This is a genomic window from Thalassospira sp. MCCC 1A03138 (genome assembly GCF_002115785.1).
In the GTDB taxonomy this organism is placed as follows: Bacteria; Pseudomonadota; Alphaproteobacteria; order Rhodospirillales; family Thalassospiraceae; genus Thalassospira.
This window is the reverse complement of the sequence record NZ_JFJY01000006.1, coordinates 1-57671: the sequence shown is the minus strand read 5'-3', so window position 1 is coordinate 57671 and position 57671 is coordinate 1. Positions and strand designations below refer to the sequence as shown.

Here is a 57671-nt window from a genome sequence, read left to right as displayed (position 1 = left end):
GATGGATCCGTTTATGTCGAGCGTCCGCTTGCCAGTGCTGCCGAGATCAACAAGGCACTTGATGTTGCCCGCGCCGCACAGGCCGAATGGCGAACTGTGCCGGTCGCAACCCGTCAGGAAATCCTGCGCAAGGCGGTTGCCGCCTTTGTCGCGAAAAAGGATGAAATCGCGGCTGAAATCAGCTGGCAGATGGGCCGCCCGATTTCGCAGGCTGGTGGCGAGGTCAACGGTTTCAAGGAACGTGCGGATTACATGATCGACATCGCCCCCGAGGCGCTTGGCGATTACAATCCGGGCGAGAAGGCCGGTTTTAACCGTTTCATCCGCCGTGAACCATTGGGCGTTGTTGCGATCATCGCGCCGTGGAACTTCCCGTATCTGACGGCCGTGAATGGCGTTGTTCCCGCCCTTATGGCGGGGAATGCGGTGGTGCTGAAACATTCGCACCAGACCCCGCTTTGCGCGGAACGCTTTGCCGAGGCGTTTGAGGCCGCTGGCCTGCCCAAGGGATTGTTCCAGTATCTTCATCTGAGCCATGCGGATGCGGAAAAACTGATGGGCGATATCCGTGTTGATTTCGTCAATTTCACCGGTTCGGTGCCGGGCGGTCACGCAGTTCAGCAAGCGGTGGGTGGCAAGTTCATCGCAACCGGTATGGAGCTTGGCGGGAAAGACCCGGCCTATCTGCGTTCTGACGTCAATATCGATCATGCGGTTGAAAACGTCATTGATGGTGCGTTCTTTAACAGCGGTCAGTCGTGCTGCGGGATTGAACGCATTTACGCCCATGAAAGCGTGTTTGATGCCTTTGTTGAAAAGGCAACCGACCTTGTGTCGCAATACCGCCTTGGCAGCCCGATTGATACGGAAACCAACCTTGGCCCGATGGTGCGGGCGTCATCGGCGGCCTTTGTGCGTGGCCAGATTGCCGATGCCATCCGCGACGGGGCAAAGGCATTGATCGATCCGTCGAAATTTGCCGCCAACAAGGAAGGCACCCCGTATCTGGCGCCGCAGGTTTTGATCAATGTCGATCATTCGATGCGCGTCATGAGTGAGGAAAGCTTTGGCCCGGTGGTCGGCATCATGAAGGTGACGTCCGACGAGGAAGCCATTGCCCTGATGAATGACAGTGAATTCGGCCTGACGGCATCGATCTGGACGGCGGATGAAGATGCTGCCCTTTCGATTGGTGACCGGCTTCAGACTGGAACGGTTTTCATGAACCGTGCAGATTACCTTGATCCGGCACTGGCCTGGACAGGTGTGAAAAGTTCGGGACGTGGATGCACGCTTTCGAAACTGGGTTACGAATCACTGACCCGGCCGAAAAGCTTCCACCTGCGGACCAAGATTTAACGTCGCGTTTGCGCGCAAAGGATACAGAGATGACCAAAAAGATTGTTGGAAACTGGAACTTCCCGACCTCCGTGCGTTTTGGTCCGGGCCGTATTTCAGAACTGGCAGATGCCTGCAAGGCAACCGGCATGAAGAAGCCGTTGCTGATCACCGATGAGGGGCTCAAAGACCTGCCGATGGTGCGCGATGCGATTGCCGCAAACGAAGCCGCAGGACTTCCGACAGGGCTGTTTGCCGGTGTGAAAGGCAATCCGACAGGCAAAAACGTTGAAGACGGTCTGGCGGTCTACCGTGCAGGCGGTCATGACGGTGTGATTGCCTTTGGTGGCGGTTCGGGCCTTGATGCGGCCAAGGCAGTTGCCTTGATGGCGGGGCAGACCCGTCCGATGTGGGATTTCGAAGATATCGGTGACTGGTGGACCCGTGCCGATCCGGCCGGTATCGCGCCGATTGTTGCCGTTCCGACTACATCGGGGACTGGTTCCGAAGTCGGTCGTGCCAGCGTGATCACCAAGGAAGATACGCACGAAAAGAAAATCATCTTCCATCCGAAGATGTTACCAGCCATCGTGATTTCCGATCCGGAACTGACCATTGGCCTGCCGCCGCATGTGACGGCAGCGACCGGTGTCGATGCGTTTGTGCATTGTTTCGAAGCCCATTGTGCGCCGGGTTATCATCCGATGGCGGATGGTGTTGCCCTTGAAGGTATGCGTTTGATTGCTGATGCCCTGCCGCGTGCCTATGACGATGGCAAGGATATCGAAGCGCGGGCTGATATGCTTTCGGCCGCATCGATGGGGGCGACAGCCTTCCAGAAGGGACTTGGCGGTGTTCACGCACTGGCCCATCCGATCGGGGCGATTTTTGATACCCACCATGGTCTGACCAATGCAATCCTTCTGCCGTATGTCATGCGTGCCAACCGCCGCGCGATTGAAGGCAATTGTGAAACGATTTGCCGTTTGCTCGGCCTTGCCGCACCGGGCTTTGATACCCTGTTTGAATGGGTTCTGGCGTTCCGTATCCGTCTTGGCATCGTCAATACGCTGGCGGAAATCGGTGTCGACGTAAACCGTGCCGACGAAGTCGCGACCAAAGCCAAGGGTGATCCGTCCGATGGAGGCAACCCGATTGAACTTTCGGTGGCTGATTATGCCGAAATCTTCCGTCGGGCCTGTGTCGGCGAACTTGGCTAAGTTCAAGAAACGATAACCAGAACAATAACGGGATCAGGGTATTATCATGGAAAACGTCAGAAAAATCCTGATTGTCGATGGCAATCGCCACGAAGTGAATGAATTGAACCGTTCACTGGGGGGATCGCCATCGGGCGAGGGATATGAAACGGCCCTGCGACGCCTTGATCCTGAACTTGATGTTACGATTGTCCGGCCTGCGGATGATGGGCCGGACTGTCTTCCCGACGGTGTGAAGCTTGGCGATTTTGACGGCATCGCTTGGACCGGTTCGGCGCTTAATGCCTATATCGATGAAGATGCCGTTTTAAACCAATTACCATTGGCCAGGGCGACGGTTGAATCCGGTGTGCCGGTATTTGGCAGTTGCTGGGGCATGCAGATTGTCGCCCGCGCCTTTGGCGGCGAAGTGCGTGCATCGCCCAATGGACGCGAGATCGGCGTGGGCCGTATGATCCGCCTGAATCGGGCAGGGGTTGCGCATCCGATGTATCGCGGGAAATCGATTTGTTTTTCGGCACTGACCGTGCATATGGACGAAGTATCGGTTCCGCCAAAGGGGGCGGTAATCCTTGCGGGGAACGAACACAGCCATATTCAGGCATTGGTGATGGAATATGACGGCCTGAAATTCTGGGGCGTGCAATACCATCCCGAATATACGCTGGCTGAGCTTGCCGCGATTTTCCGGCGGTATGGGCAACGGTTGATTGATGCAGGATTGTTTGCCGATCAGGGCGCGCTTGAGACAATGGCGGCCAACTGGATGACATTGCATGAGAACCCGGGCCGACGCGATCTGGCATGGCAATATGGCATTGATAATGATGCGTTGCGCTATGAACGCAGATTGCTGGAACTTGGCAACTGGTTGAAATATTCAGTCGGAAGAAAAGTTGGTTAAATCTTTTCTTTAAAGGCGGTTACGGCGCGTTCCTGAACCGTTTTGTTATCAATGTTCCAGACGGTTGTGCCTTCGGTTTCGGCGGTCAGGCTTGCCATCGCAAGGCCGGTGCCGATGGCATCATCAAAGCTGGTGCCCGGTTTGCTAAAGGTCGTCAGAAAGCCGGAATAGAAGGCATCACCGGCACCATTGACGTCAACAACCCGTGTCGGCAAGGGACGCCAGAACGCGATTTCGCGGTCATCGGCGGATATGACACCCTTGGCACCCAGCGTGATGAGAATATGGGGAATACCATGATCACGCAGGGATTTGATCGCGTTTACCGCGTCATTGATGTCGTTGATTTCAATACCGGATAAAACTTTTGCTTCGGCCCGGTTGGCGATTAGGACATCAAGTTTGTCCAGAAGTGGCTTGAAGCGTGCCGATTTTGACGGGGATACGGTGGCGGCACAAAAGCGTGATGTGCGCTTTTGACCGGCCAGCCAGATCAGAGTTTCGGTTGGCAGATTGGCATCGACCAGCCACCAAGGCCAGTTTTGAATATTTGCCAGTTGATCAGCCAGAAGATCGTATGTCAGGCGGTCATAGATTTCGGCATCCATCAGGCCGAGGGCCAGTTCACCGGTTTCGTCAAGGATGGCGGTGTAACCCGCGGTATGGCCGCCTGGGATTTTGCGTATTTGCCGGGTATCGATACCGATTTCCGACAAGGAGCGGATGATCTGATCGCCGTCGCCATCGTCGCCGACCGCACCCAGCATGCCGACATTACATCCCAGCAACCGCAGGTGAACCGCGATATTGCGACTGACGCCACCGGGCTTGCGGTGCAGGGTCCGGACAGGGTTTGACGCCGCAGGCACGAATGTTTCCGTGCATTGCAGGGTTCGGTCAAAATGGGCTGCACCAAGGCAAAGGATGTTGCTGGCTTGGTTGATCAAGATGATGCTCTGTTTATTGTTAAACGGTCTTTGATGGCTGGCGCAAAGTCATAATCTGCGGGGTCAATTCAACGCAAGCAAAACAAGAAGGGCGGCGTACGGGATCATCGTGCGCCGCCCTTTGGCTAACTCGGTTGGTTCGGGTTTATTTCATCATGATACGATCATGGGTTGCCGGGGTCATCGGTGAATTCATGCTGATGTATTCCGCCACTGCCTGTTCAAGGTTCGGACCGAAATCATAGACATCGGTTGCGTTATCGCAGAACAGGGCATAGCCATCCCCGCCATTGCGCATGAAGTCGTTCGAAACAACGCCATACGTTTTGGCCGGGTCAATCGGAACGAAAGTACCGCCTTCATCGACCATAACGTTGGATATGCGTGATCCGACCGGAGCGTTAAGGTCCAGATCGAATTTCAGACCGGAAACCTGTGGGAACTGGCCCTTGCCCTCGGATACCATTGATACGCCATGTTCAAGGGACGCCACGACATCGGCACCGGTCAGTTTGAAGGTTGCCAGAGCATTCTGGAACGGCAGAACCGTCAGGACTTCGCCCATTGTCACGGTACCTTCGTCAATGCTGGCACGGATACCGCCACCATTCTGGATGGCGATCTGATACCCTTCGCCAGCTTTCCACAGCATGGCATCGGCAATCAGGGAACCCATAGCGCATTCCATCGCGCGGCAGCTTTCACGCGATCCATCGGCGGCCGTGGTGAAGCTTCCGACCTCAACCGTGCGAATGGCATCTACCGCACCGCTGACTTCGGCGATTTTCGCCAGAACGTCTTCGGCGGGTTTGATGCTGGCATCAAGAGTGATCGGTTCACCCGACCACGCCTTTGCAACACCGTCATCGTCAAAGGTGACCTCAAGCGCGCCGAGATAGCGGCTATAGGCGTAGGCCTGAACGACAAGAACAGGTTTGCCATCCGGTGCGGTTTCAACAACCGGGTAGGGATAGTCGGCCTTTTCATTGGTGTTCGAGAATAGCTGGTTATCGTGGCCACCGACGATAACATCAATGCCGCTGACGGTTTTTGCCAGTTCAAAATCCTTGTAGGACCCGGAATGGCTCATAACGATGATTTTGTTGATGCCCTTCAGGCGCAGACGGGCCACGGAATAGCGCAACGCCATTTCGGAATCGGTAATGCTGACATGATCGCCCGGGCTGGAGATATCCGGGGTTTCTTCGGTGGTGATGCCGATCAGACCGATTTTCTCGCCACCGACTTCGACGATGGTGTCAGGCTTGATGAAGCCTTCAAGGCCGGAACCGCCAAGTGGTTTTACGTTGGCCGACAGAACCGGAATTTTGCTGGCCTTGATGAAGGCGGCAAGAACATCGGGACCGTCGTCAAATTCGTGGTTGCCGATGGTCATGGCATCATAGCCCGCCATTGCCATCAGTTCGGCGGTCAGTTCGCCCTTGTAGGTCGAATAATAAAGCGACCCCTGGAACTGATCGCCGCCGTCCAGGACAAGGACATTGCCGCCCATGGCGCGATTGTCGCGAATGGCAGTTGCAAGGCGCGCATAACCGCCAAAGCATTTGCCTTCGGTTTCGTCTTCTGCGCTGCAGCTGTTGTTGTATTTGGTAACTGATTCAACGCGATCATGAACGTCGTTGGTATGCAGGATACGAAGATCATAATCCGCAAGTGCCGAACCGGCACCAAAAGTCAGCATCGTACAGGCCGAAAGAAGCCCGGCAATTTTCCGTTTCATTTTTTATCTCCGAACAAGCCGTTGCACCGGGATCCCTCGCCCCGGCGTGGCATGAAAAGTCAAATCCCTGAACGCACGCGATCCTAGCATTAAAATTCCGGCGGGGGTACGCCCGGTTGATGACGTGACGGTTAAATTGTCGATCTGCATTTGTTCGGGCGGGGAGTTGTATTTTCATTGCAATGCAGAATCGGACGGCGCCGTTTTCGGGGCAGCAGGCCGAATTGCAGAAATGGCGCGCAGTGCGATTATGAAATTCTTTGAGAAATAGTATTGGCAGCGGCTGAAATGTCAGCGTTTGCTAATGCGGTAAAAACTAAGGGAAACCCCGCAGATAGACGGCAAAATGACAAGCTGGGGTAGAATGCATTCTGACCGAATGGACAGGTTTTGTGTTAATGGTCCGTGCTCTGCTATTTACAGAGTACCGTATTTTGTAGTTACCATAGGCGTTCTGTAGCAGATACGCACAAGAGGCACCGGTGTCCGGGGCAAAAAGGCGGTGCTGCTGCATGAAACACTTTTTCGATGAGGGAGTCCTGCCGGTTAAGGGCGCTGGCGGGATATAAAAGAGAATCAAGCAATAGAAGGGCATCGGAATGAAAAAGCTTCTGACCTCCATGGTCGCGGCTGTTGCATGCTATGCAGGTGTAGCAAGCGCAGCAGAAATCAATCCGGCAGTCGTTTACGACATGGGTGGCCGTTTTGACCGTTCGTTTAACCAGGGCGCATATAACGGTGCCGAAAAATACAAGGCCGACAAGGGCGTCGAGTATCGCGATTTCGAGATCCAGAACGATTCGCAGCGCGAACAGGCAATGCGCAACTTCGCACGCCGTGGCATGAACCCGATTGTTGCAATCGGCTTCTCGCAGGCGTCCGCCCTTGAGAAAGTTGCAACCGAATTCCCCGATACCAAGTTCACGATCGTTGATATGGTTGTTGACCTGCCGAACGTTCAGTCGGTGGTTTTCAAGGAACATGAAGGTTCGTTCCTGGTTGGTGTTCTTGCGGCGATGGCATCGAAAACCGGTAAGGTCGGTTTCATCGGTGGCATGGACATTCCGTTGATCCGTAAATTTGCCTGTGGTTATGCACAGGGCGTTAAACACGCCAATGGCGATGCCGAAGTTTTCCAGAACATGACCGGCACCACCGGTGCGGCTTGGAATGACCCGGTTAAAGGTGGCGAGCTTGCGAAATCGCAGTTCGACCGAGGTGCTGACGTTGTCTATCACGCAGCAGGCGGCACCGGTGTCGGTGTTCTGCAGGCGGCGGCAGATGCCGGCAAGCTTGGTATCGGCGTTGACTCCAACCAGAATGCTCTGCATCCGGGGTCGGTTCTGACCTCAATGCTCAAACGTGTTGACGTTGCTGTTTATGAAGCGTTCGACGCGGCAGCCAACGATACATGGAAGCCGGGCGTTACCGTTCTTGGCCTTGCCGAAGGCGGTGTTGACTGGGCACTTGACGAGAACAACGAAAAGCTTATCACCGACGACATGAAAGCGGCTGTTGCCAAAGCCAAGGAAGACATCATTTCCGGCAACCTTGAAGTCCACGATTATATGAGCGACAGCGCCTGCCCGATGTAAGGCAGGACGAACAAACCGGGGATTTGTAGTGTCGGATACGATGCATCAAATGCACGGCGCCGGGGAGACCGGTGCCGTGCAGCCCGCTATTGAATTGCGCGGTATAGACAAGCGGTTCGGTGCGGTACACGCGAATAAATCAATCGATCTGAAAGTCGAAAAAGGCACGATTCACGGCATCGTCGGGGAAAACGGTGCAGGGAAATCGACCTTGATGAGCATTCTATACGGCTTTTATCAGGCCGATGGGGGCACCATCCATGTCGATGGCAGGCTTTGCGATATAAAGGGATCCGAAGACGCTATTGCGGTCGGGATCGGCATGGTTCATCAGCACTTCATGCTGGTGGAGCCCTTTACGGTTCTTGAAAACGTTATTCTGGGTGTCGAGGGTGGGGCGATCCTGCGCGAGGGCGTTGATAAAGCCCGCGGGGAGCTTAAACGTCTGGAGCGTGAATATGCGCTTGACGTTAATCCCGATGCCATTGTTGGTGACCTATCTGTTGGCTTGCAGCAGCGCGTTGAAATTCTGAAGGCCCTTTATCGGGGGGCCGAAATTCTAATTCTGGACGAGCCGACCGGGGTTCTGACCCCGCAGGAAGCCGATCATCTGTTCCGCATTCTGGAAACCCTGAAACAGCAGGGAAAAACGGTTGTTCTGATCACGCATAAGCTGCGCGAAATCATGGCGGCAACGGACAATGTTTCCGTGATGCGCCAGGGTGAAATGGTGGCCCATCGCAAAACGGCCGAAACCAGCCCCGAAGAACTTTCCGAACTGATGGTCGGCCGCAAGGTGCTGTTGCGTCTTGAAAAGGGTGAAGCCGCACCGGCAGCAACGGTTCTTGAAGTCGATAATCTGTGCGTTGAAACATCGCAGGGTGTGCGCAAGGTAAAGAATGCCAGCTTTTCGGTGCGCGCCGGCGAGATCGTCGGCATTGCCGGGGTTTCCGGCAACGGGCAAAGCGAACTTCTTGAAGCGCTTGGCGGGATACGTGCGGTAACCGAAGGCCAGGTCCTGTTAAACGGGCAGGATGTGACGCCGGGTCGTGGTGTGGATGCGGCCGAACTGCGAAAGCGTGGTGTCGCCCATGTGCCTGAAGATCGCCATCGCATGGCAATGGTGACGTCATTTTCGGCCAAGGAAGCCGCTATTCTAGGTTATGAGGATGACGCTTCCTATCAGAAGGGTCTTTTCCTTAACTGGCATGCGATTTCCGATGCGACGAAGCATCTGATGTCAGAATTCGACGTGCGCCCGAACGATCCCGATCTGAAAGCAGCCAATTTTTCCGGCGGCAACCAGCAGAAGCTGGTTCTGGCGCGTGAAATCATGCGCGATCCGGAGCTTCTTCTGGTTGGTCAGCCGACGCGCGGTGTCGATATCGGTGCCATCGAATTCATTCACAAACGTATTGTTGCGATGCGTGATGCTGGCAAGGCCGTTTTGCTGGTATCCGTCGAACTGGACGAAATCATGTCTCTTGCCGACCGCATACTGGTGATGTGTGATGGAGCCATCATCGGTGAAGTTTCTGCTGCTGATGCTAATGAACGGGTGCTTGGCCTGATGATGGCCGGGGTTGATCCCCATGAAGCCAAAGCCGCGGAGGGGCAGTCATGAGTGACAGTGTTCAACTGCCGCGCTGGATTGATGTCGGCGCGTTGCCGCTGCTTAATCTTTTGCTGGCACTCGTCGTTTCGGGGCTTGTTGTTCTGGCGATTGGTGAAAGACCGACGCAAGTCGTTGAAATCCTGCTTTATGGTGCGTTCGGCTATGAAGAGGCGTGGGGTTATACGCTTTATTACACCACCAACTTCATCTTTACCGGTCTGGCCTTTGCCGTGGCATTCCATTGCGGGCTGTTCAATATCGGTGCCGAGGGGCAGGCCTATGTCGGGGGGCTTGGTGTCATTCTGGCGGCCCTTTACCTTGATTTCCTGCCATTCCCGATCATGCTGATCGTTGCCATTCTGGCCTCGGCAATTTTCGGTGCGGCATGGGCCTATATACCTGCTTATTTGCAGGCGCGTCGCGGGTCGCATGTCGTGATCACCACGATCATGTTCAACTTCATTGCATCGTCACTGATGGTTTATCTGCTGGTCAATGTTCTGCGTCCGCAGGGATCAATGACCCCGGAAAGCGAACAGATCGCCGAACATCTGCGTTTACCGTTCATTCACGACATTGCCGCAGGCCTTGGTCTGGAGATGGCAAGTAGCCCGCTGAACCTGTCGTTTGTTTATGCGCTTGTTTGCAGTGTTCTGGTGTGGCTGTTCATCTGGCATACAAGATGGGGGTATGCGATCCGCACCGTGGGTGCCAATGCGGTTGCCGCGACCTATGCCGGGATCGAGCCGGGGCGTTACATCATCATGGCGATGATGATTTCAGGTGCGCTTTCGGCCTTCATGGCGCTTAACGAAGTGATGGGCGTGCAGCACCGGTTGCTGATCGATTTTACGGCCGGTTATGGCTTTGTCGGGATCGCGGTTGCCCTGATGGGGCGCAATCACCCGTTTGGTATTTTTCTGGCGGCATTGCTGTTTGGGATGCTGTATCAGGGCGGGGCGGAGCTCAGCTTTGAAATTCCGACGATTTCAAACGATATGGTCGTGGTTATTCAGGGACTTGTGATCCTGTTTACCGGTGCGATGGAACATATGTTCCGTCCGCGCGTGACCCGGATTTATACAGCGTGGCATTTGCGCCGCCGTGCGCAGGAGGCCGCATAATGGATAATTTTGAACTGGTTATCCTGCTTCTGGATGCGACGCTTCGGACATCGACCCCGCTTATTCTTGCCGCACTAGCCGGGATGTTTTCAGAACGGTCCGGCACGATCAACCTTGCACTTGAAGGCATGATGCTGGGCGGGGCGTTTTCGGCGGCGGCTGTTGCCTACTATGTCGGAAATCCCTGGGCCGGCTTGCTGGCGGCAATTGCAACGACGATCTGCCTTTCGCTTCTGCATGGTTTTGCCTGCATCACGCATAAGGGCAATCAGGTCGTATCGGGCATGGCGATCAATATCCTGATGTCGGGCCTGACGGCACTTGTCGGGATTGCCCTGTTTGCGCAGGGCGGTAAGACTCCGTCGCTTGATCATGAATCGCGGTTCCAGCCGATTACCTTGCCCGGCGCGGATGCCGTTGCCGATGTCCCGGTTCTGGGATCGATTTATTCAGAATTGCTGAGCGGTCATAACATTCTTGTCTATGTCGCATTTCTGGCAGTACCAGCCGCGTGGTGGGTGATGTATCGCACCCGTTTCGGTTTGCGTCTGCGTGCGGTTGGCGAAAATCCGGGGGCGGTTGACACCGCCGGTATTGGCGTGGTCGCCATGCGGTATCGTGCGGTGATTTGCAGTGGCGTTCTTGTCGGTATGTCGGGTGCGTATCTGTCGACCGCGCAGGGGGCGTCGTTCCTGCAGGATATGACGGCGGGCAAGGGTTATATTGCGCTGGCGGCGATGGTATTTGGTAAATGGCGGCCTTTCCCGGCACTGTTTGCGTGCCTGCTGTTTGGTTTCCTTGATGCCGCGGCAACCCGCATGCAGGGTGTTATCCTGCCGGGGATTGGCGAGGTACCGGTGCAACTGGTGCAGGCATTGCCCTATGTTTTGACGGTGATCCTGCTGGCGGGCTTTATTGGCCGCGCCATTCCGCCGAAATCGCTTGGTCGTCCGTATGTGAAGGAACGCTGATCGCGTTGCGGTCCGCTTTCTGGTCCGGCATATCTGGCAAACGAGGCTGTGATGAATTGCAAACAGGTCTTTTTCATCATTGCCGTTCTGGCCGTTTCGCTGCCTGCTAAGGTTTGCGCCGTACAGGCCGCTGGAAATTACGCCGATAGTTGTTTATTCGACCGGTGCCGCGTGGAACGACCACGATCCCCGGTGCCGAACTGGCAGCGACACAGATCGGTCCTGGTGCGGATGTTGTTTTGCTACTGGCCGGTGGCACGGGAATTGGTATTTTGCACGTAACAGCAGATGCCGGAAAGCTTGGGATTGTATCGGATGCAAACCAGAACGGACTGCATCCGGAATCGGTTCTGACATCGATGGTTAAGCATGTCGATGCCACAGCTTTCGAGGCATTCGCGGCCGCGCGAGATGGGGACTGGAAACGGGGTATTCTCAGTCTTGGCCTTGCCGAAGGCGGCGTTGACTGGACGTTAGACGATTTTAACAGGGACCTGATCACGCCTGCGATGAAGGATGCGGCCGATGCGGCGCGCAACGACATCATCAACGGCAGGTTTACGGTTCACGACTATATGCAAGATGGAACCTGCCCGCGTTAAGCGGCAGGAAAAACAGGATAAGACATATGACATCGCAAACTGTAACCGACGCCCCGCGCGATTTGATTGACGCGGCACTTGCCGCGCGTGACAAGGCGTATGCGCCATATTCAAAGTTTTATGTCGGGGCAGCACTTCGGACGGAAGGTGGTCAGATCATTGCCGGATGCAATGTTGAAAACGCAGCCTATCCCGAAGGTGTTTGTGCCGAGGCCGGGGCGATTTCGGCAATGGTTTTGTCGGGTGAAACCAAGTTTGATGAAATCGTCGTTGTCGGGCTGGGGGATGTTGCCTGTACACCATGTGGTGGTTGTCGCCAGAAAATCCGGGAATTCACCGGATCGGATGCAACGATTTATATCATCAATGATGCAGGCAAAACGCTTCTGACCCTGACGCGTGAAGAGCTTATTCCCCATTCCTTCGGGCCGGAGAATTTGAAATGAGCAAAGTCAAAGCCGCATTGGACGTCATTGCCGCTAAGGCGCCGGGCTTTAGGGCCCAGGTCGCACTTGTTCTTGGCAGTGGGCTGGGGGGCGTTATTGACGCGGTCAGTGATGCGATCAGGATTTCCTATGCCGAACTACCGGGCTTTCCCAGGCCGACGGTGGAGGGCCATGGCGGGCAGTTGGTGCTTGGCAGGATTGGTGGTGTATCGGTTGCCGTCATGCAGGGCCGGGCGCATTATTATGAACATGGCCGTTCGGATTTGATGAGTGAGCCGCTTGAAACATTGCGTGAATTGGGTACCGACCGGCTTATCCTGACCAATGCTGCGGGCTCGCTGATCCCCGAGGCATCACCGGGGAACCTGATGCTGATTACGGATCATATCAGCCTATTTGGGCCCAACCCACTGATCGGATATCATGGCAATGATCGTTTTGTCGGGATGGATGTGCCGTATGATCCGGAAATAGGATCGGGGTTGAAAAATACTGCGGCCGAGCTTGGCATTGACCTGTTTGAAGGGACTTATTGCTGGTGCACCGGGCCGAGCTTTGAAACGCCGGCCGAAATTCGCGCGCTTAAGACTTTTGGGGCGGATGCGGTGGGCATGTCGACCGTGCCGGAAAACATTCTTGCCCGGCGTCTGGGATTCCGGGTGGCGGCAGTTTCAAACATCACCAATCTGGCCGCTGGCATGGGCCCGACCGCTCTTAGTCATGAACAGACACTTGAAATGGCGAAAGAAGGATCTGCAAATTTGATCAAGATCCTGCTGCGTTATTTTTCAAGTGATGCATGAAGATTTTTTGATCGGGTTTGGAAACGTAATTCAATAATAAGCGCGCAGGAGAAAGCATATGCTGCCGCAGGAAATCATTCGCCGTAAACGTGAAGGCGAAGTACTGACAGACGCCGAAATCGCCTTTTTCGTAAAGGGCATTGCCGATGAAAGCATCAGCGAGGGGCAGGTGGCCGCCCTTGCCATGGCGGTTTTCTTTAACGGCATGACCATGGATGAGCGCGCGGCGCTGACGCGAAATATGCGTGATTCCGGGACCGTACTTGATTGGAAGGCGCTTGGCCTTGACGGGCCGATTGTCGACAAGCATTCGACTGGTGGGGTTGGCGACAAGGTCAGCCTGATGCTGGGGCCGATTGTTGGTGCGTGCGGTGCTTTTGTTCCGATGATTTCGGGAAGGGGCCTTGGCCATACGGGCGGGACGCTGGACAAATTTGATTCCATCCCGGGCTATCGTACCGCACCGACCCTGGATGAATTTGCCAAGGTCACGCGTGAAGTAGGCTGCGCCATCATCGGACAGACTGCCGATCTTGCCCCTGCGGACAAGCGTTTTTATGGCATTCGCGATGTTACTGCGACGGTAGAAAGCATTCCGTTGATTACCGCATCGATCCTGTCGAAAAAGCTGGCGGCAGGTCTGGATGCGCTGGTGATGGATGTTAAATTCGGATCGGGTGCCTTCATGAATGAATATGATCGTGCGCGCGAGCTGGCCGAAAGCATCACCGAAGTCGCAACCCGCAATGGTGTGCCGACAACGGCCCTTTTGACTGATATGGAACAGGTTCTGGGCGATACGGTTGGCAACGCGCTTGAAATGCACGAAGCAGTTGATTTCCTGACCGGCAAGCATCAGGAACAGAGGGTTTATGATGTCACGATGGCGTTGGCAGCGGAAATGCTGTCATTGACCGGCGTTGCAACCGATGTCGCTGATGGTTTGCAGAAAGCAAGCGACGCCCTGACATCGGGCAAGGCAGCCGAAGTATTTGGCAAAATGGTATCGGCCCTTGGCGGTCCAGCCGATTTTATCGAAAACACATCGGCCCATCTTGAAGTAGCTCCGATGATTAAGTCCGTCAGCGCGGCGAAGACCGGGCGGGTTGTATCGATGGATGCCCGCAAGGTTGGTCTGGCGCTGGTTGCGTTGAAAGGTGGCCGGACGCGCGCCGATCAGAAGATCGACTTTGCTGTCGGCTTTACCGATTTCATCAAGGTCGGGCAGGCCGTTTCGGCCGAAACGCCGCTTTGTATCGCTCATGTCCGTGATCAGGCACAGCTTGACGAGGCGACGGCGCTGTTGCGCGAGGCAATCGTAATTGGCGATGGCGAAGTCGCCAGAACCGGTTCCGCCGCCGCAGTACGCGAACGGATCGTTGCTCGCACCAAAGGGTGATCACACAACTGAGAATGCAAAAGGCCGGGTAGGGTGACTTCCCTGCCTTTTTGTCTAGTTTTTGTGGCTAGTTGCGTACGCTTGCCATAATCATGGCGGCGGCTTTTTCTGCAATCATGATGGTTGGTGAATTGGTATTGCCCGATGTGATGGTGGGCATGATCGAGGCATCAGCAATCCGAAGCCCGTCAAGCCCACGCAGCCGTAATTGTGGATCAACCACCGATGCCGGGTCCGCGCCCATGCGGCATGTGCCCACAGGGTGGAAAATCGTCGTGCCGATATAGCCTGCTGCTTTGACCAGATCATCCTCTGTCTCGTATGACGGGCCGGGTTTGAATTCTTCGGGCCGATACGGGGCAAGGGCGGGCTGATTGGCAATTTTGCGGGTCAGCCGGATTGAGTCGGCAGCAACCTTTTTATCGGCATCCGCGCTCAGATAATTGGGTGCAATTGCCGGTTGGTTGCGGAATTCGGGTGACTTCAGATGGATGCTACCGCGACTTTGCGGGCGCAGATTGCAGACACTTGCCGTAAAGGCCGGGAAGGGATGGACAGGATCGCCAAACTTTTCAAGTGACAGCGGCTGCACATGATATTGCAGGTTTGCCGTTTCGAAGGATGCATCGGATTTGGTGAAGATGCCAAGCTGGCTTGGGGCCATCGACATCGGCCCTGATTGATTAAACAGGTATTCCAGCGCGATCCCGGCCTTGCCGACAAGGCTGCTGGCCTGTTCATTCAGGGTGCGGATGCCCGTGACTTTGAAAGCGCAGCGAAGTTGCAGGTGATCTTGCAGGTTTTCACCAACCTGCGTGCTTTCATGGATGGTCTGGATGCCATGTTTTTGCAGGACATCGCCCCGGCCAATACCCGACAGTTCGAGAATATGGGGCGACCCGACGGCACCCGCCGACAAAACGATTTCACGACGTGCGGTGACGGTTTCAATCTGGCCGTCGCGGTCATATTCAACGCCCGTGACGCGACCGTTTTCAATGATCAGACGCCGAACCTGCGCATGTGTACGCAGTTCCAGATTTTTGCGCGATAGGGCAGGCTTCAGAAATGCCTTCGAGGTATTCCAGCGTATGCCGCGTTTCTGATTGACCGCGAAATAGCCCGACCCCTCGTTATTGCCGCGGTTAAAGTCGACGACCTTGGGGATGCCTGCCTGTTCGGCGGCATCCTGAAAGGCATCAAGGATTTCCCAGCGCACGCGCGCCTGTTCAACCCGCCATTCGCCGCCTGACCCGTGCATGTCATCAGCACCGAGGTAGTAATCTTCGGATTTTCTGAAATGCGGCAAGACATCATCCCAGCCCCAACCGTTACACCCCGATTGCCGCCAGTGATCATAATCGGCAGCCTGACCACGCATATAGATCATGCCGTTGATCGACGAACACCCGCCCAGAACCTTGCCGCGCGGATATCCCAGTGATCGGCCATTCAGGCCGTTCTCTGCCTCGGTTTTGAAGCACCAGTCAACATTCGGATTGCCAATGCAATAAAGGTAACCCACGGGAATATGAATCCATGGATTGGTATCCTTGCCGCCGGCCTCTAGCAGAAGAATGCTGGCCTGGCCCATTTCAGAGAGGCGATTGGCCAGTGTGCATCCGGCAGAACCGGCGCCAATAATAATGTAATCAAAGTTATCCAATGATCGAACTCCGTTGCGTGACACGGGGATCATTCTGGATAGGGTAAGGTCGTGTGATCATGTTTTCTATCCTCCCAGTGGTGTCGTTGTTTTGGCAGCACAATTGGCTGCATTTGATTTTTGCTGTAACGCTATCATTGATCGCCGGGATCGGAAATATAATCAATGGCGGGAAGCGTTCCGCGATACGGAAAACTCCGAAAGTAATTGAAAGTTGGAATAGTTATATAAAAATCAAACTGTTGCGAAGAGATTGTGATGTCGTAAGTTGATGGCATATCACAGCGTTTCACAGCACATATGGCGCCTTATGGCCGGAGCATCCGATGATCCGATTTCCTCTGATTGACAGGCTTCCGATCTCGTCGACAGGTGCCAACCCGGCATCTCCTCGCCGACCCGGCGTATTTCGACGGCAGATCGGGCTTTGGGGTGGGATTATCCTGTTTGTTGCCATGGTGCTGATGGAGCCACCAAGCGGCATGAGTTCGATTGCTTGGTACACGGCATCCCTTGCCGCCTTGATGGCCGTTTGGTGGTTGTCGGAAGCGATCCCGATAGCGGCGACAGCGTTGGTGCCGGTTGCCCTGGCGCCGTTATTTGGTCTGGCATCGGTTGCACAGGTAACGTCGCACTATGCCAACCCCCTGTTATTCATGTTTTTGGGGGGATTTATCATTGCGATCGCCATGGAGCGCTGGAACCTGCATCGACGCATTGCGCTGATGATTCTGAAAACGGTAGGGTTTCGGCCGCGTGCTCTTGTCGGGGGCTTCATAACCGCCACGGCATTCCTTTCGATGTGGGTCAGTAATACCGCAACCGCGACGATGATGTTGCCGATTGCGCTTTCGATTGTGAATTTGCTTCGCGACAATGAAACGGAACCGTCCAGAGGCATTGAGGACGACGATGAAAGTGTGACGGAAAAGCTTGCTCCGCTGACGCGCAATTTTGCGCTGGCGCTTCTATTCGGGATTGCCTTTGGTGCGAGCATCGGCGGGATCGGGACCCTGATCGGGACGCCGCCGAATGCGTTGCTTGCCGGTTATCTTGCCAGTAATTTTGATGTCAGCATCGGGTTCGGGCAATGGATGATGTTGGGGGTTCCTTTTGCTGCGGTCTTTTTGCTGTTCTGCTGGTGGATACTGACATCTGTTGTCTATCCGCAGGCGGATGATCTTCCGGAAAATGCACGACATGCTTTGGCGCGTGATATTGCTGCACTGGGACCGATGTCACGCGGAGAGAAGTCGGTTGCCATCGTCTTTGTGACGACGGCCTGCTTGTGGCTTTTCCGACCACTGATCGAGGTGGCTTTGCCCGATGTCCCGATCAGCGATGCATCGATTGCGATGTTTGCTGCGATTGCTTTGTTTGCGATCCCTGTCAAGGCACGTGAAAATCTTTATGTGCTGGATTGGAAGGCGACATTGCGGTTGCCCTGGGGCATTTTGCTTTTGGTGGGCGGCGGACTGGCGTTAGGGGCGCTGATCAATGGCAGCGGCCTTGCGGTCTGGATTGCCGGAAATGCCGGTACTCTACCAGACCTGCCGGTGTTCTTGCAGATCGGTCTGATTGCCTTGATGGTGATCCTGATCAGCCATCTGACATCCAATACGGCGACGGCTGCAACCTTTTTGCCACTGGTGGCAACTTATGCGTTGGGCGAGGGCATCGACCCGCTATTGCTTGCCGTGCCGGTGGCGATTGCCGCAAGCTGTGCTTTCATGTTGCCGGTGGCAACGCCCCCGAATGCTATTGTTTTTGCCTGCGGCTATCTGAAAATTGGCGATATGGTTCGCGCCGGTGCGGTTGTGAACCTTGCCGGGCTTGCTCTGCTGGTGGTGTTTTCCATGATTCTGGTGCCCATTCTGTTTAAATAACAACTTCTTTGAGTGCAGGGCTTGCATTGCCGTTCATTAGAAAGCATTTTGATCGGTAACGAAAATTAAGAATCAAAGACGAAAATTCAGGGTGGAAGGAAACAATATGGGCAAGCTTGATCGGCGGCGTCGCGAAATTCTTGAACTGGTTGCGGCGAACAGTTTCATGACGATTGATACATTGGCCGACCATTTTGCCGTTACCCCCCAGACCATTCGACGTGATATCAACGAGATGGCCGAAGAAGGGCTTGTTGCGCGTTATCATGGCGGGGCGGCCAGCCTTTCGACCACGGAAAACACGGCCTATACTGATCGTCAGGTTCTTAACCTTGGGAGCAAGCGCGAGATTGCCAAGCTGGTGGCGCAGCATATCCCCGAAGGGGCGTCTATATTCATCAATATCGGCACCACAAATGAAGAGGTTGCGCGCGCGTTATCGTCACACAAGAGCCTGAAAATCATCACCAATAACCTGCATGTCGCCCAGATTTGTGCCGCCAATCCGGGCTTTGAGGTGATTATTGCTGGTGGCGTTGTTCGTCAGCGTGACTTTGGCGTGATTGGTGAGGCGACCATCGATTTTATCAACCAGTTCAAGGTCGATTACGCGATTGTCGGGATTTCCGGCGTTGACGAAGATGGTAGTCTGATGGATTTCGACTATCGCGAAGTCCGTGTGGCGCGTGCGATCATTTCCAATGCCCGACAGACGTTCCTGTGTACCGATGCATCGAAATTCGGGCGGCGCGCGATGGTGCGGTTGGGGCATCTTTCGGAAATTGACGCCCTGTTTACCGACCGTCATCCCGGCCCGGTTTGGGCCGATGTCATCCGTGAAGCGGATTTGTCGGTTTATACCGCGAATTGACCGACAACAACGATTTGCGATCAGGCAACCATATGGTCGCCGCGCTTGCCCATCCGCATGGTGATCGGACCTTTGGACGAACCATTGAGCATCTGGGTCAGATGTTCGTTATGGGCGTCATCAATATCGTTTGTCGGACCCGACCAGTAAACTTTGCCCGCGTGCATCATCACAAGGTTAGCGTAACGCGTGCGTGCGATCTGCATGTCATTGGTGATGGTAATGACGGTGGTACCGTGCTGGGTCGCGATCTTGCTGATCATCAGTTCGATATGGTTCGACAGAACCGGATCAAGACCCGCGGTCGGATTATCAAGCAGCAGAATTTCCGGATCGGTTGAAATGGCACGCGCAATGCCAACGCGCTTTTGCATGCCGCCGGAAAGATCTCCCGGGGAAAGAAAGGCACTGTCTTCAGACAGGCCAACATGACCAAGCAGGCCGACTGCGTGATCCTTGGCTTCTTTGCGGGTCATGGTTCCGCGCTCTATCTGGCGAAAACAGATATTTTCCCAAACCTTCATGCTGTCAAACAGGGCGTTTTGCTGAAACAGCATGCCAATCCGTTCTGCCCAATGTTTTCGCGCAGGCGAACTGACCTGGCTGACATCGTCACCGCCCAGCATGATCTTACCGCTATCGGCTCCGTGAAGACCGACGATACATTTCAAAAGCACGCTTTTACCCGCCGCTGATGGGCCGATGATCGCCATGGTTTCACCCTTGCTGAGCGACAGGCTGACATAATCAAGCGCGGTATTCGGACCGAACTTTTTGGTCAGCGACTGAACCGTGATGAAGCCCGATGTCGACGCAGCGGTAACAGGTGTGGAAGGCGTGGTCATGAAGATGTTTATCCATTGCTGTTTTCTCGCCGATCTTCGGCATTTGACGGGCAGGGGGCAAGCCCGAAATTTGCAAAAAAGAAAACGGCCCCGTTTCCGGGACCGTTTCCTGTATGCGATTAGCGGAAATCCGCAGTGCGTTTTGATTAATGTGACAGGATCTGGCTGAGGAACAGCTTGGTCCGTTCACTTTTCGGGTTCGCAAAGAATTCCTGCGGTCCCGCCATTTCAACGATTTCACCGGCGTCCATGAACACGACGCGGTCAGCAACCTCTTTGGCGAAGCCCATTTCGTGGGTCACGCAAAGCATGGTCATGCCTTCCTTGGCGAGTTCGACCATAACGTCGAGCACTTCCTTGACCATTTCAGGGTCAAGGGCCGATGTCGGTTCATCGAAAAGCATGATTTTCGGCTGCATGCAGAGCGAGCGGGCAATTGCCACGCGTTGCTGCTGACCACCGGAAAGCTGACCGGGGAACTTGTGGGCCTGTTCGGCAATCCGCACGCGTTGCAGATAGTGCATCGCTAGATCGATGGCTTCTTTCTTGGGCATCTTACGAACCCAGATCGGTGCCAGAGTCAAATTTTCCAGCACGGTCATGTGCGGGAAAAGGTTGAAGTGCTGGAAAACCATGCAGACTTCGCGGCGCACGGCTTCGATGTTTTTGACATCGTCGCCAAGCAGAATGCCATCAACGGTGATTTCGCCGCTCTGATAGGTCTCAAGACGGTTGAGTGTACGGATAAGGGTCGATTTACCCGAACCGGACGGCCCGCAGATAACGATGCGCTCGCCCTTGCGGACATGCAGATCGATATCCTTGAGGACATGGAAGTTGCCATACCATTTGTTGGCCTTGCTGACGGTAATCACTTCCTCGTTCGACGGAGGAGGGACAACGCCATTGGTGGTTTGTGCTTCTGTAGCTGTCATTGTTTTTTCCTCTCTCCTTACCGTTGCTCGCCCTTGCGGAGCTCTTTTTCAAGATAGGCCGAATATTTGGCCATGGAGAAACAGATCAGGAAGAAAATTGCCGAGGCGAAGGCATAACCCTCGACGTAGTATTTCGTCCATGCGGGGTCGCTGCGCAGTGCCAGCTTGACGGTGCCAAGGAAGTCGAACAGACCGATGATGACCACCAGTGTCGTATCCTTGAGCATCGAAATGAAGCTGTTGACGGTTGGCGGGATTACCAGACGCAAAGCCTGCGGCAGGATGATCAGACGCATGGACTGCCAATAGGACAGGCCAAGGCTGTCACCGGCTTCAAACTGGCCACGTGGAACAGCCTGCAGACCGCCACGGAACACTTCGGCAAGATAGGCCGCAGTGAACAGGATGATACCGATCTGCGCACGCAGCAGTTTGTCGATGGTCACACCGTCCGGAAGGAACAGCGGGAACATTACTGATGCCATGAACAGAACCGTAATCAGCGGCACACCACGGATCACCTCGATATAGACAACCGAGATCGTCTTGATCGCCGGCATTGTTGACTGACGACCCAACGCCAGAAGCAAACCCAGCGGGAAGGCAAAGATGATGCCGATCGCCGACAGAATCAGAGTCAGCGGAAGTCCGCCCCAATAGCTATTCTGGACATAGGTCAGGCCAAGTGCACCGCCCCACATCAGGATGGCAATGATCGGAACCCCGATCACCCACATCGGGATGATTGCCTTGCGGAAGGAAGGATATTTAACCCCGCCAAGGCTGAAGCAAATGATGCCCATCAGGACAATCATCGCAAGAAGCGGGCGCCATTGTTCGTCGTAGGGATAGGTTCCAAACAGAATGAGACGCAAGTTGGCGTTTACAAAGCCCCAGCATGCGCCGGTGACTTCGGCACAGCCTTCGATGGAGGGCGTCAGCGTTGCATTGAGTATCCCCCAGTTCACGAGTGGCGGAATAAGCCACACAAGGAATGCGATGGAGCCTAGTGTCAGTAGGGTGTTGAACCAGCCGTCAAACAGGTTCTTTTTTGACCATGTAACTGCACGGGCAGAAAAAGTGCCTGTAGGAAGCGGAGGTAATTTTGCGTTATCTGCCATCTTACCTCTCCACCAGTGCCATTTTCTTGTTGAACCAGTTCATAAAGAGCGAGGTCAACAAGGACAGACCAAGATAGATCGACATGAAGATCGAGATTGCCTCGATCGCCTGACCGGTCTGGTTCATGGTCGTGTTTGATACCGACACCAGATCGGGATAACCGACAGCGACAGCAAGCGAACTGTTTTTGGTCAGGTTCAGATACTGGTTGGTCAGTGGCGGAATGGCGACGCGCATGGATTGCGGCAGGATCACCTTGCGAAGGGCAACCGAACGCTTGATGCCAAGACTATCGGCAGCTTCCCACTGGCCGTGAGGGACGGCCTGAATACCGGACCGGACAACTTCGGCAACATAGGTTGACGTGTAAACCGTCAGGCCAATTAGCACGGCAAGGAATTCGGGTGAAACATTTGTGCCACCACGGATGTTGAAGCCTTTGAGTTCCGGTATGTCCATATCGGTCGGCGCACCGCCGATCAGATAGGCAATAAAGACCAGGCCGATAAAAATGCCCGTTCCGACAAGAAATACCGGGAATGGTTGACCGGTTTCATCCTGACGTTTTTTTGCCCATTTTTTGATAAGAAAGATGGCAACGAAGGCGATAATCGCAGCAATCCCCATCAGGGTATAGGCATTATCGGCAACTGGAACCGGCATATACATGCCACGTGACGTCAGCAGAACGCCGGGCAGGGGTTCGAATGCGTCGCGCGGATGCGGGAACGCGTTCGGAATGACGGCATACCAGAAGAAAAGTTGCAACAGGACCGGGATATTCCGGAAAATTTCCACGTAAACAGTCGCCAGTTTCCGAACGATCCAATTCGACGACAGACGCGCAATCCCGAAAATGGTACCGATAATGGTACACAGGATAATCCCGAGTAAAGACACTTTTACGGTGTTCAGAAGGCCAACCAACAGTGCGGTTGCATAGCTGCTTTGTGCACTGTACTGGACCATGCTTTCACTGATTTCGAACGAAGCTTCGAGATCAAGGAAGCCATAACCGGTTGAGATGTTTTGTCGTTCCAGGTTTACCAGCGTATTGGAAACCAGATACCAGCCCGCCAATATAACAAGTCCGATCGCAATGATTTGATACAGTATCGCGCGAACATTCTCGTCATTCAGGTAATCGACGACGGTCTTGGAACGAACACCCCCCGGGGCATTTTGAGTCTTACTCATCTGACCCTCAGGTGTAGATTGTATCCAATGTGAGTGGCCTTAACGAAAAGCTCCGCCCATGCGTTCAGGCAGTGGGGCGGAGCTTCGTTAGGCGATTTTCAGCCGACGCTAGAGATTAGCGAACCGGCCAAGCATATTGCAGACCACCGTCGGTCCAGAGAGCGTTCAGGCCGCGCTCGACACCCAGTTTCGCAGTAACGTTTTTCTCATAGCTTTCGCCATAGTTACCGACCTGCTTGATGATGCGGTATGCCCACTCTTCGTCAAGACCAAGAGCTTCGCCCATGCCCGGGGAAACACCCAGAAGACGCTGGATACCAGGGTTGGTGCTGCTCTTCATTTCATCAACGTTTGCGCTGGTGACGCCGTATTCTTCGGCTTCGAGCATTGCGGCAAGAGCCCAGCGACCGATATCAGCCCACTGTTCGTCACCCTGTGCGACAGCCGGTCCAAGCGGTTCTTTGGAAATGATTTCCGGAAGAATCATATAGTCGTCCGGGTTCGGCGCCATGGTGGTGCGGATCGAGGCAAGGCCCGATGCGTCAGTGGTGTAAACGTCGCAACGGCCAGAGAAGAAGGCAGCGGTTGCTTCGTTGATGTTTTCGATAACGACCGGCTCGAAGCTCATGCCTTTGGCGCGGAAATAATCGGCCAGGTTGAGTTCAGTGGTGGTGCCCGGCTCGACGCAAACGGTTGCGCCGTCAAGTTCCGTCGCGCTGGATACGCCCAGAGCTTTCGGAATCAGGAAGCCCTGACCATCATAGTAGTTGATACCAAGGAAGGTCAGACCAAGCTTGACGTCGCGCGTCAGGGTCGCCGTGGTGTTACGCGAAAGGATGTCGATTTCGCCGGACTGAAGCGCGGTGAAACGCTGTGCAGCGGTCAACGGGGTGTACTGAACCTTGTTGGCGTCGCCCAGAAGTGCAGCAGCAATGCCACGGCAAACGTCAACGTCGATACCTTCCCATTTGCCTTCGGCGTTGGCAGCGGAGAAACCCGGAAGACCGGTGTTCACGCCACACTGAACGAAACCTTTAGCCTTGATGCCGTCAAGTACAGCGCCCGCCTGGGCATTGTTCGCGGCGATGGCGGCAACAGACATTGCGCCAGCGGCCAGGATCGTTTTGATTTTCATTAGATGAGCTCCCTCATTAGCAAAGCATTCTTTATGGCTTTGGTAACTTTTATGCCACCCTGGATATGCCAGAGCAGCATATCCTACTGTCCTGTTTTTTATCGGACCTCCAAATTAAGAAATTTTCGGCTGCTATGTGTCAAGTCTGAAAAATTTTACGCTGAGGGCTTGTTCATCAGATTCACGTGATTTCCATGCTTTGGTACTGCGCTGGTAAGCATTGTTTGAGCGACTACACCCTTCGGCTGCTCCCAAAAGTCGCCATATTTCAAAAGGTTAAAAACCTGTTCGAATGGTCAGGTTCCCAAAACAAACAAATCTCAAAATTTTTTTGTTGCCAGCAATTAAATGGGCAATTTTTAAACAAAGTTAACTGTTGCTCAAAAAATAAACTCTGTTGCGACGCGGAATCGACTTCTGATGTCGGCATGGCCCTGATCATGACACGTTGCAGTTCTGATTAATCTTTCGCAAAAATGAAAACCCCGTCGTGTGCACAACGGGGTTTTTGCTGTGTCATTTCGCAGGTTTCTGCTAGCTGCGCAGTTCCGGCAAATTGGAGAAAAGTTCAAGTGCAGTGGGGTTTGCAAGCGCTTCCTGGTTCTTTACTGGACGGCCATGAACAACATCGCGCACGGCCAGTTCGGTGATTTTTCCGGACTTTGTGCGGGGAATATCGGCCACGGCAATGATCTTTGCCGGGACGTGACGGGGCGTACAATTGTTCCTGATCTGTTTGCGTATACGGTCGATCAGAAGTTCGTCCAGCTGATATTTTTCGCGCAGCACAACGAAAAGGACAACCCGAACATCGTTATCCCATTCCTGACCGATAACGATGGATTCTTGAATTTCGGGAAGCTTTTCGACCTGACGATAAATCTCGGCGGTGCCGATCCGGACACCGCCCGGGTTAAGCGTCGCGTCTGATCGGCCGTAGATGACCATGCCGCCGTCATCGTCAAGCTCGACATAGTCGCCGTGGCACCAGATGTTATCGAAACGGTTGAAATAGGCTTCCTTATAGCGTGCGCCATCGGGGTCATTCCAGAAACCGATCGGCATGGAGGGGAAGGGCGCGGTGCAGACCAGTTCGCCCTTTTGATTGCGGATTGATTTGCCGTCATCGTCAAAAACATCAACGGCAAGCCCCAGCGCGCGGGTCTGAATGATGCCGCGCTTCACCGGTAAGGCCGGACAAGCAAGAACAAAGCAGCCCAGAATGTCGGTCCCGCCAGAGATGGAGGCTAAATGGATATCGGATTTTATATCGCGATAGACATAATCGAAACTTTCGGGAGCCAGGGGAGATCCGGTGGATGTCATGGCACGCACCGTCGATAGATCATGGGTTTCACGTGGTTTAAGTTCTGCCTTTGCCAATGCATCGATATATTTGGCCGATGTCCCGAACAGGGTCATGTCCTCGGCATCGGCATAGTCAAACAATATATTGCCGCTGGGGTAGAACGGCGATCCATCGTAAAGCAGCAGTGTCGCGCCAGCGGCAAGGCCGCCCATCAACCAGTTCCACATCATCCAGCCACATGTGGTGAAGTAGAATACCCGATCGCCGGGCACCACATCGCAATGCAGGACATGTTCGGAAACCTGTTTAAGAAGCGTTCCGCCAGCGCCATGCACAATGCATTTCGGTTTGCCTGTCGTGCCGGACGAAAACATCACATAAAGCGGGTGATTGAATTCGACCTGTTCAAATACGATCTTTTCCGGACTGAAGGGGGCAAGGAAATTATCACAGGAAACGCCATTGCGAATGCCGGTCGTGTTGGCGCCATCAAAGGCATATTTGACGATGACAACTTTCTGGATCGTCGTGATCCTGTCGACAACATCGCGGACTTTTTCGCGAATGTCGTGGCTTTTGCCATTATAGTGATAGCCGTCAACGGTAATCATCAATTTGGGTTCGATCTGGCCGAACCTGTCAACGACGCCCTGAACCCCGAAGTCGGGGGAGGCCGATGACCAAGTGGCACCGATTGCGGCTGTACCCAGCATTGCGATCACGGTTTCGATCATGTTGGGCATATATCCGCATACGCGATCACCCTTTTTGATGCCTTCGGCGCGAAGTGCCTGCGAGAATTTCGATACCGCGATATTCAGGTCGCACCATGAGATACGGGTTTTGACCTTGTCTTCCCCCCAGAAAACGAGCGCGTCGGTATCGTCATCACGGACCAGCAGGTTTTCTGAAAAATTCAGTCGGGCATTCGGGAAGAACTTTGCACCGGGCATTTTGTTGCCGTCAACAAGTACTGAGTCACCCCAGCTTTCTGCCTTCAGGCCGACATAGTCGATAATTGCAGGCCAGAAATCTTCCTTGCTGGCAACCGACCAGTCGTAGAGCGCGTGGAAGCTGTCCAGTTTCAGGCTGTGCTTTTCGTTCACCCAGTTGCGGAACCGGGTGACATTGGCGTTTTCAACGCGCGTTGGACTGGGCTGCCAAAGCAAATCGCTCATGATGGATCCTTTGTTTCCTGCCTGTTTTCTTGCAATTACCGACCATTTTTAAGTCTCAAATCGGTATCTCCCTACCACTTTTTTACGGTGAATTATGTTGCACGGCAAGAAAAGTCATGGGGCAGAGGGGGCGAAGTGTGAATTATCTTGCTGAAAGTCAAGTTTAAGAGTTTCAGGTTTTCTTCTTAGTGTTATGAAAATTAACATTAATTTTATTGGGTTTGTTGTCTGTTTTTTGAGTGGAGGGTGATCGGGCTTCGGGAAATTCAGGCGTTTTTCGGTAATTAAATAACCAAAATTTGCGATGTTTTGTTCGATTATGATGTGCTGGGGGTGTGTTGTGCGGTGCGGTATCTCGAAACGGCTTGCGCTTGTTTGCATGCTGACTACTCTGTCGGAAATGAAGCTACCATCCGGAGTTGATAGCATGGCCAAGATCGATGAAAATCGCCCGTTTGTATCTGTAAATATTGCTCTTCTGACGGTGAGCGATACCAGAACGCTGGAGAATGATACCTCTGGCCAGATACTTGCCGATCGGATCGAAGCCAAAGGCCACAAGGTCGCGGCGCGAACTATCGTAAAGGATGATTTCGACACGATTGTTTCGCAGCTCCGGCAGTGGTGTGATGATCCGAAGGTTGACGTGATCATCAGTACGGGCGGGACTGGTGTGACCGGGCGCGATGTTACGACAGAGGCTCATCAGAGGGTTTATGATAAGGAGATCCCCGGGTTTGGCGAGCTGTTTCGCTGGCTGTCATATGCCAAGATTGGCACATCGACTGTTCAATCGCGTGCAACCGCTGGCGTATCGTGCGGGACTTACATGTTTGCCCTGCCAGGGTCGAATGGTGCGTGCAAGGATGCCTGGGATGATATCCTGTTCTATCAACTCGACATTCGTCACCGTCCATGCAATTTCGTCGAACTGATGCCGCGTTTGACTGAAAAGTAGTCTGTCGTTTTGACTGGTGCTAGACACGACCAGCTTTCTACAGGACGATTTAATGGAAATTATCACTGATCCCTTCTTCTATCTTGTCGGGATTCCGGCGGTTTTGATTGCCGGTGTGTCCAAAAGCGGCTTTGGTGGCGGGCTTGGTGTCATGGCGGTTCCGTTAATGGCATTGGCGCTGTCACCGCAGGCCGCCGCGGCAATTATGTTGCCGATATTGTGTCTGATGGATGTTGCCAATGTCTGGGCATATCGCAAGAACTGGGATCGTCGCAACATGATGATCCTGATCCCGGCCGCACTCCTCGGTATCCTGATCGGCACATTATCGTTCAGCTATCTGAATGAATATGCCGTGAAGCTGATCATTGCCCTGATTGCCATAGGCTTTACGCTGGACCACTGGTTTCGTGGAAAGAAGCGTGGCGATGAGGCCATGCCTGCCAATTGGGGCAAGGGATCGTTTTGGGGGACCATTGCCGGTTTTACCAGCTTTGTCGCGCATGCAGGCGGTCCGCCGGTTTCTGTATTCCTGTTGCCGCAGCGAATGGACAAAACGGTCTTTGTCGGTACGACCGTCATGTTCTTCATCGTTGTCAATTATGTGAAGCTGATTCCGTACTGGTATCTGGGGCAATTCGGTGGTGCCAATTTCGGAACCGCGCTTGTTCTGGTTCCGGTGGCGATTCTCGGGACGTGGCTGGGGCTTTGGGCGCATGACAAGGTCAATGAGAAGCTGTTTTATCGGGTGTGCTACACCTTGCTGTTTATTACCGGTTTAAAACTGCTGTCTGATGCCGTTATCCACTTTGCCGAGATTTGAATGACGTTCTGGTGTGATTGATGCGGTAATTTTTGTGTTCATCAGGTTGAATTTTAGGGTGGGAAGTTTCCTGCCCTTTTTCTTTTGGCGTGATTTAATCGGGAAAATTATCTCAAACGCATATGTAAGCATTTTTTCATTAACCAATCGGGCATGAATTGCATATAAATTGCACGCTTAATAATGGTGCATAAAAAAAAAGCATCAACACGGGGTGAAACCAGATTTTGCAAGGGGAGCTTGCGGGAATGCCCGAACGAATTTTGCAGGTGGCGACAGAGATGTCGCAACTTGCCAATGAGAAGATCACAGAAATAAAAGGTGTAACCCGGGCTACACGGACATTGGCGCTGAATGCGTTGATCGAAGCAGCACGTGCGGGGGAAGTAGGCCGCGGGTTTGGTGTCGTTGCCAACGAGGTTAAGGAAATCTCGCAGCGCGTAACCGTCATTACCGAAGAACTCGAACATATGTTTGAAAGTCTGGCGCTTGATCTTGAGCGAACGGCGCAAACGGCGCGTGGCGACCGCTTTGCCGACCTGTCACGATATGTTGTCGAGCTTATGGACCGAAACCTGTTTGAGCGGTCTTGTGATGTTCGATGGTGGGCCACAGACGCCGCGGTTGTTGATGTTTGCGAGAACCCGGACAACGGAGAAATCGCCAGCCAGACATCGCAGCGCCTTGGCGTGATCCTTGATTCCTATACCGTCTATCTTGACCTTTGGATTGCGGATTGTAACGGTCGGATCATTGCCACAGGGCGTCCGGATAAATACCGTCTTGTCGGTACGGATATCGGTCACATGCCGTGGTTCCGCGAAGCCATGCGATGCCGGGATGGCGGGGCGTATGCGGTTGCGGATATCGCGCGCAATGAGCTGCTAAATAACGCGGCTACGGCGACCTATGCGACGGCTGTTCGACGGGGCGGTAAGGCAAAAGGCGACGTTATCGGCGTTATGGGGGTTTTCTTTGATTGGGAAAACCAGGCACCGATGGTGGTAAGGGCATTGAACTTCAGCGACGAAGAGCGTGCACGCACGCGTGTAATGCTGATTGACTCGCAAAATCGCATCATTGCGGCGTCCGATAATCAGGGCGTTTTGAGCGAGCAGATCCGGTTGGAGGTCAAGGATCCCAATCGTGGTTCCTATCTATTGGCGGATGGGTCACTGGTCGCTTATGCGCTAACGCCCGGTTATGAGACATATAAGGGGCTTGGTTGGCGCGGGGTGATTGTTCAACAACCCCGAAATGCCACCAAAGCAGTTGATAAGCCGGGGGCAAAGCTTTCAATGGCGTCATAGGGGCGGTCGGCAGCAAAGCCAGACGAAGTAAAGCATAGCAACCAGAAAAGCGGGCACCGTCGGGGCTCGCTTTTTTGCTTATGCGCCGGTGTTCGTGAAACATCTTAAAATTGGTTCCTGCTTGCGCAGGCTGGAAAAAGGAGATAGCGATAAAATATAATATTACGACAATTCATCGATGAATTGTTAAAATAAGCTGCGGGAGGTTACCTTGACGTTGCTGTTTGCCAAGCTTGCAGTATCAATTTCTGTTGTGCTGGGGTTATCCATCCTTGCGGAGCGTACAGGCCCGCGTGCCGCCGGGGTGCTTTCCGGATATCCGCTTGGAACGGCGATCCTGCTGTATTTCATCGGGCTGGAGCAGGGCGTTGTGTTTGCGACAGAAAGCGCCGTCTATGCCCTGCCGGGGCTGATCGCAACACTTGCCTTTCTATATGCCTATTACCTGACGTCACGGTTGTTGTCAGACCGCCGGATGATATTTCAGATACCGGTAAGTTCCGTCGCGGCCTTTGGCGCATTCATGTTCGTTTCATGGATTTGCCAGCAGATCCAGTTTACCCGGATTTCAGGTGCCGTTACCCTGTTGGTTGCCATGATCGTCGCTCTGATACTGTTTCGGGGGATCGAGAATGTTCGCATATTGAACCGGGTGCGGTTGACCCGACGCATTGTGCTGTTTCGAGCTGTTCTTGCCGCGCTGATTGTTCTTGGCATCAGCGGTATTGCGGCATGGATCGGACCGAAATGGGCCGGGCTTTTTTCAGGGTTCCCGGTGACGCTTTATCCGATGATGCTGATCCTGCATGCATCTTATGGCATTGGTCCATTGCACACGGTAATCCGTAACTTCCCAAGAGGTATGGGATCGCTTTGGATTTATATTCTGGCGGTGACGTTCACGTATCCGGTTTGGGGCATTAATGTCGGTACATTGCTTGGCTTCGCGGCAGCGACAGTTTATTTGATCGCTTATTCCACTTTGGTCTGGATGCGCGAAAAGTCCGTGCGTGTCTGAAGCCGATCCCATAATATTACAATATATCAGTTCCCAAGGCTTCAAAGCCTGCGACCGGAAGGATGATCTGCATGCAGCAGGTTCAGTCATTGGTAAGGGCAATCAGCATTCTGAACACGCTTGCGGATAGCGAGTACGGTATGACCTTGACCGAAATCGCCCATCAGGTGCATTTGCCGCCCTCTACCGTGCACCGGTTATTGACGACGATGCAGCATGAACGCTATGTCACATTCGATGGCGAACGAACGCTGTGGTCGATTGGCGTGCAGGCGTTCAGTGTGGGTAATGCCTTTACGAAAAACCGTAATCTTAGCCAGATCGCGCGCCCCTATATGCGCGCCTTGATGGAAGATAGTGGCGAAACGGTCAATCTGGCTGTGGCTGATGGCGGCGAAGTTATTTTCCTGTCGCAGGTGGAATGCCGCAAGATGATGCGGGCATTGGTAACGCCAGGCCGCCGGGCGCTGATGCATTGCTCGGGTGTGGGGAAGGCGCTGCTTGCATTTCTGCCTGATGAAGAGGTGAATGCGGTAATCACGCAGCATGGTCTGCCAAAAATCACCGAACGTACACTGATCAGTGCCGATACGCTGAAAAGTGATCTGAACCGGTCAAGACAGCGTGGATATGCACTTGACGATGAAGAACATGCCATTGGCTTGCGCTGTGTTGCAGGCGTTGTACGTGATGAGACAGGACTGCCGATTGCGGCACTATCCTTGTCGGGTCCCGCTGCCCGCATACCGAACGAACGTATTGAACAGTTCGGCTTGAAAGTCCGGCGGGTCTGTGCTGATCTTAGCCGTGAATATGGCGGCAAACCGGTGTAAGATGATCAGCCCGCATTGGGTGTTCATGCGGGCTGATCTTTAAACCTTGTATTGCGTTTTACAACCCCGGGCACGAAATGCCGGTTCCGCCAAGGCCGCAGTAACCATCCGGGTTTTTGTGCAGATACTGCTGGTGGAAGTCTTCTGCATAGAAGAACGGCGGGGCGTCTTTGATTTCGGTTGTGATGGCTTTGCGCCCGGCGGATTTGAGCGCATCAAGATATTGTTTTCTCGACGTCTCGGCGGCTTCTTTCTGTGTGTCGTTTAGGGTGTAGATAACCGAACGGTATTGTGTGCCGATATCATTCCCTTGGCGCATTCCCTGGGTCGGGTCATGATTTTCCCAGAACAGGCGCAGCAATGCCTGATAGGATATCACTGTCGGATCAAAAACGATCTGCACAACTTCCGCATGGCCCGTCATGCCGCTGCAAACCTCGCGATATGTGGGGTTTTCAGTGTAGCCACCTGCGTAACCTGCTGCTGTGGTGAAGACGCCATCCTGTTTCCAGAAAAGACGCTCTGCCCCCCAGAAGCAGCCCATGCCAAAGACAGCTGTTTCAATGTTGTCGGGAAACGGGCCGGTCATCGGATTTCCAGTAACCGCGTGACGGTCTGCGACCTGCAATTTCTCGGCGCGACCGGGCAGGGCGGTTTCGGCAGACGGGATAGAGACTTTTTCCGGGGCGATCGAAGAGAACATGTCAGAACCTGCCTTGAGTTAATGGACTGAGTTGCAATTTAACCCAGATCGATGCTTTGGCAATTGCCTTCACGGTAAATTGTCTTCGAACATTCTTTTGGTAAGGGCCGTGCGGGACGCGATAATAAGAATACTGCATGTCATTATCGCTGGAAGCCGCTGATTTGCGACGCGCAAGACATTTGAAATCATCCTTGCTGATTGGTGGCGGTGTAATCAACCTGTTCATCGGGTGCGTATTCCTGCCTCTGCCGCCACCATTTTTCGGGATGGTTTTTATTGCGATTGGCATCCCGATGCTTGCGGCCGGGTCAAAACGCACAAGGCGTTTCATCCAGTATTTGCGTTGGCGACATTACCGGCACAACACTAGAATCGAGGCGGTTCTGAAGCGCCTGCCGGGGTTTCTTCGCAGGCATGGCCGTAAGACAAGGCCGGAAGCGCTTCATCGGCACCGGTCATTCGGTCACTGGGCAGGTAAAGCATCCGGGGCGGGTATGCCACCTGACGATAAGCCAAACCCCTGAAGCGTTTTCCGAAGATGTGATTTCAGGGTTTTATGTGACGGATCAGACAGTCAATTCCGGCGCGTTTTAGGCCGCCACACGCTGACTGTGCTTCGGACTGGCTGGAGTACTGTCCGGTCATCAGACGGAAAAACAGACCTTGACCTTCAATCGCAATGCTTTGGACCTCGTGGTTTGCGCCACGAAGGATGCCGTTGCCCATGGTTTCAAATTTCAACCAACGGGATTCAGCCATTTCACGCGAACGATAGGCCGCCAATTGCACCGCGTAATAAGAAGAACTGCTTGTTTGAGCCGGTTGAGACACTTCTTGCTTGGTCTCCTGTTCTCGGATCGAAGGTGCAGGGGCTTCAGTACTCTTTGCTGGCTTGGTTGGAATTTTCGCCGCGCTCTCTTCAGCTTGGGGTTTGTTTGACGCATCCACCATTGGAACTTCGATCAAGGTGCTTTGCGATGCAGGTGTTTCATCTTCCAGTTCCAGCGTGCCGCTTTCAATGGGACGCGTTGTTGAGAGCAGAGCCTTGTTTGACGCGCTTGGCGTAACCGCATCGCCTTTGATCGTAGGTAGTGTCGTTGCCGCGGTTAGCGGTTCTGTTTGGGGTGCAACAGACGGTGCGGCAATTTTCCTTGCTGGTCGGTCAACAGAGGTCAGGCGTGCTGTATTGCTGCTGACATCCATTTCCATTGCGGGACGCGCAGCCGTTGAATCCTCGGGCGGAATGCCGACCGCGATAGTGTTTTTGTAAAAGTCGCGATTTCTTTGTACCGTCGGCGGATCGGGAAGTTCCGGGCCGGGCGCAACGATTGCCGAAGCAACCACCGCATCAATTTCGCGCGAGCGGGCAAGATCAGGATTGCTGATATCCATCGTCTTGATGCGCTTTTGTGCAAGGCTTGTGATCGTACCGCTTAGCATAATGCCGTTACCGCAATTGATCGAGATCGAGGCATTCGGATCGGCCGCGGTCAACCAGAGATAAAGGCGCCGCGCCTTTGCGTGTTCGTTGGCAAGATCAAGTGCCATGGCATGACGCAGGTCATCGGCCGGATTGCCCTGCAGCGATATCGATTCTGCTGCATTGTCATTCAGGGCCTGGTTCGAAACTGTCCCGGCAGATGCACTATCAAAGAAAAGGCCGCAGGCAGCACTATCGATGCCAGCTGCTATTGCCGTTTGCGATTGGCTGTCCGTATCGCTGATCTTGATTTGTTTGGACCCAGTTTCGTCGCCAAACAGCGACATCATATCGTCAGAAGAGCATCCGGAGAGCAAGGGGACGAACAGTGCAATCGTCAGGCAGCCGTATTTCCAGCGCGACGATATGACGGATTTGGCGCTTTTATTGATCAATTGGCACCTGATTTCCCTTTGAGCCCCCGAAGGTCCATTGCATGGACTTCACCAATTTTGCAACCGGGCGGCACACTGTCAAGCAGTCAGAGAAAACAGATGATCGATTTATCTCAGCGTCTCGTGGGATATCGTCGTTTCGATGCGATTAGCGGTATTATGCAATATCAGCGGTTCATTAATGGGATGATAATCCCGGCAAGAATCACCAGAACGGTAATCGCCAGAACTATGTTGACGATCCCCTTGCTAAACTGGTTGGCCACTTCGTGGCTGACGCCGGAATCCTTGGCGCGTGATTTTGCCTCGCCGCCATTTCCTGCGCCACTTTCCTGACGGGTCAGAATTTTCACAACCTGTTTTTTGTCGCGTTTTGTGGCGTCGTCATATTTGTTTTCGACAACGCGAACTTCGGAATTGTTATTGATGGTCAATGCGTTTTTCGCAGAATTGATCGCGCTTTGATAATTCGAAAGGGTTTCTAAGTCTATTTGCTGTCCGGTGCTGCGCACGACAACAACAGTATAACTTTTCCGCAGCACAGCGTCAGGCATGACCAAGTCCAGTTCCATGTATTACCCATAAGAGGGGTAATACATGGCGACAAATGTGTGTGTTGCAAAGCTATTCTAACGAATAGTTTCGGAAGGTTTTTTGCGGTGCAAATCTATTGCGGAATTTTTGCTGACAGCTCTTTGTATTCGTCGCAATCCATACCGCAGACTTTCTCCAGTCGCGCAAGATTTTCACGCGCCATGTCGGGCTTTCCGGTCTGAAGGAACAGTTCGCCCTGATATTCCAAAGCACCCTTGTGTTCCGGATCAATCATCAATGCGCGTTCGTAGTTTTGGGACGCACTTTGAAGATCGCCTGATTTCCGCTGACTATAAGCAAGATAGTTAAGGATATCGGCATTTTTTGGATCATCTTGGAGCATGCCTTCAAGGCTTGCGATAGCCGTGTCGTATTTGCCAGCATCAATCATTTCGACGACTTCGGACAGATCGGGTGTATCGCTGCCCCAACTGCTGCCGCTGCCCATCGCCAAAGCTGCGGAGGATACAGTACCCAATGCAAGCGTCATCGCCAGCGATGCAATAAAATAACGGGTTTTACCTTTGGAATTCATTGTCGCTACCTTTTCCTGAAAAACATATACACCAGATACGTTGGGGGCTTGGGATCAGTTTCGGATTTAGCACAACTTTCCGTTAAGTGCAGTCACGAGTTGGTGAAAGAGCTATATTCCAAAACCCTGAATTAGGTAGCGATTGCCAAACGAGTGTTGAAACCTTTGGTTCCGCTGTGCCGTCCTGAAATACGCAAAATGCAAAGGCCCGCAATAAAATATGCGGGCCTTTGTGGTTTTGCCTTGAAACGGGCAGGCGATCAGAAATCGGCTTCGCTTACGCGATCACGGATTTCGGTCGCCATGTTTTCGGCCAGCTCATCAATCCCCATGGTTTTCTGATGCTGAAAACCGAGACGACGGACCGACGCTGTTTTTTCCTCTGCTTCGCGTTTGCCAAGAGCAAGGATCAACGGGATTTTCGCGTGGCTGTGTTCGCGAACCTTGTAGCTGATCTTCTCATTTCGAAGGTCAAGCTCAACATTCAAACCTTTGGCCTGAAGTGCTTTTTTGACGTCTTCTGCGTAGCTATCGGCTTCGTTAGTGATCGAGCAGATCACGGCATGAACAGGTGACAGCCAAAGCGGCAGGCGACCGGCATAGTTTTCGATCAGAATGCCAATGAAGCGTTCAAGCGAGCCAAGGATCGCGCGGTGCAGCATGACTGGACGATGCTTTTCACCATCTTCGCCCATATAGGACGCGTCAAGGCGTTCAGGTAGCACGAAGTCGGCCTGAAGCGTGCCACACTGCCAGTCACGACCAATCGCATCACGCAGAACAAACTCAAGCTTCGGCCCATAGAACGCGCCTTCGCCCGGGTTAATTTCAAGCGTCAGACCAGCTTCTTCGGCGGCTTCGCGAAGGGCGGCTTCTGCCTTGTCCCAGATTTCATCGGAACCGGCACGGACTTCCGGACGGTCCGAGAATTTGACGAGGATGTCGGTAAAGCCGAAATCCTTGTAAACCGATTTCAGAAGGTCACAGAAAATCTTGGTTTCCGAGACAATCTGGTCTTCTGTACAGAAGATATGCGCGTCATCCTGAATGAACTGACGCACTCGCATGATGCCATGCAGGCCGCCGGACGGTTCATTGCGGTGGCAGCAGCCAAATTCAGCCATACGCAGCGGCAGGTCACGATAGGACTTGCTGCCCATACGGAAAATCTGTACGTGGCACGGGCAGTTCATCGGCTTGAGAGCCAGAACTTTTTCGGGATCGTCTTCATCCGGGGTCGTGGTGAACATGTTCTCGCGGAACTTTTCCCAGTGGCCGGATTTTTCCCACAGGATACGGTCGACAAGCTGCGGCGTGCGGACTTCCTGATAGCCTTCGGCATCAAGACGTTCACGGATATAGGTTTCGACCTTGCGATACAGTTTCAGGCCTTTGTCGTGCCAGAAAACCGAACCTTGGGCTTCTTCCTGCATATGGAAGAGGTCCATTTCGCGACCAAGGCGACGATGGTCACGCTTTTCGGCTTCTTCAAGCATGTGTAGGTAGGCATCAAGGTCTTCCTGCGTTTCCCAGCAGGTGCCATAGATACGCTGCAGCATCTCGTTATCCGAGTTGCCACGCCAATAAGCACCTGCAACCTTCATCAGTTTGAAGGCCTTGCCAATCTTGCCGGTCGACGGGGCATGCGGGCCACGGCACAGGTCAATGAAATTGCCCTGGCGATAGCAGGTGATCGTTTCGGTTTCCGGCAGATCTCGGATGATCTCGGCTTTGTAGTCTTCACCCTTTTCGAGGAAGAACTTGATAGCCTCGTTACGATCCCATACTTCGCGTTCGATTTTCTCGTTACGTTCGACGATCTTGTGCATCTGCTTTTCGATCTTGATCAGATCGTCCGGCGTAAAGGGCGTCTTGCGGGCGAAGTCGTAATAGAAACCGTTTTCGATGGATGGGCCAATTGTGACCTGCGTGTCCGGGTACAATTCCTGAACCGCTTCGGCCATGACATGGGCGCAGTCATGCCGGATCAGCGGCAGAACTTCCTTGTGCCCCTTGGTCACGATTTCGATGGCGGCATCAGTGTCGATTTCGCGCGACAGGTCGCGCAATTCGCCGTTAACGATGATGGCAAAGGATTTCTTTGCCAGCGAGGGACTGATGCTTTTGGCAACATCGAAACCCGATACAGGACCGTCAAATTCGCGTACGGCGCCGTCCGGAAGGGTGAGGGCAATCATGTCTGGCTCAACTCTGCTTTATCTGCGGGCATAAATGTCATGTGCGCATTTTTCAAACCCGCATGTTTACGCGGGCTTTAGGCACAAGAAAAGGAATTTCAGGATGAGGTCAAGTTCGCTCTTTGAAAAAAGCGACTGGGGAAGCAGCGCAAAAAACCGCGACGCCAAAAAGACGTGCAGTGATTGTGCATTCCATCAATTTCTTGTCGGCCATGCCGTGCATTGATGCTATCCCGTTAATTGAGAAGCCAATATAGCATCAAAAAAGAGCAGGGCAAGCCGTAACCCGGTTAAGATTTTACAGCAGTTCCTTGTTCTTGTACTTTGCCAAAATACCAGATTGAAACGGCGCCACCACGCCAAAGCCTCATAAGGTAAGCCCCGCATGTCCAGCCCCGAAGTGCGTCGAAACATTCTGTTTTTAAGTTTATGCGTTGCGTTGTCAGCAAGTGCGATGTCGCTGCTGTTTACCGTTGCCGCCGTGATCGGTTATTCGCTGGCCCCGGACAAATCACTTTCTACGTTACCGGTTGCATTCACCATGATTGCAATGATGGCGACGACCGCTCCGTCGGCATTGATGATGAACAGGTTCGGTCGCCGTGTCGGGTTCTGGATCGGATCTGGTATCGGCATGGTCGGTGCCGTGGCAGGCATGGGGACGGTCTATTGGGGGAATTTCTGGTTGCTGTGTGTAGCTTGCGCCTGCATCGGGTCTGCCAATGCCATCGCCATGCAATATCGTTTCGCCGCAGCCGAGGCCGCCCCGCGAGAATTCCGTTCTCGTGCGATTTCACTGACCATGCTGGGCGGACTTGCCGCCGCTTTTGTCGGACCAAATCTGGCAAGTTTTGCACGCAACTGGTTTGATACGGTGCCATTTCTCGGAACTTTCCTGGCACTGATCGGGATTCAATTTCTGCTGGTTCTGGCAATCAGCCAGTTGCGCCTTCCTGATATGCGCGGCACCAAGCATGATGAACCGGCGCGTCCGCTCAGAGTGGTGATAGGGCAACCTGCCGTGATCGTTGCAATGATTGCCGGGGCACTTGGCTATGCGGTCATGAGCTTTGTCATGACGGCAACACCGCTTGCGATCCTTGATTGCAATTACGAGTTCGGCGATGCCGCCTTCATCATTCAGTGGCATGTGGTGGGTATGTATGCGCCGGGTTTCTTTACCGGCAGCCTTATCCGCCGTTTTGGCGCACTTGGCATCATTCAGGCGGGGGCGGTGCTGAGCCTGATCTGTCTGGCATTTGGTCTGGGCGGAGAGGATTTGATCGGCAATTTCTGGCCATCTCTTGTGCTGCTTGGGGTTGGATGGAATTTTATGTTCGTTGGCGCGACCACCTTCCTGACCGAAAACTATCGCCCTGCGGAGCAAGCCCGTGTGCAGGCGATCAATGAATTTGTGGTGTTTGGTACTGTTGCCATTGCATCATTGTCAGCTGGCTCGATATATGCCGGGGCGGGATGGTCAACCTTGCTGTATTCGGCGGCCTTGCCGGTTGGGTTGGTGATGCTGGTTCTTGCCGGATATGCGTTGCGCCGCCGTCGTCAACCCGCTTGAAAACTGCAAAAGGCCAATTGATACGGCCTTTTTCGTGTCAGTGATGCCCGGCAAGAATATCAAGTGCATGGGACCGAAATTCCCGATTGTATAAAACCAGCGTAACCCATGCGGCGCCGATGATGAACGCGACCGGATGATAGAACCAGGCAAGTGCTGACAGCGCGAAGAAATAGGCGCGAATGCCGCGATTGAAATTGTGCGCTGACATCATGCTCATGCGTGATGCCCGGGCAGCTGCCCTAGCCGCATCCGGTGCGCTTGGGTCCGGGGCAGCACCGATCAGGATCGAACAATAGTTCGACAGACGGAATGCCCATGTGAACTTGAAGAACGCATAGATAAAGATCAGAATCAGTAGTACGACCTTGCATTCCCAGACTGCTGCCGTTGTTTCGACGGCAAAGGGCAGGGCAGATACCGTTTGGATCGCTTTTTCGGTGTAGCCAAGAAGTGCAATCAAACCAATCAGGACCAGAATGGTGGTCGATGAAAAGAAACTGATGCCGGTGATCAGGTTGCCCGCGATGGAGGTATCAACCATGCGCAGATTGCGTTGAAGCATCTGTTCCATCCAGCGATGCCGATTGCGCGCCATATGGGCCGAAATCGAATTGCGCCGTCGCGAACTTGCATCGGCGAATATGGTATAGCCCACCCACCAGATGAATGCCCAGCTGACAGCGGCGATGTCGAGTAATGTAAATTCGGGCATAATGTGATCCGTCTTTGAAATCGTTTCGACAGTAAAACACATTGGTTGGCGATGCCATACTACTGAGGATACATGTTTCTTCGCAATCGGCTTTAATGTTTCCTGTATCCATTCCGATCTGTGATCCACGCATGTCTGATCCTTGATGACCCGGTGCGGGTTGTGTTTTTCACCGATACAGAGTATGAGCGGCGCAAATTTTCACTGGAGAGCGACATGAGCGACCTCGAAAACGATCTTGGCGAAGACATCGACTTCGAAGAATTCGAAGCGCATACCGAACAGCTTCTGGCTGAAGGCCGTAACAAGGACGATCTGTTCGAATTTATCGGTTTCCTGAACATCAATGAAGTCGGCACGCACATGATCGCGGCCGAGATGGTTCTGGATGAAGATGCCATCGACCAGATGAGCAAGACGCTTCGCAAGCTTGATGTTGATCTGGGCCCGCTTGGTGAATTGACCGGTGGTCTTAAAGGCGGCGAAGACGTCAAACGTGCGCTTGCGGCTCTGTTCCTTGAATTGGTAGAGCTGTGCGAACTTGATGAAGATGACGAAGATGCCGGCGATCTTTCCGAAGAAGCGCTGGTGCTTTTGAATTTCGTTAAACGCTTTAATCCGCAGATGCGTCGCCTGACGGTGGCACTGACCGATACCGATGATGACGATGTCGCGTGCGAGTACGAAGTCACCAACTGGTAAGTCTTGGGACTTGCCCTTGTGACAAAATATCATGTAGGCAAAGGCAGGGTGTTTTCATCCTGCCTTTTTCTTTGCCGGAGCCACCATTGTGACCACAGCCATTCTTGATGACGCGTCTGCACGTTTTCAGTCTTATCTTGATCGTTACGCAAAGGGGCAGGAACCGGTGGCGGATGCACCGCGACTTCGCCAATGGATCATTGATCATCAGGCTGATTTCGCGTCGGTCTTGGATTGCGATCTGAAAAGCTGTGCTAAAATCGTTTATGACTTTTCAAGCAATGGCGATGTGGTTATTGGTGGTACCAGCGATCCGGCGCGCCAGACCGAAATCATGTGGCAGCAGATGGCGGATGCCAACGCGCCGATAGGTGTCGGTCGTTATCGCGAAGACCGGATATGTTATCAATCCGATCAATTCAAAAATGATGGCGAGGCGCGCAGCCAGCATCTTGGCATTGATCTTTTTGCCCCGGCGGGTACGCCCGTTTATGTGCCGCTTGATGGCGTCGTCCACAGCTTTGGCGATAACAATCTGCATCTTGATTATGGGCCGACCATCATCCTTGAACACAATCCGGAACCGGACGTGACTTTCTACACATTGTATGGTCATCTCAGCCGTGAGTCGCTTGAAGGTCTTTATATCGGACAGCCCGTGGAAAAAGACCATCTTCTGTGTGCTTTTGGCGATTTCCCGACTAATGGCGACTGGATTCCACATCTTCATTTTCAGATCATTTTCGATATGCTGGGTAAAAAGGGCGATTATTTCGGGGCGGCAAAGCCATCGGAATGGGAAATCTGGGAAAGCATCTGTCCAAATGCCAATCTGATCCTGCAAATGCCTGAAAATGTGACGGCAAAGCGGGGTGGCCAGTAATGCAGCCACGGCTTAAGGCTGGCATCTGGGTTCGCGGCCAGATTGCGATCTGCCAATCAAAGCTGATTACGGCGATGGTCGCGTACAAGGGCAATGAAGATGCCGGTGCGGTTCTGCTGAAGCTCAATCGTTTTGCCGCTGGATGCTATGTCTATTCGCGTGTCACGACACTTGATGGCGATATGGGCTGGATGCAGGTGGCTGGCGGACCGGATGGCGGGCGCGAAACAGAATTTGCCTGTGACGAATACTGGCGCAAGCAGGTGAAATTTGATCGCGATGTCTGGGTGCTGGAGGTGGAGGATCACAAGGGCGAATACGAACTTGATGCGCCGTTGGTTGATTTCTGATGGACCAAAGTTCGTAAGTACAAAATCAAAAAGGGCCCGCAAATAATTGCAGACCCTTTATTTTTCCAGCGAACGCTAATCAGGCGGTACGCTGCAGCAGGTGGTAACCGAAATCGGTTTCAACCACGTCGGACGTGGTGCCGACTTCCATGTTGAAGGCAGCCGCATCAAATTCCGGAACCATCATGCCTCGGCCAAAGAAGCCAAGATCGCCGCCCTGCTGACCAGACGGGCAGTCAGAGTTTGTTTTGGCGACTTCAGCGAAGTCGGCACCATTGGCAATCTGGTCTTTGAGTGCGTTGATTTCGGTAAGCGCTTCTTCCTTGGTGCGGGTTGCACTGGAACGTGCCGAACCGGCATACATCAGAAGAATGTGCGATGCGCGAACTTGTTCACTCATAACTCGTCCTTTCTTCCGCGGGCGGCTTGCACACCGCGGATTTTCTGCAAGATTAGAAGTTTATGGAGAAGGCAAAGGGTCCAAACCGATGTGCAGGCGTATATTCACGTGTACATGGGCTTGGGCCCTAGACTTTCTCCATGCCTTGTGGCTTGTTACGACAAAATGATCAGAGATGAAAGAGAAGAGGCGTTTTAATGCTTGCTGTTGTTTCTCCGGCAAAGAAACTTGATTTCGAAACCGATGCACCTGAAATGGTCGTTTCAGAACCGCAATTTCTCGACGACACCGAAGAACTTGTTGAAGTTGCGCGTAAAAAAAGTCGCAGCGACCTGATGAAACTGATGGGCATCAGCGAAAATCTAGCTGATCTGAACTATCAGCGGTTTGCGCATTTTTCACGTCCTTTTGATCGCACAAACGCCAAACCGGCAATTTACGCGTTCCGTGGTGATACCTATGTCGGACTTGATGCTGACACGATGGGCCAAAAGGATATCGATTGGGCTGAAAACCATTTTCGGATGCTTTCGGGCCTTTACGGGCTTTTAAAGCCGCGTGATTTGATGCAGCCCTACCGTCTTGAAATGGGAACGCGGCTTTCGAACCCGCGCGGCAAGGATCTTTATGCCTTCTGGGGGGACAAGATTGCCAAACAGCTCAATGCGATCACCGCTGATCACAAGAACCGCAGCCTGATCAATCTGGCGTCGCATGAATATTTCAAGTCGGTGAAAAAGGATGTACTTGACGGTCCGGTGATCACGCCGGTCTTCAAGGAAGTCAAAGCCGGTGTTGGCAAGGTCATTGGCTTCTCGGCCAAACGTGCACGTGGCACAATGGCGCGCTACATGATCGACAATCGTCTGGAAAAGCCCGAAGACCTTAAATCGTTCGATGTGGAGGGTTATCGCTATCAAAAAGACCAGTCGAATGATAACGAGTGGGTCTTTACACGCGAACATGACTGATAACAGAACAGGTGCGATCGTATGACCGACGATCATCTCGAGCAGCTTGAAGATGACAATCATCTGCCGGAATCTCATCCGTTTTCCGGATATCTGCGGACCTTTTTCCGTGGGCCGGGGCGTTCACGCAGCCTGACGCGTGAAGAGGCATTTGACGCCTTTTCAATGATCCTGCGTGACGAGGTTGAGCCGATCCAGTTGGGCGCGTTTCTTTTGATGCTGCGTTATCGGGCGGAAACGCCCGATGAACTGGCTGGCATGATCGAAGCCGTGCGCAAGGCTGCCCGTCTTGAACTTGATGACGAAAGCCTGGTTCCGGAAAAATGCCATCCAATGCTGGATTGGCCATCCTATGCAGCAGGGCGTTCGCGTGGCTTGCCGTGGTTCGTGCTGTCGGCGATGTTGCTGTCGCGCAATGGCATACCGGTTCTGATGCATGGTTATAACTCGCATCTGACCAACGGCGTCGGGACTGAGTCCGCAGTCAAGGCCCTGAAGCTGCCGCTGGCAATGTCTGCAGATGAAGCACGTTCCGATATCGCATCCAAGGGCTTTGCCTATTTGCCGTTGCGCCATATTCACCCGAAACTTCAGGAATTGATTGGTTTGCGACCGTTGCTGGGCCTTCGCAGTCCGGTCAATACTCTGCTGCGTCTGCTTAATCCGTTACAGGCACGTGCGGCGTTTCTTGGTGTATTCCATCCGGCGTTTCTTGATGTCCACCGGGAAACCGGCAAGCTTCTGGAATTGCCGCGTATTGGTGTAATCAAGGGCGGTGGCGGCGAGGCGGAACGTACACCGTTTAAGCATGTTGATCTGCGTATGCTTGATAATGGCGAGCTTAGCGATGTTCGCTGGCCCGCTCTTCTGGCACGGACCGAGAAGGACGACGAAGATAACAGCCCGGTGACCTTGCAGCATTTTCTGGCCGTCTGGCGTGGCGAGGTCGAAGACAGTGCTGCCATCGCGCGCATCAAAGGCAGTGCAGCAATGGGCGCGTTCCTAGCCGGTAAAGCCGACTACATGGACGAGGCTGAGGCATTGGTCGAAGGCTGGTGGGAGAAGCGCGATCGCAAGATCGGGTAACCGTGACGGCCTGCAGGTGAAAATCAAAACACAAAAGGGATGGTCGACGCCATCCCCTTTTTGATGTTCAGAACGAAGAATTCGGTTCCTTCAGGAACGCTGTTTCTTCGGGAGTGGATTCCCGGCCAAGGATGGCATTGCGATGGGGGTAACGCCCAAAACGATCAATGATCTGTTTGTGCCTGATTTCATAGTCGTGATTGTTTTCCAGACCCGGCTGGTCAAACAGCTTTAGTGCAACTTCGTGGCTCGCTTCTGACTCCGAATGCATATAAGGCATATAGAGAAAGCATTTTTCGGCGGGTTTGGTTAATTTCATGTCAAACCCCTGGGCAACGGCTTCCTGGGCCAGAACAAGTGCCATCGTATCGCAGGCAAACGCACCGGATTTGTCGCGATAGATATTGCGTGAAAACTGATCCAGAATGATGATTTCTGCTAGTCGGCCATGTGCGGTTTTTCGCCAGCCATATAGCTCCCCGGCTGCCGCGGCAGCATGAAAATCGGCAAAGCGTTCAGTGATATGACGATCAAGCGTGATATCTTTTTCAAACCATTGTTTGGGTTCTAGTTCCTTGAACCAGAAAACGAGGATGGATTCAGGTTTCATGAGGGCTTCCCGTTTTTTGATGTTGGCGCAGCATAGGCGAGCATGCAGGCGCCAGCAAGTCAGGCTTGGGATATGACGCCGTCCTGAAGGCGGACTGAACGCGTCGCGACCTGATCAAGAAACAGCCGATCATGTGAAATGATCAGCATTGCCTGCGGCAGGGACCGCAGAATTTCGATCAGACGTTTTTCGACATCGGCATCAAGCCCGTTGGTTGGTTCGTCAAGCAGCAGAATTTCGGGCGACATCGCTAGCACGGTCGCAAGCGCCACCAGTCGCTTTTCACCACCGGAAAGCTGATAGGTGATCCGGTTTTCAAATCCGTCCAGACCCAGATCCGACAGCGTTTGCAAGGCAATTTTTCGCGCATCTTCGCGTGATTGACCAAGGTTGAGCGAGCCAAACATCACGTCTTCAAGAACCGTCGGGCAGAAAAGCTGATCATCGGAATCCTGAAACAGTAATCCGACCCGACCACGAATGGCGCGGAATTCTGCTTCTGTTTCACATCTGGATCCAAGAATGGTGATTTCACCGCTACTGGCGGGGGCTAACCCCATCAAACAATGCAAAAGGCTGCTTTTACCGGCACCATTTGCGCCCAGCAGTGCCAGTCTTTCACCAGTGCGCAGGGACAGGTTGACACCATTCAATACCTTGCGCCCGCTGGAAAAGGTGAAATGCAGGTTTTTGGCTGTGATCAGATCAGCGCCGGACATGCGACCTCCAGCCCGATCAAAGTACCGATGAAAAGAATGACCGCCGTCGCAAACAGATAATCCTGAGTGCTTAATCGGGGCAGGGAGCCAAAATGCATATGACCGTGATAGGCACGACATTTCATAGCCCAAAGAATGCGTTCCGAACGATCATGGCCACGCACCAGCAGCATCCCCAGCAAATATCCAAAACTGCGCCAGCTATGACGATTGTTGCGCGCGACAAAGGCGCGTGCCCGCATGGCAACACGCAGGCGCAGATATTCTCGCCGCAAAAGATCGATATAGCGAATGGTAAACATGAAAAGCGTCACCAGCTTTGCCGGAACGTATATCCCCTGCAAACCCCGCCCCAGAAGGATTGCATCCATTCCGCCCACCAGTGCAATCAGAACAAGGATCGCAGCATTTGCCTTAAGCGCGATCAACACGGCCTGAAACAGTCCCTGATAGCTGGCGTCAAAACCCCAAAGGGTGAATATCACATCACCGGACACGGTAAAGGGCAACATGATCAGCATCACAAAGATGAAGCCATCCATGGTCAAAACCATTTTAAGTGTTCTGGACCAGTCTGGCTTGGCAAAGCCGGTAATGATCGCAGCGACCAGAACCAGCATTGCCAATGGTTGCCAGCTTGAAAAACTGACGGCTGTTACGATCAGCGCGAGAGCTGCCAGCAAACGACAGCGCGGATCAATCCGTGACAGAACTGAATTGGATCGTAATGGTACAAGGACATTTGTCGCCCCGATCATGTTTTTTCATTCTGCTGATCGGGGCGTGATTGTCCGGCCCTGAACCATGCAAAGGCCCCGAATATTCCAATGATGACACCAATCCCACCCAGAAGATCGGAAAATCGGACTTTGTCCTCATAGGCAACCAGCTGTTCTCGCAAGGGTCGAACATGACGGGATACAGCCGCATCAATCAGGTTGTCCAACTCGTCCCGCGAAAGGGTGACCATCGCGTCAGAAGTGGCCGTGGCAACGGTTGTCGATGAGGAGGGGGGGGGGCCGCTTTGGAAAGATGACGCCGTGTCAATCTGGCTGACATAAATATTGATGTCTTCGCTACCTGACGGCAATTGAACGGAAAGCTCATCACCATTGATTTTAAAGCTGGCGATATGGCCATCACCGGAATTGGCTTCGATGACATAATCTTGCCGGTGACTGACGCGAAGTTTGAATTCACCCTGATCATCGGTCTTTCCGGCAAAAATAACGCGACCTGTATCATCGAGAAGCTGGATTTCCGCATCATGCGGCCGGGCACCACCTCCGAAATAGGCATAGCCGTCGATGACGTCGCCGTTTCCCATCGCAAAAACATGCAGGCTGTGTGCCTGGGCATTGACGAATATGAACAGCGTGCCGATTAGAACAGCAATTGCATATAAAGCGGGAAATCGGGGCATCGATCAGCCAACACTTCGAAGCGAACCGGCGGGTGCCAGCATGACCGGACGGACTTTTTTGACGAGATGAACGGCTGCTGCGGTCAGGATACCTTCAACCACCATGACCGGGATGTGGCTCATGACGACAAGCTTTGCCGTCGGAACAAATTCCTGCCCGCTGGCTGCAAGTGACAGGCCAACCATTATGCTTGAAAGGGCAATGGCACCGGACCCGGCGACAAAACCTGCCAGCAAGATCGATTTACCTTCCGCACGTGCCAGAAATGGTGAAACCAGCCACCACATCAAAACCGCAGGCAGGGCGATGTTGATTGTATTTACACCCAGAACGGTGATACCGCCGAAACCAAAGAAAACGGCCTGCAATAACAGTCCGATGAATATTGCCGGGAAAACAGCCCAGCCCAGCATCAAACCTGCCAAGCCATTGACGATCAGATGCGCACTGCTTGGCCCGACGGGAACATGGAGCAGGGAGGCAACGAAGAAGACGGCACTCATCATTGCCACGCGGGGCATCGCATCAATATCGATTTTGCGAAGCCCGTAACCGATGCCGGCGACAGCCAGAACCGCGCCAGTGACAACGACTTCACTCGATAGGGCTCCGTCGACGATGTGCATGGTCTAATCCCTGTAAAGTGCATTTGCAATCCACCAGCTTACAGGCAGGTCTGAAAACGGATGGAACGGCGCATTGATTTTATTCCGGTGGGGCAGACAGGCGATGAAACCTGCCTGAAAAGCGTAGCGATTTCGCAGTCGCGAAGTCAAGCAGGTTTCATATTTTTTACAAATAAGTATGACAGGCCTGACGTGTTGCTCGAACGTCAGTCCATTGGGTCGGTTTTGACCCAGATAACACCGCCGCGTTCGACTGGGACCTGATCATCCGATCCTGGGGCCGTCATCGTGCCATCTTCGACCAAGGCGGCAAACGCCCACCAACCATCACGTGGCATGGCATAGGTGAAAACACCATTGCCGTCAGCTTTGATGACCTGTGTAGAAAAACTGTCATTCGGCAGCGTGATACTGCCGTCATTGGCATATTCAACCTCGACCTCGGCAAACGGTACCGGTTCACCATTGTGTCGGACGATCCCGCTAAAGACATTGCCGGTCCAGATGCCATAGGGGCGCGTCAGGGGCTCTATCTCGACCGGGAAGCCGACCATCTGATCCCATTCTTCGCCCGCACCAAACGCATCAATGATCGTTTTGGTGTACTGGATGATGTATTTACCCTCGGATGGTTCGAAATAGGGAACCGGTTCGACATAAAGCGCATATCCGCCCGGACGATCAATGCTGATTGTTGCGTCAAACGCAGCTTTGCCATCGACCGTCTTTGCCACCAGACTGTCGCCAAGATCGGTTTTATTGCCTTTGGTATGGATGCCAAATTGAACCGGGCGGGCCATTTCCATAGCCGGGCCATTGGTCATTGGGTGGGTAAAGGTCAGGTCAACCTCGATATCGCGACCGGTTTCCTGGGTGACCACGTTGGTTGACGGGATCATCTTCTGGAAGTGGGCCTGTGCAGCATGCTGGGCACTGATCAGCAACCCAAATGAAAAGCCCGCGGTCACGATAAACCGGAAAGGAATCGACATCTTTCTGTCCTGTGAAACTGGAATGATGCCGTACCCTATGCTGACCGATTTTCCGGGTCAATCCATTGAAACAAGATGTTTCATAAAATATTTTAAAACGTATGATTATCTGGGGTTTATCGAAACCGGCGATGAAAGCCGGTTTCGATATGGTCATATGGTCTTGTTAACTGGATGCCTTTATCAGGGGATTGTCATCAATGTCGGTTTCTGATGCCAGTCGCGCATGCTTCTGGCGTTGTTTTTGTCGCCATGTGTCGAGGAACAGCAGGATTGGTGCCGCGATATAGATCGACGATGTCGTGGCAATCACAACGCCGAACACCATCGGAACGGCAAAACTTTCAACGGCAGACCCGCCCCAGATCGCCATTGGCACCATCGCAAAAAGGGTTGTCAGAGATGTGAAAAGGCACCGGGCAAGCGACTGGTTGATCGACATGTCGATGATTTCGCGCATCGGCATTTTTCGATAAAGCCTCAGGTTTTCGCGCATCCGGTCATAAACCACCACCTTATCATTGATCGAATAGCCGATCAGGGTGAGCAGGGCTGCAATGGCCGTCAGGTTGAAGTCGAGCCCCATAATCGCGAAAAAGCCGATGGTCTTGGTCACATCAAGGATCAATGTCACAATCGCGCCAACGGCAAATGGCCATTCAAACCGCCACCAGATATAGCCCAGCATCGCGAGGCTTGCGAAGATAACAGCGCTGACACCAGATTGGGCCAATTCACCGCTGACTTTGGGACCAACGACTTCTGTGCGTTCAAAATCTGCTGCCGGATCAATTGATTGCACGGCTTTCTTAACTGTCTCGACGGCTGCTGTCTGTGCCTGTTCGCCGCCCGGCTGACGTTCAACCCGGATCAGGATATGGCCATCCTTGCCGATATCCTGAAGGCTGACATCGCCAAGCCCCAATGTCGAAAGTTCCTGCCGAAAGGCTCCAAGGTCAAGCGGGCTGTTACCGTCATTCGCACTGCCACTGACAACTTCAACCTGAATGCCGCCCTTGAAATCAACCCCGTAATCAAGACCGGGTTTGAAGAACAATCCGATTGAAATAGCAGACAGCAAAAGCGACATTCCGATGCCGAGAAAACGTGCCCGCATGAAAGAAATGCTGGTTTTTTCGGGCATGAAACGCCAAAGCGGTTCAATGACGAGCTTTTTCATACGGGTGCGCCAGACGATTTCGGTCATGATGACCCGAACCACGGCAACCGCGGTAAACATCGAAATCACGATGCCAAGACCCATGGTGATGGCAAAACCACGCACCGGGCCGGACCCGAACTCAAACAAAAGGGCGGTTGCGATGAGGGTTGTTATGTTGGAATCAACAATCGTGGCATAAGCACGCTTGAACCCGGAATCGAGCGCCATGAAGGCCGAAAGGCCCCTTTTGGTTTCTTCCCTGATACGTTCGTTGATCAGAACGTTGGCATCAACTGCAAGCCCGATCCCCAAAACAATCCCTGCAATACCGGGCAGGGTCAACGTTGCCCCCATAAGACCAAGCGCACCAAATGTCAGTATGACGTTAAGCCCCAATGCCAGATTGGCGATAAGCCCCCAGCGGCCATAAAGCAAAAACATCAGTCCGGTTACCAGAGCCAAACCGATCAAGCCGGTATAAAGGCCCATTTCGATGGCATCTGCACCAAGGTCGGGGCCGACGGTCCGTTCTTCGATCACGGTCATTGGTGCGGGCAGGGACCCGGCACGAAGAAGTGCAGAAAGTGTTACCGTTTCACCAACCGTAAAGCTGCCGCTGATCTGACCTGAACCACCGGTTATCGCTTCCCGGATGACTGGTGCGCTAAGGACTTCGTTGTCCAGAACAATGGCAAAGGGTTTTCCAACATTGGCACGTGTGATATCGGCGAACTTTGCCGCACCGGCCGTATCAAACCGGAAATTGACAACTGGTTGATGGCTTTGCGGATCAAATCCGGCATGGGCATCTGTCAGATGGTCGCCCGAAAGGGCTGGAGTACGATGCAAGCGATAGCTTTGACCCTCCTTGTCCTGCAGTGTTCGTACACTGCTATCGCGTTTATCGGTCCCGCTGCGATCTGCGAGCATATAGAAGCCAAGCTTTGCAGTGCTGCCCAGAAGTTTTCGGACCTGTGACGGGTCCGGAATGCCGGGCAACTGAACCATAACACGATCACTGCCAATCCGCTGGATCGTTGGTTCCGATACGCCGATCTGGTCGATACGGCTTCGAATGATCTCAAGGCTTTGCTGGGCGCTGGCGTCGACCCGGTTGCGAATGCCCTGTTCGCTAAGTGCGATATGGATGCTGTTATCGGATGGCGCGGTAATGACAAATTCCGCTGTCGATCCGTGTCGCGGTGTATCAACCTGCGCATTGGTAAGGTCTTTTAAGGTTTCAAGGGCAGCGTCGTGATCCTTGGCGTCAGGCAGGGTTACAATCACCTGACCATTACTGATCTGAATGCTGTTGGTGTCGACATTGGCTTTGCGAAGGGCGTTTGTGACATCATCGCGTGTTATTTCAAGGCGTTCGGCGATCATTGCCGCAGTATCGATTTCAAGCACAAGGTGCGATCCACCGCGCAGATCAAGGCCAAGGGCAATCTGGCGTGTTGGTAAAAATGAGGGCCAGTCTGCAAGCTGAGCCGGGGTGAAAAGGTTTGGCAGGGCTGTCAGAAAACCTGTCAGAAGGACAAGGCTATAGACAACCACGCGCCATCTTGATGTACGCATGAAAAATAAACTCCGCACAGCAGTCAGACCGGGCCAACCTGATACCCGGTTATGCTGTCATCTGATATTTCTGGAAACACGGCGCATATCGTGCCGCGATTATGAGTAGGAGAAATCAGACCCGAAAGGGCGGAGCGCGCGGGGAAAATGGAAGAATTTCAGCGCCATGAGTGGCGACCGCACGTGCCACAAAGATGGATTTTGCCCGTTGGGCAGCTGTATGCTGTGTGACCGACGGTACAATAACGACATCATCGGGGAAGGTTGGCTTATGGCCTGGTAAATCGTCCGGGGTTTGGCGGGGACCGGCAGTCGCACGAACCGGTGCCACCGGAAGGACCGCCTGCGACGGGCCGCTATCATGATTGACGGTATTAAATGGATAGGGGAAAGTCGACCCGTCGGAAATTGGCGTGTCAGTAACGGATGTGCCGCCACCAAACAGGATAAGCGCGCAAGCAATCAGGCAAAATGCAGCATGGCGCAACAAACCCGGTAGGGATTGACTACGATCACGATGATCTATTGCCTTTGCGGCTTGGCTTGGTGGTTGGTTCATATTGGTCCGGCAGCAGTGAAACAGCGACAGATATGGCGTGACGTCTGATAAAACACAAGCCCAGCAATAAAATCTAATCGGGCATCGGGGTAACAAGGGGAACATGAAATGCTCAGGATGGTTTATGTCACGCCGGATGGCGGGCGTCATTGGGTCGATTCTGCTTGGCGGGAAACCGCAACGCTTCATAATGCGGTTGCCAATTGTGCCCCCGGGGATCTGATCCGTTTGATGCCGGGGAATTACTTTCTGCCTGAGCCGGTCGATATCCCAATCAGCGGCCTTGAAGATCAGCCGATCATTATTCGCGGTGAATATGGTGCCATTCTTGACGGTCGCCGTCCGCCTGATCCCGAAGTTTCGGCAACCGATCCCGGATGTGCCAAATATGCGGCATTTCGCATTGTCGGAAAGTGCCATATTCGTCTTGATAATATCCGTATCGAACGCGCATGGCCGAGTGCTGTCTATATCCGCGACAGCAGTGAGCTGATATTCAAAAACATGCAAATCCGTGGTGGAACATATGCCTTTTATGCGACAGGCGAGCACACATCACGCATCATCATCGAAAATTGCGACTGGATTCAGGATGATGTGATCTGGCGGTACCTTGACTGGGCGATGATCCATGACGGCGAAATTACACCGGGCAAGGAAGCACCATATCGATACCTGAACGGTGCATTTTTTGGGGCGGATGACATTGCGGGCGATATCGTAATCCGTGGAAACGATGTGCGCCACTGCTATAACGCCGTTCGAATGGATGTATCGGCGACCAATCTGCAAAAGCCGATCGGCAGTTTTAACCGCAACGTCCGCATCATTGATAACCGATTCAGTTTCGTGCGCGACAATCCGATTGAACCCGAAGCAACTGCCGTGGGCTGGTGGGTGGCCTATAACCAGTTCTATAACTGTCATAAGCTTTTCTCGCAGGATAATCTGGCTGGCGGGTACTGGTATTATTTCGGCAATCGCGGCTGGTTTGATAGCCGCCCGGGGCCGGAGGGTGATGAAAACAACGGTGGTGCCGTTTTCAAATTCGGCAAGTCAAGTCATGCGCAGCCAAGCATGCCTTTTGAATGCTTTCACAACAGCTTCTTCCTGCGTCAGAAATACGTCAAAAAGGGCGCAACCAGGATCTGGCAAAACCGGCGTAATGCCATTGGGTATGCCAATCCGGCGACTTTGCCCATCAACCTGATGCCGCTTGATCAGACATTGTTTGGTCCTACTGGCGAACTTGATCTTGGCAGGGATGAAGATCGCGGTGTGCGGTTTTCCGGTGATGTGTGCAATCACGCGACTTATCCCGCAATATTTGATGCCTGGCCCGGTGTGCTGAGCAATCCACGGCCGGCAGCTGGGCCGATATTCAAGGCGGGTATTTGTGGTGACCTGGAATTGGTGTCCGAATATGCCGAGGGTTTCTGTGATCCGCTTGAAGTCCCAATGCCCGATGGCACCGTCTGGAAATCCGATCCCCAAAGCTGGCCGGGGGCCTTGACCGGCAAAAAGCTTTTTAGCGGTCCGGACTATGTGCCGGTTGATTTGGCATTTATTCGTACCAAGACGAACGAAAGTAACTCGAATGCAGGGGGCTAGGGGGATTGGCGACGTTGTCGTAATCTTGGGAATGGCTTGCAGCGAAGTGACGTAAGCGTAAATATATTGACTTGTAAGTCCCAATGTTGCGATGTTGCACCATTGCATTCATTCAATAAGAAAAACCATGAACGATAAGCTGTACAGCATTACCGAGCTTGCCGAAGAGTTCGACATCACGCCGCGCGCTATCCGATTTTATGAAACCAAAAGCCTGCTATCACCCCAACGGGCCGGTGCGACACGTGTATATAACTATCGTGATCGCGCGCGCCTTATGCTGGTGCTGCGTGGCAAACGTCTTGGTTTTTCGCTTGAAGACATCAAGGAATATATTGATCTTTATGACGCTGAACGGTCGGGGGCAGATCAACTGGCGCATCTGATGCTGGTCGGACGTCGTCGCATTTCCGAACTGGAACAGCAGCTTGAAGACGTTCAGACAACCTTGGGCGAACTTCGCAAAATCGAAAGCGAAGCTGCCGACGCCTTGCGCGAAAAGGGGATCGACCCAGAAAAGGCATTGGCACACATCAAAGCCAAACTGGCGCCTGAAACCGCGTAATTTTTGGATGTCGTCTGATGGCAAAATGAAAACCCGGCCAATTCAATGCGACCGGGCTTTTTTCCTGATTTATCAACCCGATATCAGGCGACATCGCGTTGCAAGGGCAGGGTGACTTCAAACACTTCCTCATCGGCAAGATATTTGCGCGAGAAGCCCAGTTTTTCGCAAAGTGTCAGCATACGGCGGTTATCTGGTAGAACCTGTCCGATAAAGGTTTCTGTCCCTTTCTGGCGGCAGAATTCGATCATCTTTTCCATTAATATGCGGCCAAGCCCGCGCCCTTTGATGTCTGAGCGAACCATGATCGCATATTCGGCATGCTCGTTGTTCGGATCGATTACGACCTGAACAATGCCATGGATATCACCTGCTTCTGGCCCCTCTGGCACGATGGCAAGGAATGCCATATCCCTATCGTAATCAAGTTGTGTCTGGCGCGCCATTTCCGAATGCGGCAATTCACGGACCGAGCCAAAGAACCGGAAATGAATGTCTTCCGGTGTCAGTTTGGACATGAATTCATAGTGCTTCGGCTCGTCTTCTGGCTTGATCGGACGCAGAAGGTATTTTGTCCCGTCTTCAAGGATCAGTTCCTGTTTCAGGTGACGCGGATAGGGATGAATTGCCAGACGTTGATCATCGCTAACCACTTTTGGTGTCACCTTGATCCTTGCGTCCAGTGCTATCACCCCGGTCTGATCAATCAGAAGCGGGTTCATGTCGAGTTCAAGCACCTCGCCAAGATGCACAACCAACTGTGATAGCCGCACCAGCGTGACGTAAAGCTGTTCGAGGTTGACCGGCGGCACATCGCGATAACCGCGCAGCAGATTATAGATACGCGTTCCTTCCACAAGCTCGCGCGCCAGCTTCATATTCAGCGGTGGTAGCGCCATGGCCCGGTCACGGACCACTTCAACTTCGACCCCGCCATGACCAAACAGGATCACCGGGCCAAAAATCGGATCGGTGGTCATGCCAACGATCAATTCACGTGCACCGGCACGTTTGATCATTTCCTGAACGGTAAAGCCTCGTACCCGCGCATTTGGGAATTTCTGTTTGACGGTCCGCAGCATCTTGTTGCCAGCAGCTCGGAGCTCTTCGTCACTGTCGATATTCAGAACCACACCGCCAACGTCGGACTTGTGGCTGATATCATCCGAGAGAATTTTGAGCGCGATCGGATAACCGATGGCATCCGCCGTTTCGATGGCGTCATCAACCGATTCTGCGGCTACGGTTTTGACCGTATTGATGCCATAGCATTCCAGAACGGCTTTTGCCTCTGGCTCGGTCAACATATCGCGCCCCGAATGAATGGCCGTATGGATGATCTGGCGTGCCTTATCGGTTTCCGGCGTGAAGTCCTGCGGAACTGATGGCGGCGTTTCCATGAGGACTTCCTGCAATTTGCGGTAATTCACCATATGCTGGAAGGCGGCAACGGCATTTTCCGGGGTGCGATATGTCGGAATCCCGGCGGCATAAAACAGATTGCGCGCCTTGGCGACGGTTGCCTCGCCAACCCAGTTGGTCAGGATGTTTTTGCGGCTGTCCTTGATCGCATCAATCACGCCTTGGGCAACTTCCACCGGATCGGTGATTGCGGTTGGGGCATGCATGACCAGAAGGCTGTCGATATTGGGATCTTTCAGGACCGCATCAATCGACTTTGCATATCGTTCGCCCGGGGCATCGCCGATAATGTCGATCGGGTTTGCATGTGACCAGGTCGATGGCAAGACACCGTTAAGCGCCTCGATCGTGCTGTCTTCAAGCTTGGCAAGATGGCCTTGGCGTTCAATCAGGGCATCAACAGCCAAAACGCCAATACCGCCCCCATTGGTAATAATGCCAAGTTTGTCACCCCGGAACGGGCGCATACGCGACAAGGTTTCTGCGGCGGAGAACATTTCCGAAACTGTATAAACGCGCAGAACGCCAGCACGTTTGATGGCGGCATCAAACACGTCATCGGCTCCGGCCAGTGCACCAGTATGCGATGCAGCTGCAGCGGCACCCTCGGCAAAGCGGCCAGACTTGATGCAAAGGATCGGCTTGTTGCGCGATGCGGCGCGTGCCGCGGAAATGAAACCGCGGCGTTCCTGAATGGATTCGATATAAAGCATGATCGCACGCGTATTCGGATCCGATCCCAGATAATCGATCACGTCGCCGAAATCGACATCGTCACATTCGCCTAACGATATAAAGTGAGAAAATCCGATGCCGCGTGCGGCCGCCCAGTCGAGAACAGCGGTGCAAAGCGCGCCCGACTGCGACACAAATGCGATTTTGCCACTGCCGATGCTTTGATGACTGAAACTGGCATTGAGTCCGATACCCGGCACCATCAGGCCAAGACAGTTTGGACCCAGCAGCCGCATTTTATGGCTAGCGGCAATTTCAAGCATCGCCTGTTTGACACTGCGGTTATCATCATATTGTTCGGCACCAAGACCCGCGGTCAGCACAATGGCGGCCATGCAGCCTTTGGCGGCAAGGCATTCCATGGTTGGCACAACGGCTTTGGGAGGAACGCAAATAACGGCAAGTTCGGGAACAACCGGCAGGTTTTCAACATCAGGGTAGGCTAGAACACCGCCAATTGACTGGCTGTGCGGATTAACCGGCATGATCGGTCCGTCAAAACCGCCTGCCAGCAGATTGCGCATGATCACCTGTCCAACGGAATGGGACCGATTGGATGCGCCGATGACTGCGACCGATTTTGGTTTGAAAAGATGGTCCAGATTGATCGTGCTCATGACCGAATTCCCGCTTTTTCCATGGGGCACGCGATGACGCGGCCTGTGGCAATTGAGTGGCCGTCATATTGGTTCCGGCCACCTGTCAAAATCCGCTTTCGCAGATGCGAGATCATATTTCGTCAAAGAGTATATTGTTTTGCTGTGGATCAATAAAGCATTGTGGGCATAACGGTTTCGCACAACCGTCATATGTCATGCAAACATCCGCTGATTGGCAAGTTTATTTAATCGGCTTTACTTAATGCAGATGCCCATGATGACTTTCGTCATCGAAACGCTCGGACTGTTCAATCCATTCCTCAACTTCGCTGGCACTTTGCATGGCCAGCGCTATTTCCAGATCATTTTGAACATGGGCGAGGCTGTCAAACATCGGGCACCAGCCAAATGCCTGGATACGTTCATCGGTCGTCGAGGAAATTGTAAACAGATCACCATCGATCCGGTGCACAAGGCCATGAATGACATTATCTTCGCCGACAATCATCCAGCCCTCAGTCGCACCGGCAAGCGTGCCAAGTTTCACTTGTTTCAATTCGATTTTGGCTGTTTTCATGGTCGATAGGTCCGGTTTTGGGGCGGATAAAGCAATATCAAAAGAAAAAGGGACCGAACAAGTTGTTCGGTCCCTTTTTAATTGGCTCCGGCAGCAGGACTCGAACCTGCGAC

The 57671-nt window shown here is 53.2% G+C and carries 53 protein-coding genes (1 of these 53 running past the window's edge); 26 read left to right on the top strand and 27 right to left on the bottom strand.

Translation table 11 applies throughout. The features are described from left to right. The 3 genes in view from TH468_RS13295 to TH468_RS13285 are tightly spaced (at most 46 nt apart) and all read left to right on the top strand, a layout consistent with a single transcriptional unit that may run on beyond the window. Window positions 1–1359: the 3' portion of an aldehyde dehydrogenase family protein gene (locus tag TH468_RS13295; protein ID WP_085644872.1), read on the top strand. It extends 33 nt beyond the left edge of the window; 1359 of the gene's 1392 nt are visible here — the last part of the coding sequence; its start codon lies off the left edge, out of view; it ends in the stop codon at window positions 1357–1359. 29 nt (window positions 1360–1388) lie between these two features. Next, on the top strand, window positions 1389–2558 hold the full coding sequence (locus tag TH468_RS13290) for an iron-containing alcohol dehydrogenase (protein ID WP_085644870.1): 1170 nt from the start codon (window positions 1389–1391) through the stop codon (window positions 2556–2558). A 46-nt stretch (window positions 2559–2604) separates the two neighbouring features. Then, window positions 2605–3462 carry a type 1 glutamine amidotransferase gene (locus tag TH468_RS13285; protein WP_085644868.1) on the top strand — a complete coding sequence of 286 codons (858 nt, stop codon included), beginning with the start codon at window positions 2605–2607 and terminating at the stop codon, window positions 3460–3462. Here TH468_RS13285 and TH468_RS13280 read toward each other — a convergent pair. After that, window positions 3459–4409 (bottom strand): carbohydrate kinase family protein, encoded by a 951-nt coding sequence (locus TH468_RS13280; RefSeq protein WP_085644866.1) that lies wholly within the window; start codon window positions 4407–4409, stop codon window positions 3459–3461. The genes TH468_RS13285 and TH468_RS13280 overlap by 4 nt on opposite strands. Window positions 4410–4554: 145 nt before the next feature. Beyond that, the gene (locus TH468_RS13275; protein WP_085644864.1) at window positions 4555–6150 is read right to left on the bottom strand and encodes a bifunctional UDP-sugar hydrolase/5'-nucleotidase; all 1596 of its coding nucleotides are present in this window, start codon (window positions 6148–6150) and stop codon (window positions 4555–4557) included. A gap of 599 nt (window positions 6151–6749) precedes the next feature. Here TH468_RS13275 and TH468_RS13270 point away from each other — a divergent pair. From TH468_RS13270 to deoA, 8 genes are all read left to right on the top strand, one after another. Then, window positions 6750–7745: a BMP family protein gene (locus TH468_RS13270; protein ID WP_085644862.1), complete on the top strand. Its 996-nt coding sequence runs from the start codon at window positions 6750–6752 to the stop codon at window positions 7743–7745. A gap of 49 nt (window positions 7746–7794) precedes the next feature. Beyond that, window positions 7795–9369, top strand: a complete 1575-nt coding sequence (locus TH468_RS13265) for an ABC transporter ATP-binding protein (protein ID WP_085645288.1) — start codon at window positions 7795–7797, stop codon at window positions 9367–9369. After that, the gene (locus TH468_RS13260; RefSeq protein ID WP_085644860.1) at window positions 9366–10484 is read left to right on the top strand and encodes an ABC transporter permease; all 1119 of its coding nucleotides are present in this window, start codon (window positions 9366–9368) and stop codon (window positions 10482–10484) included. Before TH468_RS13265 ends, TH468_RS13260 begins: the two co-directional genes overlap by 4 nt. Beyond that, on the top strand, window positions 10484–11455 hold the full coding sequence (locus tag TH468_RS13255) for an ABC transporter permease (RefSeq protein WP_085644858.1): 972 nt from the start codon (window positions 10484–10486) through the stop codon (window positions 11453–11455). Before TH468_RS13260 ends, TH468_RS13255 begins: the two co-directional genes overlap by 1 nt. Window positions 11456–11604: 149 nt before the next feature. Then, window positions 11605–12057 carry a BMP family protein gene (locus TH468_RS13250; protein ID WP_210402249.1) on the top strand — a complete coding sequence of 151 codons (453 nt, stop codon included), beginning with the start codon at window positions 11605–11607 and terminating at the stop codon, window positions 12055–12057. 17 nt (window positions 12058–12074) lie between these two features. After that, on the top strand, window positions 12075–12503 hold the full coding sequence (gene cdd / locus TH468_RS13245; protein ID WP_256376259.1) for a cytidine deaminase: 429 nt from the start codon (window positions 12075–12077) through the stop codon (window positions 12501–12503). Next, window positions 12500–13306, top strand: coding sequence for a purine-nucleoside phosphorylase (locus tag TH468_RS13240; protein WP_085644852.1), 807 nt, complete (start codon window positions 12500–12502; stop codon window positions 13304–13306). Before cdd ends, TH468_RS13240 begins: the two co-directional genes overlap by 4 nt. A 58-nt stretch (window positions 13307–13364) precedes the next feature. After that, a complete protein-coding gene (gene deoA / locus TH468_RS13235) occupies window positions 13365–14705 on the top strand; it encodes a thymidine phosphorylase (protein WP_085644850.1) in 1341 nt (446 codons plus the stop codon). A gap of 67 nt (window positions 14706–14772) precedes the next feature. Here the strand turns inward: deoA and TH468_RS13230 are convergent, their stop codons facing one another. After that, window positions 14773–16404, bottom strand: coding sequence for a GMC family oxidoreductase (locus tag TH468_RS13230; RefSeq protein WP_085644848.1), 1632 nt, complete (start codon window positions 16402–16404; stop codon window positions 14773–14775). Between the two features lie 293 nt (window positions 16405–16697). Here TH468_RS13230 and TH468_RS13225 point away from each other — a divergent pair, with 293 nt between their 5' ends. Then, complete coding sequence (locus TH468_RS13225) at window positions 16698–18257, top strand: DASS family sodium-coupled anion symporter (protein WP_085644846.1); 1560 nt, start codon at window positions 16698–16700, stop codon at window positions 18255–18257. A 106-nt stretch (window positions 18258–18363) separates the two neighbouring features. Then, window positions 18364–19128: a DeoR/GlpR family DNA-binding transcription regulator gene (locus tag TH468_RS13220; protein WP_037987529.1), complete on the top strand. Its 765-nt coding sequence runs from the start codon at window positions 18364–18366 to the stop codon at window positions 19126–19128. A gap of 20 nt (window positions 19129–19148) precedes the next feature. On the opposite strand, the gene TH468_RS13215 is transcribed toward TH468_RS13220, so the two are convergent. The 6 genes from TH468_RS13215 to TH468_RS13190 form a co-directional block, all read right to left on the bottom strand. Continuing rightward, a complete protein-coding gene (locus TH468_RS13215; protein ID WP_168177140.1) occupies window positions 19149–19973 on the bottom strand; it encodes an ABC transporter ATP-binding protein in 825 nt (274 codons plus the stop codon). A 146-nt stretch (window positions 19974–20119) separates the two neighbouring features. Beyond that, window positions 20120–20908, bottom strand: a complete 789-nt coding sequence (locus TH468_RS13210; protein ID WP_062949054.1) for an amino acid ABC transporter ATP-binding protein — start codon at window positions 20906–20908, stop codon at window positions 20120–20122. A 17-nt stretch (window positions 20909–20925) separates the two neighbouring features. Continuing rightward, window positions 20926–22029: an amino acid ABC transporter permease gene (locus TH468_RS13205; protein ID WP_085644842.1), complete on the bottom strand. Its 1104-nt coding sequence runs from the start codon at window positions 22027–22029 to the stop codon at window positions 20926–20928. Between the two features lies 1 nt (window position 22030). Further along, window positions 22031–23227 (bottom strand): amino acid ABC transporter permease, encoded by a 1197-nt coding sequence (locus tag TH468_RS13200; protein WP_085644840.1) that lies wholly within the window; start codon window positions 23225–23227, stop codon window positions 22031–22033. A 115-nt stretch (window positions 23228–23342) separates the two neighbouring features. After that, complete coding sequence (locus TH468_RS13195; RefSeq protein WP_085644838.1) at window positions 23343–24362, bottom strand: amino acid ABC transporter substrate-binding protein; 1020 nt, start codon at window positions 24360–24362, stop codon at window positions 23343–23345. A 534-nt stretch (window positions 24363–24896) separates the two neighbouring features. After that, window positions 24897–26849: an acetoacetate--CoA ligase gene (locus tag TH468_RS13190; RefSeq protein WP_085644836.1), complete on the bottom strand. Its 1953-nt coding sequence runs from the start codon at window positions 26847–26849 to the stop codon at window positions 24897–24899. Between the two features lie 427 nt (window positions 26850–27276). Between TH468_RS13190 and moaB the strand changes: the two genes are divergently transcribed. The 5 genes from moaB (at window position 27277) to TH468_RS13160 (ending at window position 31791) form a co-directional block, all read left to right on the top strand. Next, a complete protein-coding gene (gene moaB, locus TH468_RS13180) occupies window positions 27277–27807 on the top strand; it encodes a molybdenum cofactor biosynthesis protein B (RefSeq protein WP_085644832.1) in 531 nt (176 codons plus the stop codon). A gap of 52 nt (window positions 27808–27859) precedes the next feature. Then, complete coding sequence (locus TH468_RS13175) at window positions 27860–28630, top strand: sulfite exporter TauE/SafE family protein (protein ID WP_085644830.1); 771 nt, start codon at window positions 27860–27862, stop codon at window positions 28628–28630. A gap of 248 nt (window positions 28631–28878) precedes the next feature. Continuing rightward, window positions 28879–29940: a methyl-accepting chemotaxis protein gene (locus tag TH468_RS13170; RefSeq protein ID WP_085644828.1), complete on the top strand. Its 1062-nt coding sequence runs from the start codon at window positions 28879–28881 to the stop codon at window positions 29938–29940. Window positions 29941–30151: 211 nt separating this feature from the next. Then, a complete protein-coding gene (locus TH468_RS13165) occupies window positions 30152–30958 on the top strand; it encodes a hypothetical protein (RefSeq protein ID WP_085644826.1) in 807 nt (268 codons plus the stop codon). 71 nt (window positions 30959–31029) lie between these two features. Further along, on the top strand, window positions 31030–31791 hold the full coding sequence (locus TH468_RS13160; RefSeq protein WP_007092152.1) for an IclR family transcriptional regulator: 762 nt from the start codon (window positions 31030–31032) through the stop codon (window positions 31789–31791). A 58-nt stretch (window positions 31792–31849) separates the two neighbouring features. Here TH468_RS13160 and msrA read toward each other — a convergent pair whose 3' ends face one another. From msrA to thrS, 6 genes are all read right to left on the bottom strand, one after another. Beyond that, entirely contained in the window at window positions 31850–32494 is a 645-nt protein-coding gene (gene msrA / locus TH468_RS13155) for a peptide-methionine (S)-S-oxide reductase MsrA (protein ID WP_085644824.1), read from the bottom strand. 1 nt (window position 32495) lies between these two features. After that, window positions 32496–32828: a hypothetical protein gene (locus tag TH468_RS21190; RefSeq protein WP_139834714.1), complete on the bottom strand. Its 333-nt coding sequence runs from the start codon at window positions 32826–32828 to the stop codon at window positions 32496–32498. Window positions 32829–33043: 215 nt separating this feature from the next. Continuing rightward, window positions 33044–34045, bottom strand: a complete 1002-nt coding sequence (locus tag TH468_RS13145; RefSeq protein ID WP_168177139.1) for an SPOR domain-containing protein — start codon at window positions 34043–34045, stop codon at window positions 33044–33046. Window positions 34046–34539: 494 nt separating this feature from the next. Continuing rightward, window positions 34540–34926 (bottom strand): hypothetical protein, encoded by a 387-nt coding sequence (locus tag TH468_RS13140; RefSeq protein WP_246832326.1) that lies wholly within the window; start codon window positions 34924–34926, stop codon window positions 34540–34542. A gap of 113 nt (window positions 34927–35039) precedes the next feature. Then, window positions 35040–35501 (bottom strand): tetratricopeptide repeat protein, encoded by a 462-nt coding sequence (locus tag TH468_RS13135; protein ID WP_085644816.1) that lies wholly within the window; start codon window positions 35499–35501, stop codon window positions 35040–35042. Window positions 35502–35761: 260 nt separating this feature from the next. Next, on the bottom strand, window positions 35762–37699 hold the full coding sequence (gene thrS, locus TH468_RS13130) for a threonine--tRNA ligase (RefSeq protein WP_085644814.1): 1938 nt from the start codon (window positions 37697–37699) through the stop codon (window positions 35762–35764). A gap of 385 nt (window positions 37700–38084) precedes the next feature. On the opposite strand from thrS, the gene TH468_RS13125 reads away from it, so the two are divergent. Further along, window positions 38085–39272, top strand: coding sequence for an MFS transporter (locus TH468_RS13125; protein ID WP_085644813.1), 1188 nt, complete (start codon window positions 38085–38087; stop codon window positions 39270–39272). A gap of 37 nt (window positions 39273–39309) precedes the next feature. Here TH468_RS13125 and TH468_RS13120 read toward each other — a convergent pair whose 3' ends face one another. Further along, entirely contained in the window at window positions 39310–39987 is a 678-nt protein-coding gene (locus TH468_RS13120) for a DUF599 domain-containing protein (protein WP_085644811.1), read from the bottom strand. A 216-nt stretch (window positions 39988–40203) separates the two neighbouring features. Here TH468_RS13120 and TH468_RS13115 point away from each other — a divergent pair, with 216 nt between their 5' ends. From TH468_RS13115 to TH468_RS13105, 3 genes are all read left to right on the top strand, one after another. Continuing rightward, complete coding sequence (locus tag TH468_RS13115) at window positions 40204–40689, top strand: hypothetical protein (RefSeq protein WP_007092161.1); 486 nt, start codon at window positions 40204–40206, stop codon at window positions 40687–40689. Between the two features lie 88 nt (window positions 40690–40777). Then, window positions 40778–41572, top strand: coding sequence for a peptidoglycan DD-metalloendopeptidase family protein (locus TH468_RS13110; RefSeq protein WP_085644809.1), 795 nt, complete (start codon window positions 40778–40780; stop codon window positions 41570–41572). After that, window positions 41572–41922: a DUF1491 family protein gene (locus TH468_RS13105; RefSeq protein WP_085644807.1), complete on the top strand. Its 351-nt coding sequence runs from the start codon at window positions 41572–41574 to the stop codon at window positions 41920–41922. Before TH468_RS13110 ends, TH468_RS13105 begins: the two co-directional genes overlap by 1 nt. 79 nt (window positions 41923–42001) lie before the next feature. Here the strand turns inward: TH468_RS13105 and TH468_RS13100 are convergent, their stop codons facing one another. Next, window positions 42002–42322, bottom strand: a complete 321-nt coding sequence (locus TH468_RS13100; RefSeq protein WP_062949019.1) for a peptidylprolyl isomerase — start codon at window positions 42320–42322, stop codon at window positions 42002–42004. 197 nt (window positions 42323–42519) lie between these two features. On the opposite strand from TH468_RS13100, the gene yaaA reads away from it, so the two are divergent. Next, window positions 42520–43293, top strand: a complete 774-nt coding sequence (gene yaaA / locus TH468_RS13095) for a peroxide stress protein YaaA (RefSeq protein WP_085644805.1) — start codon at window positions 42520–42522, stop codon at window positions 43291–43293. A 21-nt stretch (window positions 43294–43314) separates the two neighbouring features. After that, the gene (locus TH468_RS13090; protein ID WP_085644803.1) at window positions 43315–44379 is read left to right on the top strand and encodes a glycosyl transferase family protein; all 1065 of its coding nucleotides are present in this window, start codon (window positions 43315–43317) and stop codon (window positions 44377–44379) included. A gap of 67 nt (window positions 44380–44446) precedes the next feature. Here the strand turns inward: TH468_RS13090 and TH468_RS13085 are convergent, their stop codons facing one another. The 8 genes from TH468_RS13085 to TH468_RS13050 form a co-directional block, all read right to left on the bottom strand. Next, window positions 44447–44989 (bottom strand): DUF924 family protein, encoded by a 543-nt coding sequence (locus tag TH468_RS13085; protein ID WP_085644801.1) that lies wholly within the window; start codon window positions 44987–44989, stop codon window positions 44447–44449. Between the two features lie 59 nt (window positions 44990–45048). Then, window positions 45049–45708: an energy-coupling factor ABC transporter ATP-binding protein gene (locus tag TH468_RS13080; RefSeq protein WP_085644799.1), complete on the bottom strand. Its 660-nt coding sequence runs from the start codon at window positions 45706–45708 to the stop codon at window positions 45049–45051. Then, the gene (cbiQ, locus tag TH468_RS13075; protein WP_085644797.1) at window positions 45690–46466 is read right to left on the bottom strand and encodes a cobalt ECF transporter T component CbiQ; all 777 of its coding nucleotides are present in this window, start codon (window positions 46464–46466) and stop codon (window positions 45690–45692) included. The genes TH468_RS13080 and cbiQ overlap by 19 nt, the downstream gene beginning before the upstream one ends. Next, complete coding sequence (locus TH468_RS13070; RefSeq protein ID WP_085644795.1) at window positions 46463–47131, bottom strand: hypothetical protein; 669 nt, start codon at window positions 47129–47131, stop codon at window positions 46463–46465. Before TH468_RS13070 ends, cbiQ begins: the two co-directional genes overlap by 4 nt. Window positions 47132–47134: 3 nt before the next feature. Then, the gene (gene cbiM / locus TH468_RS13065) at window positions 47135–47758 is read right to left on the bottom strand and encodes a cobalt transporter CbiM (protein ID WP_085644793.1); all 624 of its coding nucleotides are present in this window, start codon (window positions 47756–47758) and stop codon (window positions 47135–47137) included. 206 nt (window positions 47759–47964) lie between these two features. Further along, window positions 47965–48750, bottom strand: a complete 786-nt coding sequence (locus TH468_RS13060) for a DUF4198 domain-containing protein (protein WP_085644791.1) — start codon at window positions 48748–48750, stop codon at window positions 47965–47967. 166 nt (window positions 48751–48916) lie between these two features. After that, the gene (gene secD, locus TH468_RS13055; protein WP_085644789.1) at window positions 48917–51490 is read right to left on the bottom strand and encodes a protein translocase subunit SecD; all 2574 of its coding nucleotides are present in this window, start codon (window positions 51488–51490) and stop codon (window positions 48917–48919) included. A gap of 115 nt (window positions 51491–51605) precedes the next feature. Continuing rightward, window positions 51606–52049 (bottom strand): hypothetical protein, encoded by a 444-nt coding sequence (locus TH468_RS13050; RefSeq protein WP_139834713.1) that lies wholly within the window; start codon window positions 52047–52049, stop codon window positions 51606–51608. Between the two features lie 108 nt (window positions 52050–52157). Between TH468_RS13050 and TH468_RS13045 the strand changes: the two genes are divergently transcribed. Together TH468_RS13045 and TH468_RS13040 are read left to right on the top strand one after the other, a co-directional pair. After that, the gene (locus tag TH468_RS13045) at window positions 52158–53660 is read left to right on the top strand and encodes a hypothetical protein (RefSeq protein WP_085644785.1); all 1503 of its coding nucleotides are present in this window, start codon (window positions 52158–52160) and stop codon (window positions 53658–53660) included. A 127-nt stretch (window positions 53661–53787) separates the two neighbouring features. Then, window positions 53788–54225 (top strand): MerR family DNA-binding transcriptional regulator, encoded by a 438-nt coding sequence (locus TH468_RS13040; RefSeq protein WP_085644783.1) that lies wholly within the window; start codon window positions 53788–53790, stop codon window positions 54223–54225. An 83-nt stretch (window positions 54226–54308) separates the two neighbouring features. Here the strand turns inward: TH468_RS13040 and TH468_RS13035 are convergent, their stop codons facing one another. Further along, a complete protein-coding gene (locus TH468_RS13035) occupies window positions 54309–56999 on the bottom strand; it encodes a bifunctional acetate--CoA ligase family protein/GNAT family N-acetyltransferase (RefSeq protein WP_085644781.1) in 2691 nt (896 codons plus the stop codon). A 241-nt stretch (window positions 57000–57240) separates the two neighbouring features. Beyond that, the gene (locus TH468_RS13030; RefSeq protein ID WP_085644779.1) at window positions 57241–57558 is read right to left on the bottom strand and encodes a hypothetical protein; all 318 of its coding nucleotides are present in this window, start codon (window positions 57556–57558) and stop codon (window positions 57241–57243) included. Window positions 57559–57671 lie beyond the last annotated feature (113 nt).

Excerpts from the sequence above, each read along its gene's own strand:
- TH468_RS13195 (WP_085644838.1), bottom strand. The coding sequence starts at position 24,362 with ATGAAAATCAAAACGATCCTGGCCGCTGGCGCAATGTCTGTTGCCGCC.
- TH468_RS13190 (WP_085644836.1), bottom strand. The coding sequence starts at position 26,849 with ATGAGCGATTTGCTTTGGCAGCCCAGTCCAACGCGCGTTGAAAACGCC.
- TH468_RS13210 (WP_062949054.1), bottom strand. The coding sequence starts at position 20,908 with ATGACAGCTACAGAAGCACAAACCACCAATGGCGTTGTCCCTCCTCCG.
- TH468_RS13230 (WP_085644848.1), bottom strand. The coding sequence starts at position 16,404 with ATGATCCCCGTGTCACGCAACGGAGTTCGATCATTGGATAACTTTGAT.
- TH468_RS13220 (WP_037987529.1), top strand. The coding sequence starts at position 18,364 with ATGGGCAAGCTTGATCGGCGGCGTCGCGAAATTCTTGAACTGGTTGCG.
- cbiQ (WP_085644797.1), bottom strand. The coding sequence starts at position 46,466 with ATGATCGGGGCGACAAATGTCCTTGTACCATTACGATCCAATTCAGTT.
- TH468_RS13145 (WP_168177139.1), bottom strand. The coding sequence starts at position 34,045 with ATGGCACTTGATCTTGCCAACGAACACGCAAAGGCGCGGCGCCTTTAT.
- TH468_RS13170 (WP_085644828.1), top strand. The coding sequence starts at position 28,879 with ATGCCCGAACGAATTTTGCAGGTGGCGACAGAGATGTCGCAACTTGCC.
- secD (WP_085644789.1), bottom strand. The coding sequence starts at position 51,490 with ATGCGTACATCAAGATGGCGCGTGGTTGTCTATAGCCTTGTCCTTCTG.
- TH468_RS13115 (WP_007092161.1), top strand. The coding sequence starts at position 40,204 with ATGAGCGACCTCGAAAACGATCTTGGCGAAGACATCGACTTCGAAGAA.
- TH468_RS13270 (WP_085644862.1), top strand. The coding sequence starts at position 6,750 with ATGAAAAAGCTTCTGACCTCCATGGTCGCGGCTGTTGCATGCTATGCA.
- TH468_RS13160 (WP_007092152.1), top strand. The coding sequence starts at position 31,030 with ATGCAGCAGGTTCAGTCATTGGTAAGGGCAATCAGCATTCTGAACACG.
- moaB (WP_085644832.1), top strand. The coding sequence starts at position 27,277 with ATGGCCAAGATCGATGAAAATCGCCCGTTTGTATCTGTAAATATTGCT.
- TH468_RS13240 (WP_085644852.1), top strand. The coding sequence starts at position 12,500 with ATGAGCAAAGTCAAAGCCGCATTGGACGTCATTGCCGCTAAGGCGCCG.
- TH468_RS13140 (WP_246832326.1), bottom strand. The coding sequence starts at position 34,926 with ATGCCTGACGCTGTGCTGCGGAAAAGTTATACTGTTGTTGTCGTGCGC.
- TH468_RS13175 (WP_085644830.1), top strand. The coding sequence starts at position 27,860 with ATGGAAATTATCACTGATCCCTTCTTCTATCTTGTCGGGATTCCGGCG.
- TH468_RS13080 (WP_085644799.1), bottom strand. The coding sequence starts at position 45,708 with ATGTCCGGCGCTGATCTGATCACAGCCAAAAACCTGCATTTCACCTTT.
- TH468_RS13035 (WP_085644781.1), bottom strand. The coding sequence starts at position 56,999 with ATGAGCACGATCAATCTGGACCATCTTTTCAAACCAAAATCGGTCGCA.
- TH468_RS13225 (WP_085644846.1), top strand. The coding sequence starts at position 16,698 with ATGATCCGATTTCCTCTGATTGACAGGCTTCCGATCTCGTCGACAGGT.
- TH468_RS13120 (WP_085644811.1), bottom strand. The coding sequence starts at position 39,987 with ATGCCCGAATTTACATTACTCGACATCGCCGCTGTCAGCTGGGCATTC.
- TH468_RS13125 (WP_085644813.1), top strand. The coding sequence starts at position 38,085 with ATGTCCAGCCCCGAAGTGCGTCGAAACATTCTGTTTTTAAGTTTATGC.
- TH468_RS13200 (WP_085644840.1), bottom strand. The coding sequence starts at position 23,227 with ATGAGTAAGACTCAAAATGCCCCGGGGGGTGTTCGTTCCAAGACCGTC.
- TH468_RS13040 (WP_085644783.1), top strand. The coding sequence starts at position 53,788 with ATGAACGATAAGCTGTACAGCATTACCGAGCTTGCCGAAGAGTTCGAC.
- TH468_RS13205 (WP_085644842.1), bottom strand. The coding sequence starts at position 22,029 with ATGGCAGATAACGCAAAATTACCTCCGCTTCCTACAGGCACTTTTTCT.
- TH468_RS13255 (WP_085644858.1), top strand. The coding sequence starts at position 10,484 with ATGGATAATTTTGAACTGGTTATCCTGCTTCTGGATGCGACGCTTCGG.
- TH468_RS13100 (WP_062949019.1), bottom strand. The coding sequence starts at position 42,322 with ATGAGTGAACAAGTTCGCGCATCGCACATTCTTCTGATGTATGCCGGT.
- TH468_RS13275 (WP_085644864.1), bottom strand. The coding sequence starts at position 6,150 with ATGAAACGGAAAATTGCCGGGCTTCTTTCGGCCTGTACGATGCTGACT.
- TH468_RS13085 (WP_085644801.1), bottom strand. The coding sequence starts at position 44,989 with ATGAAACCTGAATCCATCCTCGTTTTCTGGTTCAAGGAACTAGAACCC.
- msrA (WP_085644824.1), bottom strand. The coding sequence starts at position 32,494 with ATGTTCTCTTCGATCGCCCCGGAAAAAGTCTCTATCCCGTCTGCCGAA.
- thrS (WP_085644814.1), bottom strand. The coding sequence starts at position 37,699 with ATGATTGCCCTCACCCTTCCGGACGGCGCCGTACGCGAATTTGACGGT.
- yaaA (WP_085644805.1), top strand. The coding sequence starts at position 42,520 with ATGCTTGCTGTTGTTTCTCCGGCAAAGAAACTTGATTTCGAAACCGAT.
- TH468_RS13090 (WP_085644803.1), top strand. The coding sequence starts at position 43,315 with ATGACCGACGATCATCTCGAGCAGCTTGAAGATGACAATCATCTGCCG.
- TH468_RS13265 (WP_085645288.1), top strand. The coding sequence starts at position 7,795 with ATGCACGGCGCCGGGGAGACCGGTGCCGTGCAGCCCGCTATTGAATTG.
- cbiM (WP_085644793.1), bottom strand. The coding sequence starts at position 47,758 with ATGCACATCGTCGACGGAGCCCTATCGAGTGAAGTCGTTGTCACTGGC.
- TH468_RS13260 (WP_085644860.1), top strand. The coding sequence starts at position 9,366 with ATGAGTGACAGTGTTCAACTGCCGCGCTGGATTGATGTCGGCGCGTTG.
- TH468_RS13215 (WP_168177140.1), bottom strand. The coding sequence starts at position 19,973 with ATGACCACGCCTTCCACACCTGTTACCGCTGCGTCGACATCGGGCTTC.
- TH468_RS13290 (WP_085644870.1), top strand. The coding sequence starts at position 1,389 with ATGACCAAAAAGATTGTTGGAAACTGGAACTTCCCGACCTCCGTGCGT.
- TH468_RS21190 (WP_139834714.1), bottom strand. The coding sequence starts at position 32,828 with ATGAAACGCCTTGTGCGTTTTGACCCGGCCGCAAGCATCGGGATGCCA.
- TH468_RS13050 (WP_139834713.1), bottom strand. The coding sequence starts at position 52,049 with ATGAACCAACCACCAAGCCAAGCCGCAAAGGCAATAGATCATCGTGAT.
- TH468_RS13030 (WP_085644779.1), bottom strand. The coding sequence starts at position 57,558 with ATGAAAACAGCCAAAATCGAATTGAAACAAGTGAAACTTGGCACGCTT.
- TH468_RS13045 (WP_085644785.1), top strand. The coding sequence starts at position 52,158 with ATGCTCAGGATGGTTTATGTCACGCCGGATGGCGGGCGTCATTGGGTC.
- TH468_RS13105 (WP_085644807.1), top strand. The coding sequence starts at position 41,572 with ATGCAGCCACGGCTTAAGGCTGGCATCTGGGTTCGCGGCCAGATTGCG.
- deoA (WP_085644850.1), top strand. The coding sequence starts at position 13,365 with ATGCTGCCGCAGGAAATCATTCGCCGTAAACGTGAAGGCGAAGTACTG.
- TH468_RS13060 (WP_085644791.1), bottom strand. The coding sequence starts at position 48,750 with ATGTCGATTCCTTTCCGGTTTATCGTGACCGCGGGCTTTTCATTTGGG.
- TH468_RS13135 (WP_085644816.1), bottom strand. The coding sequence starts at position 35,501 with ATGAATTCCAAAGGTAAAACCCGTTATTTTATTGCATCGCTGGCGATG.
- TH468_RS13070 (WP_085644795.1), bottom strand. The coding sequence starts at position 47,131 with ATGCCCCGATTTCCCGCTTTATATGCAATTGCTGTTCTAATCGGCACG.
- TH468_RS13285 (WP_085644868.1), top strand. The coding sequence starts at position 2,605 with ATGGAAAACGTCAGAAAAATCCTGATTGTCGATGGCAATCGCCACGAA.